Source organism: Mammaliicoccus sp. P-M58, assembly GCF_022386165.1.
GTDB classification, from domain to species: Bacteria; Bacillota; Bacilli; order Staphylococcales; family Staphylococcaceae; genus Mammaliicoccus; species Mammaliicoccus sciuri.
On the sequence record NZ_JAJNJI010000009.1, the window covers coordinates 57672 to 115342 of the forward strand.

Genomic DNA, 57671 nt, shown 5'->3' on the forward strand with positions numbered 1-57671 from the left:
AATCGAAATAATTGAGGTTATTTTCACCAAAGAAGCTGTTGAAGCTTATAAAAAGATACTTCCTATAGAAAAGGATGCACCTTCAGTACCAGTATTGTATTTAGCAAGTATATGGCCAAAATTTTCAATGTTTGAACGTTTTTTAGAAAAAGAGATTTACTTAAAAGAAACCTCAGTTGAACAGTTTAAAGCATTAGATGTTGATACAATTTATAAAGCAAAATTAAAAAATGAGAAAATAAAAAAAGTGAAGTCGTTTACGATTTATGAATTTAGTTTAACGATTAAAAGTAGAGATGACATATACACTCGGCTCAACCAAACATTCGTTGGAAAGTGAGGTATAGTATGAAATTTGATATTAGTCTTGTTAATGAATATTTATCTATTATTCATGATTCAAATCCGATTCATCAAGAAATTGTACCAGGGCAACTTGTATGTGAATGGTTGTTAGAAGATGTTGATTGGCATCATTATACTGTGAAATACAAAAATCCAATTTATATAGATGAAACATTAGAAAAATTTTTGCAGGATAATAAGGTTAAATGTATCAATGCGCAAGGGATGCTAAAGATTATAATTGAAGAGCAATAAAGTACGCGCTTACTTTATCTCTAACAAAAGTTTAATTATAAACAGGTTATATAATTATTTTACAATTAATTTAAAATCATGTAATCTTCATAAGTGACAAAAAATTATGAGTTGGAGTACTTATGAATAGAAAACATGAAATTACTTATGCAAGGGCAATATTTTGCCTAATTATAGTAGCAGTGCATATATTATCAAATTACTTGAGAGACGTAGAATTACAAGATCATAATCGCATGGTTGTATTAACATTTCAAATATTAATTTTGTTTGCGACGCCGTGCTTTATTATTTTGTCAGAATCGTTGATTTCTATGGTTTATAAAGATAAATTACCGAAAAATTTTCTAGTCAAACGCTTTAAATATATTATGATTCCATATTTTACAATTGGAACATTTTATGTGTATACAAAGTATAAAGTTGATGGAAATGAAGAAACATTTTGGCAATTGTTTAAAGAAAATTTATTAATTGGGAATTGGTATGGTTGGTTTGTCGTTGTCATATTCCAATTTTATATTCTACATTTAATCTTCCATAAAGCATTAAGCAAAGCAAATCCAGTTGTTATGCTGGTCATCAGCTTTGCAATCAGTCTGGCGCACTCATATTTAATGTATGATAATGATGCTTATACGAATTGGTGGAATGAATTTTACCCGTTATTCCATAGAACGAATATTCTTTATTGGTTATTCTATTTTGTATTTGGTTATTACTTAGGTAGGTACTACAATGAAGTTCTAACGTTTGTGGAGAAGAAGTTTATGTGGTTAGTAGGAAGTTTAGCTGCCGTAACACTTTTAGTTATTTATTCAATTTATCAAAATGATGTAACAGTCGTTCAATCTAATCGCTATGACATTTTATTATATTCTTCATTAGCGTTTATATTTATATTAGTCATTTCTAAAAAGCTGTCTAAATTTAATATTAGCTTTTTATATTTTATTGGAGAAATATCATTCTTTATATACTTAACACATAAAATTATGGTCTATTACATGGCAAAATATACATTTCATTTTATAGATCAATTCTTTATGTATAATATTGCAACGTATATCTTTGCATTATCGTTAAGTGTCGGTTTAGCAGTTGTTCTTTCATTTTTACCACTTTCTAGATTTATAATTGGAAGAAATTCTATTAACTCAATGATTAGAGGAAACTATAGAGTAGAATAAAAAAGCACGTCATCTTCATTATAGGAGGTGACGTGCTTTTGGTTATTTAAAATAAAAACGTGTAGCATCTAACTCGTCTTTAAAAGCTTTTTTATCGTTTGCTGACTTTTTGTTGAACTCTTTTAAGAATGCTTGGTATTTTGGAAGTACATCTTCAGTAGAACCAAAATCTTTTAGTATGCCGCCTTCAATCCAAGCTATTTTTGTACAAAAATCTTTAACTTGACCTATATTGTGACTGACAAAGAAAATAGTCTTGCCAGCTTCTTTAAATTGATTCATTTTATCTAAACTTTTCTTAGTGAATGTTTGGTCACCAACAGATAATGCTTCATCAATAACAAGAATATCAGGATCAACGGTTACATTGATTGCGAAACCTAATTTAGATTTCATACCGCTTGAATATTTCTTAACAGGTTGATATATAAATTCACCTAATTCAGAGAATTCTATAATTTGAGGTGTAAGTTCTTTAATTTGTTTTTTAGAGAAACCAAGTAATAACATCTTGTATTCGATATTATCTATACCGTTTAATTGAGTGTTTAAACCAGAGTTAATTGCAATAACGTTAACATCGCCGTGGCGTTCGATTATACCGCCTGTTGGTTGTAGTGAGCCACCGATAATATTACTTAATGTTGATTTTCCTGATCCGTTAATACCTACTAAACCGATAATATCACCTTCGTAAGCAGTGAATGATATATCATTCAGCGCTAAAAATCTTTGTGATTGATGCTTTGGTAAAAACACATCTTTTAATCTATCTTTATTACTACGGAAAATTTTATATTCTTTTGTTAGATTATTAATGATAACTGATTCTTTCATATGTACTTCATTCCTTATAATTATTAACAGTTCTATTATGCATTATTTTATGAGTTTAGTAAATTTATTGTAAATTCTGTTAGAATCATGTAAATTATATATGTTCTATAATTACGAGATTAACCTAAAGTTTAATATATCATCTATGCTCATTTGATGCTATATTAAAGATTAAGTTATAAATGTCTTAGCGAGAGAGTGATATTCATGCATGCTGTTTTTACAGTAATAAAAGAGCACGTCAAAAACTTTTATTTGATTCAAAGATTAGCACAATTCCAATTGAAAATTTCGAATCATGATAATTATTTAGGATTAGCTTGGGAGCTTATTAATCCTATACTACAAATATTTGTATATTGGTTTGCATTTGGTTTTGGTATACGTCAGAATGCTCCGATAAATGGTGTACCGTTTATCTTATATTTATTAGTCGGTATTAGTATGTGGTTCTTTGTAAACCAAGGTATACTTGAAGGGACTAAATCAATAGGCACTAAGTTTAATCAAGTTGCAAAGATGAATTTTCCGTTGTCAGCAATACCTGCTTATGTTTTAACAAGTAGATTTTATGGTCATATTATTTTAGTTTTAGTTATTATTTTATTATGTATACCAACTGGTATTATACCTTCGATTTATATTTTACAATTATTTATATATTTACCTTTAGTGTATTTATTTGCATTTTCAGTTTCATTATTAACGTCAACTTTAGGTGTTATTATTCGAGATACACAAATGGCAATGCAAGCTATTTTGAGAATGCTATTTTACATGTCACCAATTCTTTGGATACCAGAAAAAGGTTCAGTAATTGAAATGATTATGAAATTAAATCCAGTTTTCTTTTTTGCAGAAGGTTACAGAGCGGCAATATTATATGATAATTGGTACTTCATAGATCATTGGCAATTATTACTTTATAATATATGTGTGACAGTGTTATTCTTTGTAGTAGGTGCAATATTGCATGTTAGATTTAGACAAAGATTTGCTGACTTTATTTAAAATGATTAATAAATGATAAGGCTGAGACATCGATGATTGTCTCAGCCTTTATCTCAATTTAGAGCTTCTCATGGTCAATTTTTTAACTTTAGTAAATTTTACGTAAGGAAGTGTCAATGTGGTAAGAAGCATAATTAAACAAGTCTATCTTTCAATTATTTTTGTATTTAATAAATTATTTAGAAGTAATGTGAAACGTAAAAATGTCGTGGTATTTATGACATTTAAAGAAGATGTGTTACCTATTATCGAAGCATTAAAGAAAGAACAATATCATATTACTGTTATTGCGCATCCAAAGTGGATTGAATTTTTGAATGATTTAGAAGTAGATAAAGTGATCAATTTAAGTAATAAATATGTCTTACAACAGTTAAAAGCAATTAAAAGTAGTAAAATAATCATTATCGATACATATTATTTATTATTAGGCAGTATCAGTAAAACATCAGAACAAAAAGTTATACAAACATGGCATGCTGCCGGTGCCTTGAAGAAATTTGGCTTAGAAGATAAAAGTATTAATCTTGAGCATAAACAACTGATAAAAAATTATTTATCAGTTTATCATTTTACAGATTATTATTTAGTCAGTTCAGATATTATGAAAGATGTCTTTATTAAAAGTTTAGATGCCAAACCTAATCAAATATTACCATTTGGATTACCAAGATTAGACCAATATAAAGATAAACATGAGTACCCTAATAAAACTAAAAAAATAGCTTTATATGTTCCTACTTATAGAGATTATACAAATGAAATTCATACGATAGATAAACAGAAATTTGAAAAAATGTGCCCTGAATACGAACTTGTGACTAAATTACATCCAAGCATTACTTCACATGATTCAGATCCGAGAGATATACAAGATCTAGTTGAAATGGCAGAAATCATCATTACAGATTATAGTTCATTAAGTATTGAAGCCGCACTATTAAATAAGACGATTATTTTCTATAGTTATGACGAAGAAAAGTATGATGAAATGAGAGGACTCAATCAATACTATTATGAAATGACGAAAGAGAACAAAGCTTATGATTTAGAAACACTTTATAAACATGTGAATCTGAACAAAATTAATAATAAAATTAAACCAATGTGGCATCAGTATACAAACTTTGATGCAACTCAAAAGTTAGTTGATTTTATAAACAAAGGAGCTTAACAATATGGAAGTAAGTGTTATCATCCCTATTTATAATGCAGAAAAAACAATCGAGCAAACTATTAAATCAATTAAAAGTCATTATGAGCATGAAATCATTTGTATTAATGATGGATCTAAAGATAATAGTGCAGATGTAATTAGCAAAATTAATAATCCTAATATTGTACTTGTAAATCGAGAAAATAAAGGTGCTGCGGCAACGAGAAATGAAGGCATTAGTATCGCAAAAGGTAAATATATTATGTTTTGTGATGCAGATGATAAACTAGGTGAAGGTATTATCGACAAGATGGTTGATGCGATAAGAAGAAATGGTACAGATATCGTTGTCGGTAAAGTTTCTCATTTAATTGGTGATCAGATTAGACCGATTCAAACTTACAATGATTTAAAAGCTGTGGATCATACGACATTAAACTTAACACCAGAAGTTACGCAGTCTATAGGTCCTTATGGTAAATTGTACAAACGTGAGATATTAGAAAATATTAGATTTGATGAAGATATTACTTTTTGTGAAGAGCATACCTTTAATTTAAAAGCTTGGTCAAAGAGTCGTATTACAATATTAGATGATTCAGCTTACTTATATAACATAGGCATTGAAGATTCTATAGTAGCGACAAGTTACAAAAATATTGAAAAATATTTAAATGATGCCATTGAAGTTAGAAAAAGAACAATGGACATTTTAAGTGGTTTAAAAGAAAAAGTGAGTAACTACTATAGTTATAGAATGGATTATCTCATCATATACTTTTTAATTCGAAATAATTTTATGAAAGTAGAGAACTTAAATCATGTTATTGATCCATCGATAAAGTATTTAAAAGTCGTTCAACAACTTCAAACGAATAGTGTGATAGACTTGAAAGAGCTCGTATTAACAATTGCTGCGAATTACAATTATGAAAGATTTAAAGAAGTGGCAAGTAATTTAGATATGCAAATTGATAAAAAAGCTTATCGTTCTTATAAATTCAAGCTACTGAAACTAAAGACAAAAATGAACTTAAGAAATATCAGAAATAAAAGTAAAAAAATATCTCATTAAATATTATGAAAATTCAAAAACTACTAACAACTGTAAAATATTGTTAGTAGTTTTTTTGTATTATGTAGATGAATTTATAATTAAAATCAATATTTACACTAATTAAATATTTCTTACACATACTTTACATCGGTTAATTGTTTGATATAATTTATAATTGCATATCAAACTAATTTAAGATGGAGTTTAAAAATGAATAAAAATATGATTGATATAGAAAGAAAATTTAGACCTGAAATTGAAGGTTTGAGAATTATTGCGGCTTTATTAGTCGCTATTTACCACATTTGGTTTGGTAAAGTATCTGGTGGGGTAGATGTTTTCTTTGTTGTATCTGGCTTCTTGATTACAACATCTATTATATCTACAATCAATAAAACTGGAGAATTTAAGTTTTGGCCATACATATCTAAATTAATGAAGCGGTTATTTCCACTAGCATTTATCATTATATTAGTCATATTGGTATTAAGCATATTCTTCTTACCATCAACCATTTTTGATAAGACAATGAAAGAAGTCGTTTCATCTATGTTCTATTATCAAAACTGGCAATTGGCATTGAGTAATACTGATTATTTAGATGCACAGCAAATGAAAAGTCCGCTTGAACATTATTGGGCAATGTCCATTCAAGGGCAATTCTATATCATTTGGTTCTTATTATTTACCGGTATATTGTTCCTAATAAAAAGATATGATTTATCAAATGGTAAAAAGTTAGTCAATTACTTACTTGGTTTTATATTTGTTGTGTCATTTGCATACTCAGTTTATTTAACTGCTGTAAATCAACCTTTAGCATATTTTATTACGTTTACAAGAGTGTGGGAATTTGCATTAGGTGGTTTACTTTGTATTAACTTAAGCAGAATTAAAATTAGTAATTTAACAGCTGAAATTATTGGATGGATTGGTCTTATAGGGTTAATTTTAACAGGGGCAATATTTGATGTATCAACGATGTTTCCTGGTTATATCGCTTTATGGCCAATGACTTGTGCATTACTGATTATTTTATCAGGTAATAAAGATACTAAATACGGTGTTAAGAACTTCTTATCTATGCCGATCATGATTAAACTTGGTGGGGTTTCATTTGGAATTTACTTATGGCACTGGGTATTACTATCATTCTACAAATACAATATTTCAGAAACACCTGGTATTATTTCAGGGGTGCTCATTATTGCATTATCTATTGCACTTTCATTCATTACGACAAAATATATTGAAACACCAATTAGAAATGCAAAATTAAATAAAGTAGCATTCAAGAGAATTGGTATTATCGCACTAGCTAATATCATTTTAATCGTTGGTTTAGTCTCTCATAATGCCTATGTGAAAATGTCTGACGATAAAGAACTAGCATCTAAAGATTATCCAGGTGCATTAGCTACAAGATCAAATCAAAAAATTAAAGAAAATGATCCTAAGCCTGAATTCGCCAATGTGTTTGATGATTTGCCACAATCACACATAGATGATTCTAATCAAGGATTAAAAAAATCAGATTTAAAAATTGGTACTTATGGTAAGAAAAAAGACTACAAAGCAACAATTGCTTTAGTAGGTAGTTCACATTCTGAACATTGGTTAGGAGCAGTTATTGAAGCGGCTAAAGAGCATGATTACAGAGTGATTAATATCACGAGATCAGGAACAAGATTCTCTACTGGTTATGATGATAATTCATTAAAAGGACAATGGGTTAAAAATGTGGAAAACTATTTAAAGAAATCTGATGATATTGATTTAGTGTTGTCACATGTTACAGCAGCTGACTCAAATAGCGATAAGATTCAACAACAAATGGTAGATGAATTATTAAAAGTTAAAAATGATTATAATATTGAAGTAATGGCAATAAGAGATATTCCGAGATATGAGTTTAATGTTTCAGAAGAACTAGAAAAATCTGGTGAAAAAGAAACAATTAAACTTATGAATAAAGGAAATAATCAACAAGACTCTTCATATTGGAAAAAACTATCAGAAACAAACAAAGATTTACCAAAATTCGATCCATCTGAATACTTTAAAATGAACGGTGAATATAGACCAATTATAGGTAATATTGTCGTGTATCGAGATATGGACCATATGACAAATACCTATTCAGAAACTTTTGGACCTATTTTAGGTAAAGAAATTAAATCTGTCGTTAAAAAATAGAGAGTGGACAAAGTCCACTCTCTATTTTTACATTTTTTGTTTAAGTATATCTTTAAAAATATGCTTTAACATGTTCTCCGTATCACTTTGATAATGATCTTTTAATACATTACTTGCAATTGAAATGATATATTGATCGTTAGAGTATGTCACAAAATCATTTTGAAAGAATATACCTCTATATCTTTGATGATTAGGATATCTGTAAAATCCATATCTATAAGAACTTGGATATATATGTGTATCAATTTGTGAAAGTAAAATATCAGTAGATGATTCATTTAATATTTGTTTCATTTTGAATTGATTAACAAGCTTTGCCATATCATCTGTAGATATGTATATATTTCCAGCACCATCGTATTTATCGAGAGTTGTTGGATAGAAATATTTGTACTGATTATTTTTTAATTTATAACCTTTTACCATATACTGTTGGTGGTTATTTGAGTCATAACGAGCTGTATATTTTAAATGAACTTTCTTAATAATGAGTTCATTAAGGTTTTGCTTAAATGATTTATGCGTAGCATTTTCTATAACTTTAGCAATCGTGATATAGTTTGCATCGTTATAAAAATATTTATGATAATTTTGAGGTACAACACCATTAAACTTAATACGCTCTATAGCACCATTTAAACCTTTAACAGTAGGTGGGAAGTTTGCTTTAGCTAAACCACTTCTATGTAACATTAAGTCTTTAATAGTGATAGGATATACATTCTGGAAATTAGGTATATATTTATTTACATTGTCATTTATATTAATAACGCCTTGTTCTTCTAACTCTCTCAACATTAAGCCTGTTACAAATTTGTTAGCTGATCCAAGAAGATACATTGATTTATCATCATTTTCCACACCATTTTCAATATCTCTAAAACCATATGCTTTACTCATTACAGAGTAGTTATTTTTGTAAATAGTTATATTGCCATTAAAGCCTTTAGATTTTAAGTATTTATCTATCTCATCGAATTCGTTAAAATCATTAGTTAATGTTTGTTTCTCATGATTTTCTTTATTCTGAATTTGCTTTTTATGGATATGAGTCTCTGTATGTTCTTTTTTATAGTGTCGTATTTGATATAAATCTTTAAATATGACTAAAAGTAAAGCAACGATTATGCATAATATAAGTTTATATATGTTCTTCATGTTCTTCTCCTGATGTTTTTTACATTATATTACCACGAATACAAAATATTTACATTTAATATCATAAAAATAGAACACATATTTGTGTTCTATTCATTACCGTAGAGCTCTTTTTTAATTTGAGTTGTTGAAATACCTTCTGTTCTCTTAAGGTATATCACTTCACAATGATCTTTTAGGAAGTCAAATTCGCCTTCCCAATCGTGACCCATTAAAAATGTATCTACTTTAAAGTTCTTTACATCATCTGTTTTTTGTTCCCAATTATTCTCTGGAATAACTAAGTCAACATATCTAATAGATTCTAACATCATTTTTCTTTGTTCATAATTATAATATGACTTTTTGTTTTTTAACTTATTGAATTCATCTGTTGATAAAGCAACAATTAGATAATCGCCATATTGTTTAGCTCTTCTTAAAAGCTCAATATGACCATAATGCAGTAAATCATATGTTCCATAAGTAAGTACTCTACGCATTTTTTCACCTCATTATTTTATATGTTTAATCTTAATATATATAGGTACTATTGTAAATAGTTTGAAAAGTTTGTAAATTTAATTTAAAGGCATTTAAAAGCATTTAAAGGATGGTAGTATAAAAATTAACTTTAAAAGCTATTTTACAACATGTTGTATAGTCATTAGTTTAAATTTATAAATCAGTAGTGTATTATAATAGAATATGTTAATTTAGTGTAAATTATGAATTAGAGGAGCATTTATGGAAGATAAATTATTTCTGATGACAGAAAACTCATTTAAAAGTACGATTACATATTTTATTAATAAGGAAGAAATTGATAATACAAATAAAGAGAAACTACTTTTTTATTTTAACAAAGTTTTCAATCCTCTATTTCCTTATAAATTTGACTTTATACTAAAAAATAGAAATGGTTTGTCAATTTTGTTAAGAAAAATTAATTATAATACATCTAAAAAAAGTGTATTTCAATATATGGAGATTAAAGCTATGAAGCGTGGGGAATATAAATATAGTTATATGATTTCCCAATTTCGTAAACATTTATCTATAATTCGTTCTAAACATTATACTTCAGATATATTCTCAAGCAAAATAGAAAAAACAATTGTATATGAATCGTTTAATGGTAAATCATTTACAGATTCTCCGAGAATGCTTTATTTATACTTAAGTGAAAATCTATCTAATTATGAGCATATTGTAGTAACTGACAATCAGCAATTAGACAAAGAACTAAGAGCTTTAAATATTGCTACTGTTGAGAAAAATTCAAAGCAATATTTCAAAATCTATCAAAAAGCTAAAGTGTGGATTGCCAATACGAGATTGTCATCACAGATAGAAAAGAAAGATAATCAACTATATATTCAAACATGGCATGGTACACCTTTAAAGAAATTAGCTAATGATCAAACGGTTATTTCAATACCAGATGTCACGCTAGAAGAGTATCTTTATGGCTTTAATAAAGAAACAAGTAGATGGGATTTCCTCATATCACCAAGTGAAACTGCAACTGAACGATTTAAATCTGCATTTAATTTAAAAGAAGAACAGATGTTGACTTTAGGTTATCCAAGAAATGATGACTTAGTTCAGTTAAATGATGAAAAATATATCAAGCAGCTCAAACAAAAATATGATATTCCCTCTAATAAAAAAGTAATACTGTATGCGCCAACATGGAGAGATAATGATCGTACAGATGTTGGTAAATACAATTTTAAACTGAAGCTCGATTTAGATGCTTTTAGTAAAGAGCTATCTAATGAATACGTATTACTCATTAGAGCGCATTATTTAGTATCAGAACATCTAAACCTAGAAGATTATAAAAATGTGTATGATTTATCAGATGCTAATGACATTAATGAATTATTCTTAATGAGTGATGTATTAATCACAGATTATTCGTCTGTTTATTTTGATTATGCGAATCTACGAAGACCAATCTTATTTTTTGCATATGATAAAGATGAATATGCAAATGATATTAGAGGATTCTATTTACCATATGAATCAGACTTACCAGGACCTGTCTTTGAAACAAGTGAAGCACTAATTGATTATATTAAATCAATGCAATATGAAGACATACCTCAATCAGATACTTATAAAACATTTAATCATAAATATAATCATCTTGATGATGGAGAAGCAACTAAAAGAGTAAGTGAAAAAATCATTCGTACTCTAGATAAAGAAAAGGAGTTTCATGAACTATGAAAATATTAAATATTTATCAAGAAAGTGAATTATTAATCTTCAAGTTTGATCAAACATTAGATAATATTAAAAATGTTTATATAAAAAATGAATTTGATGAAATAATGGTTCCACAATCAAATATCAAAAATCAATTTAAAATTAATTTAAATGAAGTCTTGGAGAAATTTTCACAATATGATAGAGAAATAATCTTTATTCTACTTGAGCAATCTGATGGTATTACGCAATCCATTCAAAAAATAAACATAAAAAAATATGAATATTATATTCAAAACTTCGAAACAATCATTAATGATGAAACGACGATTACCCCGTATATTACTAAAAATGGCATTATTCAATTTACATTAAAGCCAGAATTGCCAGTTTCTACTTATTTTGCTAGAAGACATATAGATAAAATTGTCATAAATAATAAACAAGCTTTTTTAAAAGGTAAGTTCTCGATTCAAAATTCAACACTTGAATATGCTCATTTAAGAATCACTTCAAGGTTAAGTGAAAATGAAATTGAAATACCATTAGAACCTACTGTATTTAATGTATATAAGAAGCTAAACTCTACAAGTTATGATTTTGAAATTGATATTTTAAATGAACTTAAGCAGTATTTAGAAAATGACTTCGATTCTGAAGATATTATCGATATCTTCCTAAGTATAAAAGTAAAAGAATTTAAAAATGTAATTGATGTAAAATTAGGTAATCCTAGAATTATGGTAGAAAGATTTGCTAAAGGCGAAGTATCAATTGATCTTGGTCAAACAGTAAAAACAGCTATACCATATTTCACGATGAAAGGTAGAAACTTATCGTTTAGAATTAATGAATATGCAAAAGAAGACTATGCAGCGTATAAAAAATTAATGCATGACTATCCAACGTTAATCAAAAATAATTTAAATAAAAATAAAGTTTGGGTAATTGGTGAAAAATCATATAAAGCTCAAGATAACGGTTATCACTTCTTTAAATACATGAGAACTGAGCATCCTAACGAAGAAGTATATTATGTTATTGATAAAAATTCTGAAGAACGAAAAAATGTAGAACCATACGGAAATGTTATTGATTTTAAATCAAAAGAACATTTCGAAGTTATGATCAAAGCAGATGTGATTTGCAGTACACATCACACAGAATTATTATTCCCAAGTCACGAAGCAAGTTATGTGAAAAAAATTAGAGCTAAACGTGTCTTTTTACAACATGGTGTGTTAGGTGCTAAAAACTTAACGCAAATTAATGGTAAACAACTGAAAGACTTTAACGTTGATATGTTTATAACAAGCTCTAATCGAGAAAAGCAAATCGTTAATAGAGATTTATTATTTGATTCGTATCAAGCGAAAGTTACGGGTCTATCAAGATTTGATGAATTATTTAAGGAAAACGTAGAAGTTAAAAATCAAATCTTAATTATACCTACATGGCGTGACTGGATAACAAATATTAATAGTCTTCTAGAATCAGATTATCTACAAAATTATAATGACTTATTGAATAGACCAGAATGGAAAACAATTGCCCAATCAAAAAACGTAGACATCATATTCTGTTTACATCCAAATATGCAAGCATTTGTTGAGTATTTTGATATACCTGATTACATTAAAGTCATTAGACAAGGTGAAGTAGATGTTCAATTACTTATTAAAGAAAGTAAATTGATGATTACAGACTATTCAAGTGTTGCATTTGACTTTAGTTTCTTAGAAAAACCAGTTATTTACTATCAATTTGATAGAGATAGATTTATCGGTAAATTACCATCACATTTAGATCTTGATAAAGAACTGCCTGGTAGAATTGTTGATAATGTAGAAGCTGTAATAGAAGCTGCAAGCCATTATGTTGATAACGGCTTCAAGAACGAACAACAAATTATCAATAAAGCTAATAACTTTGTAGCATATAAAGATACAAACAATTCACAGCGTATATATGAAGAAGCTAAATCATTTAAACGCAGAAATATCATTAAAGATGCATTGAAATATGATATTCTTTCACAGCATGTATTTAAACGATTCAGAAGACATAAAAAATACTTTGATATTATGTCTTATATGAATAAATTCCTTGTAAGATTCGGAAAGATGGATGAAAAATTAATCGTGATAGAAAGTAATTTAGGTAAACAAGTTACAGATAGTCCTAAAATGATTTATGATCAAATTAAAGCGCTCAATAAAGGTTATAAAATTGTTTGGGTATCTAATAAAATTTACCCATTCGATGATGAAAATGTTATAACAGTGAAACGATTAAGCCCTAGTTATTATAAATATTTATCAATCGCTAAATATTGGATTAATAATCAAAACTTCCCTCATTATATTGAGAAAAAGAAGAACACAACATATATTCAAACATGGCATGGTACGCCATTGAAAAAAATGTTAAATGATGTCGATGACTTTAAAGGTAGAGATGAAGGCTATATTGACAGAATTAATCGCTCAGTTTCACAATGGGACTATTTAGTTTCACCAAGTCCATACGCAACAAGTTGTTTTAAATCTGCATTTAATTTTAAAAAAGAAATGCTAGAAGTGGGCTATCCACGTAATGATATCTTCTATGAAAATGATATTGAAGAAAAACAACATATTATTAAACGTAAACTTTCAATTCCTAAAGATAAAAAAGTGATATTGTACGCGCCAACGTTCAGAGATGATGAAGTATCATCTGCGAAAAAACATTTAATTAATTTAAAATTAGATTTACATCAAATGAAAGAAAAACTTGGAGACGAGTATGTACTTCTCTTAAGACCTCATATCATTATTAGTAATAATATTATTATCGATAAATCATTAGAAGGTTTTATTTATAATGTTGCGAGCTATGAAGATATTAGCGACTTATATTTGATTAGTGATATTTGTATTACAGACTATTCATCTGTAATGTTTGATTATGCTAATACACAAAAACCATTACTATTCTTCACATATGATTTAGAGCATTATAAAGATAATTTAAGAGGATTCTATATGAACTTCGAAGACGAAGCACCAGGACCATTATTAAAAGACAATGAAAGTTTAATTGATGCTATTCAGAATATAGAAACGGTTAATGAATCATATAAAGATAAATATGATAAATTCTATGAAAAATTCTGCTCATTTGAAAAAGGAACAGCAACGAAACAAATAGTCGATAAATTATTTTAAATAAACAAAAAGCAGAACTGACGCTGTAATTGTGTATCAGTTCTGCTTTTTTTATTTATTTGTTAACTTTAAAGAAAGGTTTCCATTTATAGTAGGATAGAAAATACCTTTTTTATCTGTTAAATTGATTTTTTTGTCATAACCAAATTTAATATTTAAATGCTTAAATCCATCATATACGATGATACAGTTGTAAATTGCTGCTGGTTTATTATTAATTTCAATTTTAGGTATTGAGATGGTTAAGAGGTTATCTTGTACATCTATATTCTCAATAACGATATCATCTTTGTAATCTTTTCGAGACATAAGAGACAAGTTACATATTTTGTCAGTATCAACACCGTCAATTTCAATTTGTATTTTAATGGATTTGTCTAATTCAGCTATATTTAATAACGTTGACTGTTGAAATGGTATTGTGAATCTTTCATTAGCATCAGTTAATAATGTCTGTTTTTGTTGCTTTAGAATGATTTTAGGTTGTTTTTTCAGCCAAGTAAAGAAATTCATAAATGACTCATAATCATTATTTTGAATAAACTTAATTGCGTCTTTATATTCTTGACTGATTGTTTGAATGATATCAGCTTTTATATATGATTGATTGAAAAGTTCGTTCAGTTGTTTAAAATAATGAACTTGTTGCTTTTTATCACTATTTAGGAATACATGACTATTACAACTTTTCAGTAGATCATATTCTAAAAAACGATTTAACAATCGAATGTTTTTAGAGTTTGATTCTTGTTCTAGTATATGATGAATAATTTCTAAATCTGATGCACGTTTTTCATAGAAATCTACACCTCTTGTAAGTGACTCATTAGATGTTGTTCTGTCAATGATTGAACAATTATCTGTCACCGTAGATACATTATTAATATAAGGACTTAAATATGTGAAAAACATTTTGTCTTCCCCAAAATGTAAATTTTCTGGGAACTTTATATTGTGTTTTTTAATATGACTCAGTTTAATAAATTTTGATGGCGGACCAAAGTGATTATATATATATGGGATGTCATTGATGTTATAATTATAACGATTATTATTACTCATAAATCTGGCATGTACTGTTAAAGAATGGTCATTTTGGCGTAATGTTCTACCAACAATCATGTCTGATTTAAGTAGTTTATCGTCATTAGCAATTCTTGCTAATATATCTGTTGCTAAATAATCATCTGCATCTAGAAAATAAATATATTGACCTGTTGCTTCTTCAATACCGATATTACGAGGTTTTGAAGGACCACCTGAATTTTCATCTAAAATGATAAATTTGATATTTTTAGCTTCATAGTTTTGAATTAAGTTTTGAGTATTATCTGTAGAATGATCGTCTACAATGATAATTTCGTAATATTTTTTATCTAGTGATTGATTTAATATTGAATCAATTGCACGTTCTATTTTATCTTCATTATTATATGATGTGACAATAATAGAAAAAAGCTTTTTACTTTTGAATAACATAAGTTAACTCCATTCGTTAAAAAATCAAATTGTATAAACAATGTGGCATATTTGTCTCACATTGTTTATATAATGTAATATGAATAAATAAAGAAGTCAATTTATTGTATTAACTTAAAATATATGAGGTGTAAAATGATTAAAATTATAAATATTCATGACCAGCATAATTTGGAAAAATATATAATTACAGAATGTCGTGAAGAAAATCATATTATTTTAATAGATAGATATACGCAAGTTAGGGAAGAAGTGTTGAACAATTTAGAGTTGGATAACCAATCTTATATGGTTGATTATACAAACAACGGTTATTATACAAACGATAGTAGATATATGGGGAAGGCATTTATTACTGTTGCTGATTGGTTTAATAATATTACGCTTCAACCAAATATTATTTTTAAGAAAGATGAGCTATTATGGCTAATTTCTAATTATAAGTGGGAAACAATATTTGATATTACATTGAACGCGATTTTCCACTTGGATGAAATTAAGATTGATCCTCACGTTATTTTTGATTATGTTCATCAAAGAAAACCAAGTGCAAGCTGTATATCAGCATTTAAAAAAGAAAGTCTCAGTTATGAAGAAAAATTCTATTTAAACAAAGTTGCACTTTTAAATGGTATAACGCCATTATTTAAGGCGAAAGAGACAAGGCTTCCTTCTATCGCAAGAACAATTGATAAAGTCATGTTAAAATCACAATTTCAATTACCTAAAATTGCGTATCAAAAATTAAATCATACGGCACTACAAAAACAAATGAAGGCAATTAATATTTATGACAAAGATCAATCGAAAATAAAGCCGCATATTGTATTTTTAGGTTTCGATTATGGTTACAGAGGTAATTCAAAATATTTATTTGAGTATTTAGTAAAACAACACCCTAAATATACTGTTTACTTTATTACGGACCAAAAAAAGGGTGATCACTTTGTGTCACCATCTCATTCTGATACGAAACAAATTATAGAAGAAGCAAATGTAGTGATACTTGAAAGCTACTTGCCAGATGATTTTAAGCCTAATGGTACGATCATTCAGTTATGGCACGGTACACCTTTAAAACGACTATTTTTAGACAGCAAAGAACCAAAACAAAATATCGGTATTTATAATTATAGAGCACGTAAATATAATAAGTTAATTAAACAAGATTATTTTATAACAGATGTAGAATCTATAAATAATGTATTTAAATCTGCATTTCCATTGGAAGAAACAGAAATTGTTGCATGTGGTTATCCTAGAAATGAATATTTATTAGAGCAATACTCAAATTTAAATGAAATAAATAAAATCAAACAGCAGTTAAATTTAAATACTAAAAAGGAAACAATTCTGTATACGCCGACATGGAGAGATAATCAAGAAGAAGAATTTTTATTAGAATTTACAGATGAGATGAAAGCGAAATATAACATCATTTATAAATATCACGAAGAAGATCATGCTAATAAACAGCATAATTATATCGATACAAGACAGTTTGAAACACAACAATTACTACTTGTTTCTGACATTGTAATCAGTGATTATTCTTCAATAGTATTTGATGCATTAACTATTGATAAAAAAGTGTACTTATATACACCAGATTTTAATAATTATGATTATAACCGAGGTTTATATAAAGAAGTTTATGAAACTATCAATGATAATCAATATTTTGAACAGTCATTATTGTTTAATGCAATTATGAATGACGATTATCATACGATTAGTGATCAATTTATCAACAAAAATAATCAGTCATACGAAACTATCACGCAATTGATAGAACAAGCTATGGACTGAAAAGGGGGATTTATATGAAATCTTTTACATTTTTAGTTCACAATATTTATCATATGGGTGGGACGACGAAATCGATTTCTAATCTGGCAAATAAATTAAGTGAAAAAGGTCACTCTGTTAAAATATTGTCAGTATTTAAAGCGAGTGATGAACCTTATTTTAAGTTGCATGAAAATATTGAAATTCAACCCATTATTGAATATAACAAAACTATCAAAGGTTTAAAAAATATATTTGTAAATAGAATCAATAAGTATACACCTTTTTTGAGTCCTAAAATTATTCATCCGTCTGAACCTGGACTTCATCAATTTTCAAGTCATATTGAGCAACAAATTGTTAAAGCTATTCAGAATGTGGATACAGATATTATTGTAGGTACACGTGCAAGTTATAATATACTTGTTAGTAAATATGCAAGACAGTCGATATTTAAACTTGGTATGGAACATATGTATTTACATGCACATGATGAGCAATATCAAAAAGATATGCTTAAAAGTTATGAGCAACTTGATTTAGTTACGACATTAACTAAAGTAGACCAACAAGATTATCAACAAGGTTTAACTCACACTAAAGTAATCATTGTTCCAAATATACTAAAAGAAACTCAATATAACATAGATAAGCAAAATACAATTGTTGCTGCAGGTAGATTTGAGCATGAAAAAGGGTTTGATTTGTTACTGAATAGTATCAATTTAATTCAAGACACAATGAGAAAATACCAATTTCAATTAGAATTATATGGAGATGGACAAGAAAAAGAACAATACCACCAATTGATCAATCAATATAATATTCAAGATATTGTAAAACTTAAGCCTACTACAAACGCATTATCACAAGTATTAGCTGAAAGTAAGATTACGGCTGTTCCATCTAGAGTTGAAGGTTTTGGACTTGTTATATTAGAGGCTATGTATCAACGAAATGTAGTTATCAGTTATAAAGGATGTTATGGTCCTGAATTTCTAATTGAAAATCAGAAAAACGGTTATTTAGTAGACTATCAAGATGCTAAACAATATGGAGAGCAACTTGCAAATGTCATTGAAAATTATCATCATCATGATGTTCAAAATGTCATTCAAAAAGGTATAGAAAGAAGTAACGATTTCGACGGTGATGTCATTTATGAGCAATTCATGAAAGATTTATACAAGCACTTTAAATAAGATGCAATCTCAATCCCTAACAAGCTAATTGTTAGGGATTTTTTAATAGGGTGTTAAGATATTGTAAATATTAATTAATTGTCTTTCTAATAAATATCCTTATATATATACTTACAACTGTATAATACTTAAAGGAGATTTTTATATGCAGACAAATCCTATTAATCTAGACAAAAAATTTAGACCTGAAATTGAAGGGCTAAGAGTTATTGCAGCATTATTAGTTGCAATATATCATATTTGGTTTGGGAAAGTGTCTGGAGGCGTCGATGTATTTTTCGTTGTTTCAGGATTCTTAATTACCACTTCCATTATTTCAAAATACAATAAAACAGGGTCATTTAAATTTATACCTTACATAACAGGATTAATTAAACGATTATTTCCTTCTGTTATAACAGTTTTACTTGTAACAGTTATCTTAAGCTTTTTCTTATTACCAGAGTCAATACTAGGCAAAACGATAAAAGAAATCATTGCTTCATTATTTTATTATCAAAATTGGCAACTCGCTTTATTGAGTACAGATTATTTAAATAAAGATCAAATGAAGACACCAGTTGAACATTTTTGGGCAATGTCGATTCAAGGTCAATTCTATATTATTTGGTTTGTCATCTTTAGTTTGATTTTTATGTTATATAAAAAATACACCAACTTAAAAATTATTAATGTAATTAACCTTTGTTTAGGTACATTATTTATCGTTTCGTTGTCGTATTCTATTTATTTAACGCACGTCAATCAACCTTGGGCATATTTCCATACATTTACAAGAGTTTGGGAATTCTCACTCGGCGGATTATTAGCAATCAATCTTAATAAAATTAAAATTAATCACATAGTAGCAAGTTTAATTGGATGGTTAGGTTTAATTGGTTTGATTCTAACGGGTATTATTTTTAATGTATCAACCATGTTTCCCGGGTTTATTGGACTATGGCCAATGTTATGTGCCGTATTTATACTCGTTTCTGGTAACTATGAAACTAAATATGGTGTAAAGAAATTCTTAGGCTCGTCTATAATGGTCAAAGTTGGAGGATTGTCATTTGGTTTATATTTATGGCATTGGGTGATTTTATCATTTTATCAATATCATAATAATGAACGACCTGGAATTGTATTAGGTATTTGCATGATTTTACTATCATGGTTATTATCATATTTAATGACACGTTATATTGAAAAGCCAATCAGATCAGCTTCTTCTAATAAAATTGCATTCAAAAAATTAGGCATTGGGTTAGCGATACAGTTATTGGCAATCGCATCTTTATATTTCGTTATTTTTAATAATCCTTTTGAAAAAGAAAAGGTAGCATTGAGTGAAAATTATCCCGGTGCAATGGCAGTAGAAAAGCATGTGAAAGTTAAAGAAGATGTAGAAGCGATACCAGAGTTTTCAAAAATCAGAAATGAATCACCTGATTCTACAAGAGACAAAGTTCATCAAAAAATAGGTGAATCAAAAGTTCTAGTAGGAGAGTACGGTAAAAAAGAAAACTATGATAAGACAATTGCCTTAGTAGGGAGTTCTCATGCACAACATTGGTTAGGCGCACTTCAAAAAGCAGCTGAAGAAGGAAATTATAGAGTATTAAGCATGACGAAAAGTGGCTGTGTATTAACAACGAAAGACAGTGACCGAGATTGTACCGATTGGAATAAAAATTTAATTAAAGAACTTGATAAACAAGACGTCGATTTAGTTGTAACAACTGCAGATTCAAGTACAGATGTAAATGGACAAATCGATCCATTACAATTAAAACAATATCAAAACATTACAAATACAAAAACACCGATTATGGCAATAAGAGATAATCCGAGATATGAGTTTAATGTCCCAGAAACATTAGATAAATTTGGAGAACAAGAAACGATACAGAAGATGAATGCTAAACAACGTTTACCAAAAGAATCTAAATGGGACCAACTTGAACAAAAACCAGCAAATACAAAATATGTAGACTATACATCGTATTTCAAAGAAAATGGAAAGTTTGCGCCAGTTATAGGTAATGTTATTGTATATATGGATAAAGGACATATATCAAATAGTTACTCTAAAACGTTTGGTCCTAAAATAAAGAAAGATATCGAACAATACTTTAAAGAACTCAATCATTAATAAAAAAAGTACCTTAATCATATGATTAAGGTACTTTTTTACACGAAATATTGAGCAATTGTAAACAATGATAAAAGAGTGTAAACCCTTCCTTAAGTATCTGTTAAACGACTGTTTATTGTATTCATAGAAGTTACAATATATTTAACATTACGAAAGTAATAGCTTAACAATTAATTATTAAAGGATGGATATAATATGAAATTAACTACTATTGGTTTAGGATACATTGGATTACCAACATCAATTATGTTTGCGAAACATGGTGTAGATGTTGTAGGTGTCGATATTAATAAAGAAGCAGTAGATAAATTAAATAATGGTCAAATTCATATTGAAGAACCTGGTTTACAAGAAGCTTATGAAGAAGTGTTAGCTAAAAATAAATTTAAAGCAAGTATGCAACCTGAAAAAGCCGATGCATTTATCATTGCAGTTCCAACACCAAATAATGATGATCAATACGAATCATGTGATATTTCATTAGTAATGGGTGCAGTTGAATCCATCGTACCATTTTTAGAAAAAGGTAATACTGTCATTGTAGAATCTACGATAGCACCAAGAACAACGGATGACCATGTTAAACCATATCTTGAAAGCCAAGGATTTGAAATTGGTAAAGATATATTCTTAGTACATTGTCCTGAAAGAGTGTTACCAGGAAAAATATTACATGAACTTATTCATAACAATCGAATTATTGGTGGTATAACGCCAGCATGTGTTGAAGCAGGTAAACGTGTATATGGAACATTCGTACAAGGTGAAATGATTGAAACAAATGCTAAGACAGCAGAAATGAGTAAGTTAATGGAAAATACTTACCGTGACTTGAATATTGCGCTAGCAAATGAACTTGCGATGGTATGTAATCATTTAGATATTAACGTATTAGAAGTTATCAAGATGGCGAACAAACATCCACGTGTGAATATTCACTTACCAGGTCCAGGTGTTGGTGGTCACTGTTTAGCAGTTGATCCATACTTCATTATCGCTAAAGATCCAGAAACAACGAATCTCATTCAAGAAGGTAGACGTATTAATCGTTCAATGCCTCAATATGTTATTAATGAGTCTAAGAAAATTTTAGAAACTTTAAATGGTCATAAGGTTGTTGTATTTGGATTAACTTATAAAGGTGATGTAGACGATGTCAGAGAATCACCAGCATTTGATATTTATAATGATTTGAGAAAAGAAAATGATATTCAAGTAGAAGCATATGATCCACATGTTGAGCTAGGATTTGTCCAAAAAGATATTCAAAAAGCAGTTAAAGATGCGTCTCTTGTATTGATTTTGAGTGACCATTCAGAATTCAAAACTTTAGTAGATCAAGATTTTGAAGGTATGAAAGACAAAGTCATTTTCGATACGAAAAATGTTGTTCAATCACAATTTGAGCAAGTTAAATATTACAACTACGGTAATTTATATACTTTCGGAAAAGATATTGCACTTTCATTTAATAAGTAAAGATTGAGGGGTCTTCATATGATAGACGTTAAAAGTCCAATTATTCAAAGCGGTTTAAGCTTTCAAATTATTTTAAGAGAACCAGAAAATCAAGAAATATTTGATGTAGATAATGATGAACTTACGGTCGGCTATGCGTCTGACTATTTAAATAAAGCATTAAAAGTTATTTCTGTAAAAGTGATAGAAAGTGAACTTTATGGATTAATTGTGAGAGGTACGAATATTATAGGATGGACAAGATTAAATCATTCTATCAAATTAATTTCGAAACCTATTGATACGATAAGAGTGGATTTACGTCATTTCTCTACACCACAAATTAATAGAGAACTAGGATTTAAAGTTGATTATAACTTGTTGTTTAAAGAAAAGAACTTTTCATCTAGAGCGTTGTATTTAATTGAAGGTGAAGTGTTAGAAGCTGTATTTAATAAAGGGACATTTACAGGGTTTGTGCCTACGAAAGATATAGATAGAGCAATTCTTATTAATAAAAAAGTATCAATAGAAGAATCTACAGTCTTTTATCAAGATAGTGCATTGCAAAAATCAATCGATTTATCATTGGATGAAGAACAATTTGATTTCAATAACGTCTCGATTGATATGGTGTTCTTAAAGGCAGAATCGGTAAGGGTCATTATTAAAAAGAAAAAATATTGGATAAGCTTAAATGATTTAGAAGATAAAAGTATTATTAAAGATTTAGAAGCTAAGCAATATGAAAATTATAACGAGTTAACACTAGAACAGCTGGATATGATTACAAACTTTCAAGAAGAAAGAAAAGAGTCAAAATCTGCAATTGTTCGTTTGATAAACGAAAATATCTCATTACAAAAAACAAATAAAAAAGAAGAAAAAGCGCAGTATGAAAGACTATATATGAATTTGAAAAATTCTAAATTAGGAAAGATTCAAACGAAATACTGGAGTTGGAGAAATAGGAGGAAATCATAATGTCTTCAAATATGCCAACAAATATCAATCAAAAAAGTAATATCGAATCCACTAAAGAGGCGTTAGTTAATTTTGATGATAAAACAAAAGTTGAACAATTAGAAGAAGTATTAGATATTGTTGAACAAGATTATATGTATGGACTATATAAATTAAAAAAGGTTAAAGATCATACAAATCATCATAATTACTATAAAAAAGTAGCAGAAGAATCCAAATTAGATTTCCTTGAAAATCACCAACAACATTTATCAAAACTTGTGAATTCTGATACGTCACGTGTATTTATTAAAAATAAATACAAAGTTGGTCTCATTGCTGATGAATTTTTATATAACTCATTTAAAGATATAGGTAATATCGTTTATTTAGATAGTGAATTTACGGATTTAAGTAGAGATATGGATGTTGTGATTGTTGCGACAGCATGGAGAGGTATAGACGGAAGTTGGACAGGGTTAGCTTCAGTAAATAGTGAGAAGCGAAGAATGCTTATTGAAGGCATTCAAAAGGCTAGAAAGTTTAATATACCAATCGTCTTTTATTCTAAAGAAGACCCTGTCAATTTCCATTTATACAAAGATATCGCGACAGAATGCGATATTATCCTGACATCTGCTGCTGAAGTGGTAGAAGATTATAAAGAATATTGTCAAAATGATAAAGTACATGTACTTCAATTTGGTATTAATCCTCATTACCATAATCCAGTAGGTACGAGAAGTCCATATAATAAATCATTTAAAAACGATGTTATTTTTGCAGGAAGTTGGACTGAGAAATATCCTGTTAGAAACCAAGAATCTGCAAGAATCTTTGATGAATTGATTAATAATGAAAATGACTTAACAATTGTCGATAGAAACTTACCGTTAAGAAGAAGACGTTATCAATTCCCAATGAAATATATCCCATACTTAACAATGCCAATTGATCATGAAGAACTAATGAAATTGCATAAAGTATATAGATGGGCTGTAAATGTCAATTCAGTAAAATATTCAGAAACGATGTTTGCGAATAGAATATTTGAATTGCAGGCTTTTGGGAATTTAATCTTATCTAACTATTCAGTAGGTGTTAATAATCAATTTCCAAATGTATTTATGATTAATCATAAAACAGATGTGGCACCAATCATGAACCAATATCAAGAATATGAAATAGAAGATATGCAGGCCAAAAGTATACGTAGTGTGATGAGAAATTGTACGACGTATCATCGTTTAGATGAAGTCCTATCATATATTGGCATTGAACCGACTCAAAAAGCATCACAAATTCTCGTAATTGTTGATGCATTAACGGATAAAATGAAAGACATTCTATATCGACAATTACATGTTCAGTTTGATGTTATAGAAGCTCAAGATACAATAGAAGATGTATCACAATATGATTTTATAACTTACATGAAAGATTCAATTGAATATGAGGAGTACTATTTAGAAGATTTATTAACAGCATTTAAATATGTAGATGTTGATTTTGTTACGAAAGATAAACAACATGAAGCACATCAATTTATTGAAAAAGCCCAAGATAAATATGTAACAATGTATCATAAAAATATATTCGATTATCAATTGAATACCACACAGTCTCAAAATGGCTATAATTTAGATCAATCAGAAATTTATGATGCATCTTTATATGGTCAAAATAACCACAATAAAAAATTAAGTGTTATTATCCCAATTCATAATAATGGTACTTATTTAGAAGACAAGTGTATGAGAAGTTTAAGAAGATCTTCAATATTTAAAGAAATGGAAATTATATTCGTAAATGATGGTAGTACGGATTCTGAAACGATATCTATTATTAATCGATTAAGAAGACGATACCCAGATATCGTTTACTATGCATATGAAGAAGGGTCAGGCAGTGCTTCAAGACCAAGAAATAAAGGTGCTGAACTTGCCTCTACAGATTATATTACTTATTTAGACCCTGATAACGAAGCTACTGGTGATGGTTATGCAACATTATTAGAAGAAATAGAATCGAATAAAGATGTTGATATGGTTGTCGGTAATATTATTAAAGAAGATAACAAGCGCAGAGCACTGTTTAATTATGCTGGCACAGTGATGAAGTATAACGACGGAAAATTATTAATCGAAGATCCTAAAAAATATATGAAAAAATGTGGTTTACGTGCTCAAAGTATTCAAGCTTTAATTATTAAATCACAAATTATTAAAGATAATCATATTCGAATGATTGAAGGTGCTGCTGGCCAAGATACTTTATTCTTCCAAGAATTAATGATTCATTCTAAAAAAGTACAAGCTGTAACAGATGTTATTCATATGTATTATGCTGCTGTGTCTGGATCAGTTACAAATTCGATTTCTAAGAAGCTATTTGATAAATATTACACGTTAGAAATTGAAAGAATTCCATTTTACGAAAAACATGGATTACTAACATCCTACTTAGAACATAGATTTAATTTTTACGTTAAAGGCTGGTATTTACCAAGATTAGAAAAAGTAAAACCGGAAGAAAGAAAAGAAGCGGTAGAACGATTTTTAGAAATATATAGTTTGTATGATCAATATAAACGTCCAGAAGACCATGATTTAAATCAATATGTTGAACACCTAAAACAAGAGGTTCAGCAATAATTACGTGATTGATATAAGGGGGTGTGTATGATGGATAATATATTCATAAATTTTAACAAAGCATATATGATCGTTCCTCGACAAATTTCAATTGAAGATAAAAACTATCGTCAATATGTTCAATTCACTGACTTTACGATTTATTTTTCAAATGATTTAAGTTCTTATGAGTATACAAAGAATGACATCAAAGTAGTCATATTAGGTCATTTTGTGCATACGAAACATGTCGACTTGAAATATCCTGAAATATGCGCCCAATTATTATCTCACGAAATAGATTCTTATGATTTTCTTGAAGAGATGAGTTTTTATAATGGCAGGTATGTTATGTTGATAGAGTATAATGGACGTTTGCTACTATATAATGATGCAACGTCATTTTTATCATTGTATTATCATGCGTCTCATGATTTATATGCTAGTCATTCTGAATTAGTGAATCAACTCGTGAAATTATGTTTTGATAAGACTTGTGAAAGAATCGCACATAAGTCATATGGATTTTTAGACTATAGCAAATATAAAGATGTTTATAAATTCAATGCCAATACAAGATTCAATATAACAGACCATACTATTAAAAGAATTTATCCAATCAAACCATGTGTTAAAAAATCAGCAGAAGAAGTATATGATATCGTTAATGATGAAATTGAAGCAGCGGTTGAATATTTATTTCAATTTAATCAAAAAGTGATTTGTTCTATTACAGCTGGTCATGATTCTAAAGTATCCTTATCTTATATTAAAGAACATATCAATGATGTGCATTTCTTTACTTATACAAAAAATATAGATGAATTAGAACATGAACAAGCTGCTCATATTTATCGTACAGATGAATATATTTCTCAAAAAATGGCATATAATTTAAATTTAAAGCATACGCTATTTAATATGGATCAACTAGCAGTCAATTCAAATTTGATTGATAGATATCAGTTATATGAAACAGATCATAGTATTTATTTAATCAATTATTATCATGAGAACAGGTCGTTTAATCATTGTATACATTTAAAGTCTACTATCTTTGAACTTGCTAAAAGTATTATTCCGAAGCGGATACAAAGAGCAGACTCATTTTTACCGTATGAAAATGCAATCAAAAAATGGGCTAAAGATTTTCCAGTGGATCAATTATCTCAGGATTATTTATTAGAATTTATTAATAGAAATGATCTCAATAAGACGATTGAATTAGGTTATCATCCTTATGAAACGTTGTATTACGAATCTAGAATGAACGGTTGGCATAGCTGTATTGTTCAAGAAAGTGATGATTATTTAGATGTGTTTAGCTTAATCAATACGAGGCATATTTTATTTGAATTTATGAGTATTAATCAAGAAGATAAGCAGAATCAAATGTTACATAAATTGATGATTAAACATCATTGGCCAATTTTAAATTATTTTCAAATCAATGAAATGAACACTTTAGAGGATCGATTAATTCAATTAGAAGAAGATACAAATAGGGATGTTGAGAGTTTGGCTCATGTTATGATTCAAACTGAAGATTTCTATCGAGTTATACAAAATGAACATAAGTTATTTCGTGCATTAACACCTAAATTTAGTTATGACAATCAAAAGAAAATGATTTTAACGAATACGCAGGATAACACGATTTCACTTGAATTGAGAACATTTTATCATAATAAAAATGGCAGAGATACAGTGTATTTTGATATAGAAAGTGAGTCAATCGACTTAGTAGATTTGAGTAAAAACAATTTAGAATTGACGATAGAACCACAAGCATCTATTACAATTTCTGTCTATGCAAGTAAAAAAATTGAGAAAACATCATGGATCAGCGCTTCACAATTTGAACTTATTGAAAAATAAAAATCAAGTAGGTCGTTATATATGAAGATAGTTACTGAAATCTTTAAAGAACAATTTAATAATTTACCTAAAATTTTTAAACTTGCAATTTATAATATGAAAAGTCAATATGCCAATCATTATCTTGGTGTATTTTGGAATATATTACAACCCATCTTACAAGTTGCTGTATATTATCTTGTGTTTGGTTTAGGGTTAAGAGGAGATGCGAGTGCACAAGTAGTAGGTGTACCATTTTTAGTACATCTTATTTCAGGTTTATTTCCTTGGTTGTTTATATCACAAGGGATCAATACAGGTGCATCTGCTATTCAAGGAAATGTTGGACTCTTATCAAAAATGAAGTTTCCATCTTCAATATTTATATCTATAGCTTTAACTAATAATATGATTAATTTAATGATTACATCGGCCATTTTATTTGTCATATCTGTCATTAATGGATATGTACCTTGGTGGCATTACTTTTGGTTTATATACTTTTTAGTCGCATCTTATGCAATTATTTTTGGTATTTCATTAATTATGAGTACATTAATTATTGTTATTCGCGATACTAAAAATTTACTACAAAATGTTATAAGAATGCTATTCTTTATGACACCTATTTTTTGGGCGATGGAAGAAGCACACGGTATTTTACAAAGGTTAGCAAGCTTAAATCCATTTGCATATTTAGTAGGTGTTTATCGTACAGCGTTTGTACATGGTAATGTTTCCGTGTATGGACAATGGCATGATCATTTATATTTTTGGCTTTTAACAATTATATTATTATTAATAGGTTCATTGGTTCATTCAAGGTTTAAACGGAAATTACTAGACTACTTATAGGGTGTTCATAATATGACAAAGAAATTATTAATGATTTCACAAAATTTTTATCCAGAACTGGGGTCTGCTGCAAATCGAATGAAAATGATGTTCAAAGCTTTTCGTTCAAGTGGTTCTGACCCGACAATGTTAACAACCGAGCCAACATATCCTAACCAAAGTTTATTTGAAGATCAATCATATTTTACAGATGAATCTTTAAATAAATTAGAAAAGAAGAAAATTATTCGAATGAAAATGCATGGTAATAAGCAAAATAGTAATTTTATCATGAGGTTAGTCTATTATATAGAACAATATGTTAGATTAAGAGTCTTCTTGAAAATGCACAATGACGATTATGAAATTGTGTATGTATCTAGTCCGAATATATTTCTAGCTTGGGCGACGTTATTTTTTAAAAGTGCGAAACATCCGACATATGTGTTAGAAATTAGAGATTTATGGCCAGACAGTGTAAATGGATTAAAGCATATTAACATAAGTTTATTTATGCCACTATTAAAATATTTAGAGAAGAAAATGTATAATTCTGCAGATAAAATTGTCATTAATAATGAAGCATTTAGGTCACATATTCAGAAGCGATTACAGCGAAAAGTACCCATATTTTATTTGCCAAATGGCATTTCAAGAAATGAACTGATAACTGAAGAAAAATATAATGATTTTAGTGTTATTTATACAGGAAATATTGGGTATGCCCAAGATGTAGATAAACTTATTTCAATATGCTTAGCTTTAAATGATAAACAAATCAATGTTACAGCGATTGTTTACGGTGTGCAAGCTGACAAGTTTAGAAAAGCTGTGAGGGATTGTAAGTATATTCAAGTGAAAAAACCGATGGATCGAACAGCTTGTTTAACTGAAATATCTAAACATCATATTTCACTTTCAATTTTAGAATCTTCTGATGTGTTTATGAATGTGATGCCTGGAAAAATTGTAGATGCAATTGGAGTTGGAACACCTCCTATATCTAATATTAGTGGTCCAACTGAAGCTATTATTCAAAAATATAATCTAGGGTTTGCAAGAAAACAAGCTTCAATAGATACAATCGTAAACGAAATTGAATCATTAAAATATGATGAACAAGCTTTATCCATTAAAGCAAGGAATGCACGTGAATATCGTGATGAACACCTTATATGGGAAGATAATATTGAAAAGCTTATGACATTTTTAAGAAAAGGTGATAGAGATGACAAAAACTTATAAAATAAAATGTGAAAATGTCTCGAAAGTTTACGATTTAAATGTAAACAGAAAAGATAAGCTGCTATCTTTATTTACTTTTGGATTAAGTTATAAATCTAAACCTTATTATGCTTTACATGACATTTCATTTGAAGTAGAAGAAGGGACATCTGTAGGCATAATTGGACTGAATGGTTCAGGTAAATCAACTTTATCTAATATTCTAGGCGGTGTTGTTGAACCTTCTTCTGGAACAGTTTATACAAATGGTAAGCCGTCGCTGATTGCGATCGGCGCAGGGTTAAATCCTGAATTTACAGGTGAAGAAAATATTCATTATAAATGTTTAATGCACGGTATGACGCAACGAGAAATAAATGAAAAATTTGATGATATTGTTCAGTTTAGTGAACTTGATGAATTTATTTATCAACCTTTAAAATCATATTCTAGTGGTATGAAATCAAGATTAGGCTTTGCAATTGCGATTCATACAGATCCAGATATACTTATTGTCGATGAAGCATTGTCAGTAGGCGATGAAACTTTTTCTAATAAATGTATAGATAAAATGCACGATTTACAAGAACAAGGAAAAACAATATTTTTTGTATCTCATTCAGCAGGACAAATTAAAAAAATGTGTAAAAAAGCTATTTGGATACATTACGGTGAGATGGTAGCGTATGGCGAAGTCAATGATATCGTGGCGAGGTACGTTAATCTCATTCAGAAAGTTAAGAAGAAATCGAAACAAGAACAATTAGAATATAAACGTATTAAAATCCAACAACAACGTAATAAAGAGGTAGATGATTCAGTCATACAAAAAGAAAAAAGACCAACAAGTTTATTAGCGATGATTGGGATAATGGGTGTGGCTTGGATATATATACTGCTATTCCAAGTAGGGATACTATAAATTGCATGGAATGAGGTTATCAAATGAAAAAGGTCACAATGTTTGTATGGAATCATTTTACGAATGATGCAAGAGTCAATAGAGAGTGTACAACTTTAGCGGATAATGGTTATGACGTAAATTTAATTGCGATAAATGACCCAAAAAATACTGCTATTTCAGCTTATGAAGAAATATCTAACACATTTAAAGTTCATAGAGTGAAGAGATATCCATGGTTATTGCAAGCTTATCAAGATCATGGCAAGAAATTCTTATTAGTAGTAGCTGGTGTCCAAATTGTTATTATACCAAGTCTTTTCTATATAAGTTTCACATTAATGGCAGCTTATCTGTTATCACTCGTGGTTGCTGCAGGTATGATAAAGTTTAAAAAAATAAGAAGATGGTTTATAAATGGTGCAATTATTACGAGAATGATTGTAAAAGGTTATATACAAAATGCTGATATATATCATGCAAATGATTTAAACACATTACCTCAAGCTATCGTATGTTCTAAATTACGCTTAAAACCAAAACCTTTAATTTATGATAGCCATGAAGTTCAATCAGACAGAACGGGTTACAATCCGAAGACAATTAAGCGTATTGAGTCGTTCATGTTAAAATTTGTAGATCAAATGATTGTAGAAAATCATACAAGAGCAAAATACAATGAAGATATATATGGATTCTATCCAAAAACATTGTATAACTACTCAGAGAAATACAATATTGAAGAAAAGCCACAAATCAATTTACATAAGAAAATAAGCATCAATGAAGATGAGAAAATTTTACTTTATCAAGGCGGACTCCAACAAGGAAGAGGTCTTGAATTACTTATTGAAGCAATGGATGAAATTGAAGAAGGACATTTACTATTTATCGGAGGAGGGAAGTTAACACAGACTTTAAAAGAACAAGCCGAAGCTTCCAAACAAGCTGATAGAATTCATTTCTTAGATAAAGTACCATTTCAAGAATTACCATCATATACTCGTGAAGCATACCTTGGATTCCAAGTGTTGCAGAACATTTGCTTCAATCACTATTCAGCAAGTTCAAATAAATTGTTTGAATATATGATGGCTCACGTACCTGTTATTAGTTGTGACTTTCCAGAAATTAAGAAAGTAGTAGAAGAAACGAATACCGGTTTAGTTGTGGATTCACATAAAGCTTCAGAAATAGCTAATGCTGTGAATCAACTTGTAAAAGATACAAGCTTAAGAAATCAATTAAGCGAAAACACTAAACAAGCAAAAGAAATCTATAATTGGAATAATGAAAAATCAAAATTACTCGAAGTTTATAATCAATTTGTTCCAATAGAGCATCCAATAACTCAAGTTCATACAAAATAAAGAACGGTCTACCATGCCACGGCATCGTAGACCGTTTTTGTAATAGGTGGAATAGGCATCATTTATTAAAGTAACTTGTATTTTGTAAATATTGGGATTACAATAATATAATTAAGATAGTAACGGTAAAAGGAGTAATTGTAAGATGTACATTAAAAAGAGTATAGAGCGGGTAAGCAATTTTATTGAAGTAGGTAATGAACGAGAAGCAATGATGTTACTAAGAGATTTAGAAGCAAATGTCGTGAGATATGATTTTGAAATTATGGGAGACGGATTCAACAAATTTGCTGAATTATACGTATCACAAAAAAATAGGAAAAAAGCAATCGAAATGTACCAAAAAGCAATCCTATATTATAGAGAAGTCGGAAACCAAGAAAAAGTATCCCAAGTCAGTCGTAACTTTGAAAACCTGATCTTGTAGGGTTGGTTGAGGTAAGTAAGGAAAAAACTACATATATCTTTAATGAAGGAGCTTATATGGAAGAACAAATACTATTTCTTTCTGGTTTAGGCAGTCATAGATTATTTTTGAAAGATTTAAATAACCAATTGGATAATATGAATTTAGTTCAAATTGATCTGCCGGGTCATGGTTTGAATCTAGATGTTATCGTTAATGATTTAAATGAATTAGTAGAGTGGTTTAAAACAGAGATAAAAATTTATGGTAATGAAGAACTAACAATAGTTGGGCATTCATTAGGTGCGGATTTATTATCTTATTTAAGTATCAAAGTTCCACAAATTAAGAATATCATATTATTAGATGGTGGATTATTTAATCTTGAAGATCTAGACTACAGTAGTGAAGTTGAAATTAAAGATACTAAAAATCATTTAGAAAATTTTCAATTTAAGAACTTGGACGAATTTGTAGAGTCAGAAAAAGATGCATATAAAACATGGAATCAAAATTTATTAGAAGCATCAACTGCAAGGATGACTTTCAATTTAAATAAACAAGTTTATGAACTTAATATTAATGAACATTCAATCCTAAAACTATTGCAAATAAGAAGGCAAATCAAATTACCTACCTTCAATCGATTAATTGACAGAAATGTATTGGTTTTATTACCACAAGAACAGGATCAAATCATATTAGACATGAAAATTAAGAATATACCTTCACATATATACTGTAAAACAATCTCTGACAGTGGTCATGATATTTATATAGATAACCCTGTAACAGTGGGAAAAGAAATCAAAAGTTGGCTAAATACTATAAATGTATGAAGGAGGTAATTAAATGATAACCGATTCATTTGATATACAAGGGAAACCAATTGTAAATTTGAGTGACTTCTATGGTGAACAACAATTCAAAGTTGAAGTTTGCTTAATTACATATTCTAAAGAAATATACGATGCTATTCTAAGAGAAAATAAATGTGAAAAAATCGGTGAAATCAATGCCTCTAATGGAGCATTTCCTATATATCAGTTCATTTATAAAGGTAAAGCAGTAGCATTTTATCTATCTGCAATTGGTTCAATGCTTGCTTCTCAATATTGCATGATATGTAATTGGGTAACTGGTGCTACAAAATTTGTAATGTTTGGATCAGCAGGTAGTCTTGATAACGAAAGAACTTTTAATAAATTTATCATACCTATACATAGCTATAGAGATGAAGGAATGTCATATCATTACGCCCCTCCATCAGACTATATTAAAGTGAAGAATGCTAATAAAGTAACTGAAGTATTTAATAAATTAGCATTACCATTTATTGAAGGTAAAGTTTGGACAACTGATGCTGTACTTAGAGAAACAAACCTACAGTATAATAAAAGGAAAAAAGAAGGATGTATTGCAGTAGATATGGAGCTTGCTGGAGTACAAGCAGTTTGTGACTTTCATGGATTTGAACTATTTAGTTTTCTAGTAACTGGTGATGTACTCTCTGAAGGTACATATAATGTTGATGGGTTAAAAGAAGCAAATCATAATATAAATAAATTTCATGTAGCTATGAATATAATAGAAGAACTTAACTTATAAATCATAGAATAGTACTGGTTTAATTTAATCATATACCCCTAACTTAAATATTTAAGTTAGGGGTATTCCATTTATCAAGACAGGTGAAACTAGATAAATAGGAGCTCTGTATTTATCAAGACAGGTGAAACAAGATAAATAGGAGGTCTGTATTTATCAAGACTAATGAAACAAGATAAATAGGCGGCTTGTATTTATCAAGACAGGCGAAACAAGATAAATAGGACACCCTTATATTGCAAGACGCGCATGACTAGCTACATAGAATAGAGCCCCTGAATATTGCAAGTGGAGCATGACTAGCAACATACCGCCTCTCTATATTGCAAGACTGACTAAACAAGCAACATAGCACCCTCAATACAATCTCAAATTCTCAATCAACCAGCCAACCAACTCCCAACCAATCAATTCACACTCCATACCATTAATTCATTCTATCCAAAATAAAAAAGCTGTTAATAAAGTCTCTGACTTTATTAACAGCTTTAAATATATAGGTTTTACATATGGGCGCTGTGTCCGCCAACCATAACCCAATAAGTACCGATTATTACTAATAAAGTAATAATTACTGCGAAGAGTACTTTGAATGCAGTTGCGCGTCCATCTGGTCCTTCTGTTAAATGCATGAACATTAGTAATTGAACTAATGCTTGTAAGAAAGCAAATCCAATAATGATTGATGTTCTTACTTGCAGTGACATGCCAGTGTATAACATGACATAAACAGCTACTAATGTTAGTACAATTGAGAATATTAAACCGACTGTATGTGTAACGACTGTTTTACTCATGATCCACTCACCATCCCTACAAGATAAACTAATGTAAAGATAAAGATCCATACAACATCAAGGAAATGCCAGTATAAACTTCCGATAAATACTTTAGGTGCATTGTGTTCATTTAATCCACGTGTAAGGATTTGGATTAATACACCTGAAATCCAGAATATACCTACAGTAACATGGAGACCATGCGTACCTAATAGTATAAAGAATGAAGACCAGAATGATCCTAATTGAGGTGTAACACCTTCATGTACATAGTGAGTAAATTCGTAAACTTCAAATCCTACGAATCCTGCACCTAAGATAAGTGTGATAATCATCCATACCATCATCATTTTGACATTTTCTTTACGCATGTAGTAAACACCGATACCACAAGTGTAACTACTTACAAGTAATAGGAATGTCATAATCATAACTAACGGTAATTCAAATAATTCTGGTGTAGTGAAACCACCGTATGAACCACTTTTCTGTAATACTAAGAATGTTGCAAATAATGTACCGAATAACGCAACCTCAGCAGTAAGAAAGACCCAAAATCCGAGTTTATTTAATTGGCCTGTTTCATTAACAGTATCAATTGTATTGTGGTGTTCATTACTCATCTTTATTGTCCTCCTTTTCCTGTAATTCTTGTTCACGTAATTCGCGTAATTTTGCTTCATTTTCTTCTAATTCTTCAGCATGAATATGGTAGCCGTAGTCTTTTTCGAAACTTCTCCAAACCATACATGCTAATACGCCAACACCAAAGATAATTGCTGGTATATATGTTTCGAATACTAGGAAGAATCCACCGAATAAGAAACATACTGCCATCCAGAATCCGATATGTGTATTGTTAGGCATATGAATATCTTTATAATCTCTATCATCTAAATAGTGTTTACCATTTTGTTTCATTTCTACAAATGTTTCAGTATCATACCATTTTGGTGTAATAGCGAAGTTATAGTGTGGTGGCATAGCTGAAGCAGTAGCCCATTCTAATGTTCTACCTAAACCATTCCAGTTGTCACCGTTTGCTTCACGTTTCGCTTTACCAAAGCTGTATACAACGTTCCATACTAGAGCTAAGAAACCAATACCCATCAAGAATGCACCGATTGTAGAGATGAAGTTTAATGAGAACCATCCATCTGCTTGAGTGTATTTATATAAACGACGTGGCATTCCATCTAAACCTAATAGGAATTGTGGTAAGAAACATAAGTTGAATCCTAAAGTAAATGTCCAGAATAACCATTGATTAATTTTTTCATTTAATTTGTGACCAAACATTTTTGGATACCAGAATATTAAACCTGCGAAACATGCGAATACAACACCAGCGATGATAACGTAGTGGAAGTGTGCCACTAAGAAATAAGTATTGTGATATTGATAGTCCGCTGCTGCCATAGCAAGCATAACACCTGTAACCCCACCTAATGTGAAGTTTGGAATAAAGGCTAATGAGAATAACATTGGTGATTCAAATGAAATTCTACCTTTATATAAAGTTAATAGCCAGTTGAATATTTTAACACCTGTTGGTACGGCGATTAACATTGTAGATATTGAGAAGAATGAGTTAACTAATGCACCACTACCCATAGTGAAGAAATGGTGAACCCATACGATAAAGCTTAAGAATGCAATACCACAGATCGCCCAGACCATACTTTGATGTCCAAATAATCTTTTTCTAGCAAAAGTAGGGATAATTTCTGAGTAAATACCGAAAGCCGGTAATACTAGAATATAAACTTCAGGGTGACCCCATACCCAGAAGAAGTTAGCCCATAACATTGGCATACCACCATTAGCAACTTCAAAGAAGCTTGTTCCCATTAAACGATCGAACGTCATTAAAGCAAGTGCGACAGTTAAAATAGGGAAGGCTAAGATGATTAATAATGATGTAATTAATGTTGTCATTGAGAACATTGGGATTTGCATAAATTTCATTGATTTAGTACGTAATTTTAAGATCGTAACAAAGAAGTTAATACCTGTCATTAATGTACCAATACCAGCGATTTGAATTGCAATTAAGTAATAATTAATTCCTGTACCTGGACTGAAGTCAGTTGCAAGTGGCGCATAGTTTGTCCAACCAGCAGCTGGCGCACCACCAAGTACGAATGAAATATTAAATAATCCCATTCCTGCAGCAAATAACCAGAAACTTAAGTTATTTAACATAGGGAATGCAACATCTCGAGCACCTAATTGTAATGGTACAACAACGTTCATTAAACCGATTAAGAACGGCATTGCCATGAATATAATCATGATTACACCATGTGTTGTAAAGATTTCATTATAATGCTGAGATTTAAGTAATGTATTATCAGGTGTCATTAATTGTAAACGGATAAGAAGTGCATCTACACCGCCACGGAAGAACATAATGATTGCAGATATAATATACATTACACCAATTTTTTTATGGTCAACTGAAGTTAACCACTCTGTATAAAGCCATTTCCATTTTTTATAATATGTTAGACCACCAACAACGCATATACCTGTTAATACAAGCAATACTTGCGCCATTGTTATCATCCAGTCACTTTGAACGATAAATTCATTCCATGGAAAATTCATTACTTGTCACCTCCATGGTTCTTATCTGAAGATTTTTCATCATCAGTTTTTGCATCTTCTTGCATTTTTTCCATTTCATCCATATGATGTTTTTCTTCTTTTTTGAAGTCACTGTCATATTTTTCGTTATTTTTAAGAATCATAGGTTTCATTCCATGACGGTCATAGTTAGGGTTTGTAACAGTCACTTTGCGTGCAGGTAATACTGGTTTTTCTGTTACACCTTCACTTTCATCATAGAAGTTTGGATCTTTTGGTTCATAGCGGAAACGTTTATAAGCATGGAAAATATATTCAGGATCCGCAGCAGGATCTACGTATGCTAGATGTGTTCCACTAAAAGTAAGTTCCTCATTCTTAGTTGTAGGTAAAATTTGATGATCGAATGTGTCTTGATCAATAGTTTTACGTTTTTGAGATTTAGAGACCCATTTATCATAATCTTTATTGCTTACAGCGTTAACATTAAATGTTTGTCTAGAGAAACCTTCACCATTAAAGTTAGAGTTTCTACCTTTAAATGTACCTGTTTCATTAGCTTGCAATGTCCAGTCCATTGTCATGCTTGTCATAGCGTACTTCTGTCCACCTAATTGAGGTACCCAGAAACTTGTCATTGTATCCATAGATTGTAATTTAAATAGAACTGGTCGACCTTCTGGAATCGTTACATGATTGACAGTTTCGACTTTCTCATCTGGATAACTAAAGAACCACTTAAAGCCTGCACTTGTTGCATAAATAACAACTGGATCTTCTTCTGACTTAGGTGCTTCTTCATAAGAATAAAGAGATTTAATTGTTGGTATAGCTAGTATCACAAGTATGATTACTGGAATAATAAACCATACAGCTTCTAAGACGAAGTTGTGATGCATCGTACCTGATGTTTCATTTTTTGTTTTTCTATATTTAATAATAAATATTAAAAACAAAACGGAGACCACTACAACTATTAAGACCATCATAATAATTGAAAAGATAATTAAGAAATGTTGATCTTCTGCCATAGGGCCTTTGGGGTTTAATACTTCTAAATTTGAACAACCACTAAGTAAAATACCTAATGTTGACATGAGAAGTATTGACTTTAACTTTGCCACGTTTTTTACCTCCCAATTTTCTATATACCTATATATATGGCTAGACCTTAATTTTAAAGGATTTAAACATATTTACAAGGCTATAAAATAGGGTGTAAGCGTTATAATATAAAAATGTATTTAATTAACTTTGATATGACGGGTTTTTTCCTAATTGTTAAATTTTTGTGTACATTTTAAAAATATTTAAAAAAACGAAAAAACATCTTTAAATTGATAAAAACATTGAGTTTTCAGGTTATTAAGAATAGTTTAAAATATTTTTAATGTTCTTTAATGAGTGCTTAAATGAAATGAAAATTTAAAAATTACACTTTTGATAAATAAAAAACAAACCAAATGACATTATTCATTTGGTTTGCTAAATTATGATTATTTTACTGTAATTGTTCTTCCTTCAGCTGAGATATGACCGTCAGTATCTGATACGGCATAGCCAACTTTATATTTACCAGGTTTATTTGTATCTACTTCACCACTTGTAACAATATCAGAAGTTAAATCTTTACCTGATTTGTCTTTAGCTTTTACATCTTTTAATAAGTCAAATTCTTGACCTTTTTTAATTGTAATGTCTTTAATACCTGATAATTCAGGATTAGGTGCTAAATCGGCATCATTTACGTAAACGCCTCTTTTGTATGTGTAGTAGTAGTCATCAGAATCTTTAACGTGATAAGTGATATATTGTAAACCAGTTTTAGAAGTATCAATATCACCTTTAACAGTTACTTTATCAGTGATGTCTCCGTCTTTTTTGTCAGATGCTTTAACACCTTTCATCGGATCGAAGTGGTCACCTTGATAAACTAAATCTTTAGTTGGCACTGTAATAATTGGCATATTTTCATCTAAATCTTTGGTAGATGTCTTTTTGTTAGATGCTACTTCAGCTTTAGATTCATCTTTATCTTTCGTATCGTTGTCTTTAGAACCATTTAATGAACCTTCTTTGACAACATACACGTAATGCCATTTCGTTCTATACGCGCCATCTGAATCTGTAACTTTATATTGTACTTTGTATTTCCCTAATTTAGAAGTATCAACGTCACCAGTTACTTTAATCTTATCTGTTAAGTCTCCATCTTCTTTATCATATGCTTTTATACCTTTTAATGAATCGTAGTCAGCACCTTTTTCAACAACGTCACCTTCGACACCTTTAATTTGTGGAAGGCTGTTTCCTGTAGCACTCGCAGTTAATGAAGGTGTCACAAGTGAAGCAGAAACACCAAGTACTGTAAGAGATTGTAATATTTTATTCATCATTTTTTATGTACTCCTTTGTTGTAAGCTATAAGGAAAGAATAACATGTCTCGTTTTTCATTTCCTTACTAAATGATATATTATCGTAATATTTTCACATTTACATCGACCTTTAGACCGATTTCCTAGCTTAAAGTGTGTAAACAGTGTCTTTTAGGGTGTTTTTAGGGATGATATCACTTAAATAATATTGATCAAGGGTACGTAAGTATTCAGTTAAAGCATGATTGAGTGCACTTTTTAGTCCACAATTTAATGCTATTGGGCATGTGTTTGTTTTCATATTAAAGCATTCTACTAATTCAAAATGATCTTCAGTTTGTCTAACAAGTTTACCGATATTAATGTCGCTAGGGGACTGATTGAGGATTATGCCACCATTTCTTCCTCTTATAGATTTTAAATATCCTAACTTAACAAGTTGATGTACGACTTTCGTTAAATGATTTTTTGATATGCCATAAAAGTTTGAAATCTCTTCTATTTGAGATTGTTTATTTTGTTGGGCTAAATACATGAGGACACGTAAGGAATAATCCGTGTATTGGGTGAGCTTCATAAAGTTCAACCTCCTTATAATATATTAATTATACTTAATATGAGGGTTAAAAAACAATCAATCAATATATGTATTTTTGAAAGAGTGACAACTTTGTAAACTTTTTGGGAACTGTATTGAAAAACATTGTGAAATTATTTACAATTAAACATGTATTTAAAATATATCTTTTAGAGGGGGACTTCTGATGCTATCAGAACAAACTAAAGAAATCGTAAAACAAACAGTACCAGTATTAGAACAATACGGAAATGAAATTACAAAAGTCTTTTATCAAAGAATGTTTGAAGCACATCCAGAATTATTGAACATATTTAATAAATCTAACCAAAAACAAGGTAAACAACAAACAGCTTTAGCACAAACAGTTTTAGCAGCAGCTAAACATATCGATCATTTAGAAGTAATCGTTCCTAACGTAAATCAAATTGCACATAAACACCGTGCATTACAAGTTAAAGAAGAACATTATCCAATTGTTGGTGAATTCCTATTAAAAGCAATTAAAGAAGTTCTAGGCGATGCAGCTACAGATGATATTATGAATGCTTGGGAAGAAGCATATGGTGAAATCGCAGGCGTATTTATTCAAATGGAAAAATCAATGTATGAAGCGGCAGCTTGGGATGACTTTAAATCATTTAAAATTGCAAATATTGAAGACCAAGGTACTTCAATGAAATCATTCGAAGTTGAACCAGTAAATAACATTAAAATTCCTGAACTTGTTGCAGGTCAATATATCACTGTACGTATTAAACCAACGAACGATGATAATTTAGCATTAAGGCATTACTCAATTTACTCTGTAAAAAATGACGGTAAAATAAGATTTGCTGTTAAACGTGAAGGAGAAGGCGAGAAAAAAGGTCTAGTCTCTCATGATTTACATGATAAATATTCAATTGGAGATACTATTGAACTTTCAGCTCCAGCAGGTGATTTCAAAGTAGAATCAGAAAAAGATAAAACATTATTACTATTATCTTCCGGAGCAGGTGTTACACCAATGTTTGCTATGTTAGAAGATGAAGCATATAAAGGTAGAAATGTTCATTTCGTACATGTAAATGAAGCAGAAAAAGACGTACCATTTAAAGAAGAAGTAGATGCATTAAACGCAATGAACGAAAATGTAGAAGTTACTTATCATTTAAAAGAAAAAGACGGATATTTAACAAGCAATGAATTAAGCAATTGGATTAATGAAGACGTCGACATCTATTTATGTGGTGGTATCACATTTATGGATACAATATTTGATGAGTTAGAAAAATTAAATATTGGCCAAGCAGATGTTCACTTCGAACCATTTGGTCCAAAAATGAGTATTACAAACGTATAATAGAAGTAATCGAAACACCATTCCATTATGAGCGGCATAATGGGGTGGTTTTTTTATTTATAAACTTTATAACATTATAATGTTTGCGTTTCCAAACGTTATAATGTTATAATCTTTTTCGAAGAGGTGATCATTTTGAAAAGTACAGGTGTTATACAAAATATCGAAATGGTTGGTGGTAAGAAAGTAGATATTTTAATAGAAAAAGGGGTTATAAAGAAAATTGCTGCACCAAATTCAATTGATGGTGAATTGTTGTTTAATGGTGAGCATTCATTTATTTCTTCAGGATGGATTGATTTGCATGTACATGGTTTTTCGGATTTTTCTCCTTATGGTGACAATATCGACGACATCGGTATTAAACAAGGTGTGACGACAATTGTTGATGCAGGAAGCTGTGGTGCAAATAGAATAGATGAACTATATTACAGAGCTCAATCGAGTAAGACGAATGTATTTTCATTTTTAAATATTTCAAGAATTGGTTTGGAAAGAATAGATGAGTTATCTAATTTAGATTGGATTAATGTTGAAGCATGTCATGATGCAGTTCATAAATACAAAGACATGATTATTGGATTGAAAGCTAGAATTAGCAGTAGTGTTGTAAAAGGTAATGGCATTACACCATTACAGAAAGCAGTTGAAATTGGTAATGATTTGAAATTGCCGATTATGACGCATATAGGATCTGCACCTCCTAAAATTGAAGATGTTATACCTTTACTTAGGAAAGGCGATATTATTACACACTTTTTGAATGGTAAAGAAAATAATCTTTTTGACAATAATGGCAATCCTTTAAATGTTTTAAAAGATGCAATTTCTAGAGGTGTGAATTTAGATGTCGGTCATGGTAATGCAAGTTTCTCATTTGAAGTTGCAAAATTAGCTCAAAAGCATGACATTCATTTTAATACGATAAGTTCTGATATTTATAAGAAGAACAGACTAGAAGGACCTGTATTTAGCTTATCTAATGTTTTATCAAAGTTTATTAATTTAGGTTATTCATTAGAAGAAGTTATAAATGCAGTAACTATTAATCCAGCACATATCATAAATAAATCATATTTATCAGATTTTAGTGAGGGTCAAGTTGCTAATTTGACAATATTTGATGTGATGGATAAAAAAGTAGATTTAATCGATTCAGATAGAAAAATATTAAAAGGTACAAAACTCATTAAAGAAAGAGGCGTATTAGCAAATGGAGCGTTCATTAAATTATAAATACGGATTAAAACAAGTCATTAATGCTAGTGGAAGAATGAGCATATTAGGTGTTTCATCACCAACAGATACGGTCATGGATGCTATGAAATTTGGTGGACAGAATTATGTTGAAATAGCTGATCTAGTAGACAAATCTGGACAGTACATTGCACAAAAAATTAAGGCAGAAGATGCTGTTGTCGTAAATTCAGCCTCCAGTGGAATAGCGTTATCTGTTGCTTCTGTTGTAACAAAAGGAGACAAAAGAAAAAGTCAACGCCTGCATAATCAAAGTATTCAGCAAAATGAAATCATCTTATTTAAAGGACATAATGTTCAATACGGAGCACCAATAGAAACGATGGTTTATTTAGGAGGTGGGGATTTAGTAGAGGTTGGTTATGCAAACGAAGGAAAAGAAGAGCATATAGAGTCAGCCATTAATCAAAATACTGCAGCGATATTATTTGTTAAATCTCATCATGCAGTACAAAAAAATATGGCATCAGTTGAAGAAATATATGAAGTTGCACAAAGAAATAATATTCCATTAATTGTCGATGCAGCTGCAGAAGAAGATTTGGAAAAATATATTCAACATTCTGATTTAGCAATTTACAGTGGGTCAAAGGCGATACAAGGACCAACAACGGGAATCGTTGCAGGTAAAAAAGAATGGATTAATTTTGTAAAAGTACAGTTACATTTTATTGGCAGAAGTATGAAAGTTGGTAAAGAATCTGTATTTGGCTTGTTACAAGCGATAGATGAATACTATGAAAAAGTTGATCATTCAAAAGAAGAGAAAGAAACGTTAACAAAATTAGATGCTTTAAATCAATATGATGGTATTAACGTCAGTATTGTACAAGATGAAGCGGGTAGAGAAATTTATAGAAGTCGCATAAAAGTAGACGATTCAATGATTAATTTAACTGCTGAAGAAGTTGTGAATAAATTAAAAAATGCTGAAACTGCAATTTATACAAGAGATTATGGTGTAAAACAAGGTCATTTTGATATAGATCCAAGACCATTAAAAGAAAATGAAATAGATACGATTTACAATACAATGGTACAAATTTTGGAAGGGGAAATATAATGAAAATACTAGATAGATTTTATAAAAATCGCGTTTCTTTAAACGTCTTGGCTAAAGGAAAAGAGAATATAGAAGAAATATATAAAACGGCAGAAGGAAATGTTGTAATCGGTGTATTATCAAAAGACTTTGATAATGTAAATGATGCTGTTAATGTAATGAAAGACTTTGGAAGCAATGTAGAAGATGCTATTTCTATTGGATTGGGCGCAGGCGATAACAAACAAGCAAAAGTCGTTTCTGAAATTGCGAAATATTACCAAGGATCACATATCAATCAAGTATTTACAAGTGTTGGCCAAACATTTGCTAATTCTGGTAATACAACATGGTTGAATTCATTAGTATCTCCTTCTGGCAAACCTGGATATGTAAATATATCTACTGGTCCAATTAGTGGTGCAGGTGAAGAACAAGCTGTCATTTCAATTAAAGCAGCAATTAATTTAATAAAAGATATGGGAGGATCATCTATTAAATTTTTCCCTATGAATGGATTGCAAACAATTGAAGAGTATAAAGCTGTTGCAAAAGCGTGTGGTGAAGAACAATTTGGACTCGAGCCAACTGGTGGCATCACATTAGAAAACTTTGAAGAAATTTTAGATATCGCTTTAAAAAATAATGTACCTAAAATCATCCCACATGTTTATTCATCAATTATTGATAAAGAAACAGGTATGACAAAAATAGAAGATGTTGAATGGTTAAATCATAAAATTAAAGAAAAAGTTGATTCTTATGAATAAAAAAATTGCTGCGTATGGTGAAATCATGATGCGGTTAACAGTCCCGGACCATCTTCTATTAAGACAAGCAGATAGATTAAATTACAGTTTTACTGGAACAGGTGTAAATGTTACAGGTTTAATGGCGCAATTTGGATATGAAACGAACTTAATAAGTGCTGTTCCCGATAATTCAGTTGGGACAGCTGCGATTAGTGCGATTAGAAGACTTGGAATAGATAGTCATTTCATATTAAAAAGAAATCAAAATCTTGGAATGTACTTTTTAGAAGAAGGATTCGGTAATCGTTCAAGTAGTGTGACATATACAAATAGAACTGAAAGTAGTTTCAATACAGTAAATATTTCAGACTATCCCTTAGAAGAAATTTTTAAAAATATAGATGTTCTTCATATTTGTGGCATCTCATTAGCAATGAACGAAATGATGCGACAGAACATTCTTGAAATCGTAAAAGCTGCTCGAGAACACAATATACAAATTGTTTTTGATTGTAATTTTAGACCATCTCTTTGGGGTGAAGGTGGAAATGAAAAAGCCAAACCATATTATGAGTCGATTTTACATGAAGCGGATATCGTTCTCATGAATGAAAAAGATGCAATTAATACATTAGGTATGACGACAGATAAAGAAATAAAAGCAGAACAACTAGAGGATATATTACCTAAAGTATCAGAGAAATATCATATACCTATTATTGCAGGTACAAACAGAATCGTTAATAGTAGTAATCATAATACCATCAAGGGATATTTATTTAAAAATAATCAAATGTTTTATTCAAAAGATTATGAAGTCACAATATTAGATAGAATTGGAACTGGTGATGCATATACAAGTGGGCTTATTCATGCCGAATTAACTAACATGAGCCCACAGGATGTAGTAGATTTTTCAGCAGCTTCTTGTGCTTTAGCACACACAATATCAGGGGATACCCCTTTATATAATGTAGATGATATAATAAAAGTCATGAAAAACGAAATTAACGATATTGAGAGGTAATCATTTATGACGGTACTATCATCAGAAAAAGGACCATTATATTTACAAATTAAGCAAATAATTGAAGATAGAATTATTCATGGTATTTATACTGTTGGAAATAATATCCCTACTGAAACTGACTTTGAAAAAGAATTTAATGTGAGTAAAGTTACGGTAAGGGCAGCAATCAAAGAGTTAGTTGCATTAGGTTATTTAGAAAAGAAAAGTGGTAAAGGAACGCGCGTTATAAGCCATAAACCTTTTAATAAAGTTACAAAAAATAAAAACTTTACAGAGAAATTGGTTGAAGAAGGTAACGAAATTAAAAAGGTTATTAAAGATATAGCTGTCGTATCCAATTTAAAAAATAGTGAATTATATAACATGTTTGGCGAAAATGCCTACAAAATTACAAGAGTGTACTTATTAAATAATAGACCATATATATTATTTAATCATTATTTACCATATCCACTTCATAGTTTGAATGAATATGAAAAGCAAAAACAAAATAATGATCTGTCTATATATAAAATATTAGAAGAAGCGAATATAGAAATTATCAATACTGAAGATTCTTTTTCAGTGAAAAAAGATATTACGGCTTCAGAATATTTAGAACTTGATCCATCTGTATCACTACTAGTTAGAGAACGTCAATCTTTTAATAATAACAGTGAAACAGTTGAATATAGTATTGGCTATTATAATAGTGATTTGAAAAAGTATAGCATCAGCTTAAACAATTGATGCTTTAACTTTTGTGATTTAATGGTAGCGCTAACATTATAGGGGGAAAATAATGGATTCAAATATATATTTATTAATCATTACGCTACTGTCAATTGTAATTGTTATTTTAGGAGTTGCTTTATGGAAATGGCACGCTTTTATTAGCTTAACTGTTGCTGGATTATTCTTAGCAATAATGGCAGGCTTGTCCCCAGAAAAAATTGTTACTGCTTATGAATCGGGAGTAGGTGATGTCCTTGGTCATTTAGTTGGTATTCTAGCATTAGGGACAATTTTAGGTAAATTAATGTCAGATTCAGGTGCAGGGATGCAAATTTCAGATTATCTTATAAAAGTATTGGGACCTAAGAAATTACCATGGGCGATGATGTTGTCTGGTTTTATTATTGGGATACCCGTATTTTTTGAAGTTGGAATTGTTATTTTATTACCGTTAGTCATATCTATTCACAAGACGACAAAAACAAATATATTATTGATTGCTATTCCTTTATTAGCCGGATTATCAATCGTTCATGGTATTGTACCACCACATCCAGGTGCCATGACAGCTATTGGAATTTATGATGCAGATTTAGGGAAAGTATTATTGTATGCACTCATTATTGCTTTACCAACTGCAATTATAGCTGGACCAATATTTGGTAAATTTATAAGCAAGAGATTAACTCCTGAAAATTCACCAAACATTTTAAAAGTCAATAATGAAACGACGAGTTTACCAAGTGTACCTGTATCATTCTTTATCATCGTACTACCAGTATTGCTAATGCTATTATCAATCATCACACCATATTTAGGTAGTTTACCAAGCTTATTAAGAAACACCTTATTATTTGTTGGTAGCCCTGTCATTGCATTGTTAATTTCATGCTTTGTAGCTTTCTATTTACTTGGATTTAAGCAAGGTATGAATAGAAATACAATCAAAAGATTAGTAGAAGATTGTATTTTACCAATAGGTTCAATCATTCTAATAATAGGAGCAGGCGGAGGATTTAAAGAAATTCTTATTGAAACTGGTGTAGGAGAAACGATTGCTCAAATGACAGAAAATCTATCACTTTCTCCATTACTGTTAGCATTTCTAGTTGCAGGTTTAATAAGAGTTGCGACAGGTTCAGCAACCGTTGCATTAACAACAGCAGCAGGTATAGTTTCGCCAATTATTCAAAATTTATCTGGTGTAAATTTAGAGCTGCTAGTAATAGCAACAGGTGCAGGATCATTGATGTTATCGCATGTAAACGATGCAGGCTTTTGGATGGTAAAAGAATACTTAGGACTTACTGTGAAAGAAACATTCAAGACATGGACCGTTATGGAGACGATGTTATCCGTAGTTGCCTTCTTAATAGCTTTTGCACTAAATAGTTTCATATAAGTATTTTAATCAAAAAATGTAGGTGTGAAGATGGTATCATTAGGGACAGAATTCTGAGAAATATCCGTAAGAGGTGCTGTTAGGGATAAAATTCTGAGAAATGTCTCTAAGAGAGCGCCCGCCTAATTACCACAATTCAGAATAATGGAAGTTACAGCGTTCTAATTACCAGAATTCAGAAAAATGATAGTTAGCAAGTTCTAACTACCACAATTCGGAATAATGGTAGTTAGCACATTCCATCTTCCACATAAAATAAAAGCGGAACCGTCATCGGTTCCGCTTTCTTCTATATTATCATTTTATTCAAGTCCGTTTTTCCATTTTTCAGCTAATAATGTATTGTTCAATACCATAGTGATTGTTAATGGACCGACGCCGCCTGGTACTGGTGTGATTGCGCTAGCTACTTCTTTAACAGCTTCGAAATCCACGTCACCTTTTAATTTACCATTCTCATCTGGTGTGTTTCCGACATCAATAATGACTGCTCCTGGTTTTACTAAGTCTTTTGTAACGAGGTGTACGCGTCCGACTGCACTTACGATTACGTCTGCTTGTTTTAAGACTTCTTCTGTATTTGTTGATTTTGAATGTAATAAAGTAACAGTTGCATCTTGATCTGTTAATAATTTACTAACTGGTTGACCAACAATATGACTTCTACCGATTACAGCGACATTTTTTCCTTTTAAGTCAATATCTGCATGTTTGAGAATTTCCATTATACCTAGTGGGGTACATGGGATAAATGTTCTTTCTCCAGTATATAATCTACCAATATTTATAGGATTAAATCCATCTACATCTTTGTCAGGATTGATTGCTTCTAATACTTTTGCTTCAGAAACTTGTTTTGGAAGTGGAACTTGGACTAATATACCACTTACTGAATCGTCATTATTTAATCTATCGAGTTCAGATAATACTTCTTCTTCAGTAGATGATTCATCCATATGTACAATTTCAGAAATCATACCAATCTTTTCAGCTGCTTTTTTCTTAGAATTAACATAACTCTGACTCGCGCCATCATTACCAACGAGTATAACGGTTAATTTAGGTACGATGTTATGTTCTTTTAACTTTTCTACTTCTGTCTGAAGACCTGCTCTATATGTCTTCGCTATTTCTCTACCATCTAATATCTTAGCTACCATGAAAATTGCCTCCTATTAATAATCGAACTATATTGATTGATACAATGAAAATTATGCCCTTAATACGAACATAAATCAAACTTTTTTGTAAAAAATATATAAAATGTTCGTTTTTTCATTGAAAATAGCATGATCAATTGTTATGCTATATCTGTAATATACACAGAAAAGATTAAATATTTCAACTATTTGAAAGGGTGACCTACATGAAAGTGGCAGTTATAATGGGTAGTTCTTCAGATTGGCCAATCATGAAAGAAGCATGTGATATGCTTGAATATTTTAATATCCAATATGAGAAAAAGGTCGTTTCTGCACATCGAACACCATTAGAAATGGTTGACTTTGCTAAAAATGCTACTGATCATAATATAGATATTATTATTGCTGGAGCAGGTGGGGCAGCACATTTGCCAGGAATGGTAGCTTCATTAACAACAGTTCCAGTGATTGGTGTACCTATTGAATCAAAAAGCTTAAAAGGTATGGATTCATTGTTGTCGATAGTACAAATGCCTGGTGGGATACCAGTTGCGACAACTGCAATAGGAAAAGCCGGATCTAAAAATGCTGGTATTTTAGCCGCAAGAATGATTGGTATGACAGATGAAAATGTAAGAAAACAACTCGTTAATTATGAAAAAAGTTTAGTCGATAAAGTGGAGGAAATGCAAAATGACTTATTATAACCTAGAACCAGGTGACACGATAGGTATTGTCGGTGGAGGTCAATTAGGTAAAATGATGGCTCAATCTGCTCAAAGAGTGGGATTTCAAGTTGCCGTTTTAGACCCTGACGAAGATTGCCCTGCAAGATTTTTAGCACACCAATTTATAAACGCTGAATTTTCGGATATAGATGCACTCAATCAGCTTGGTGACATCTCTAAAGTTGTAACTTATGAATTTGAAAATATAGATGCAGAACAGTTAGAAAAACTTTCCAATCAATTTAATATTCCTCAAGGGAGCCAAACAGTTGCTTTGTTACAAGATCGCTTAACTGAAAAACAAACATTAGAAAGCGCAAATGTTCAAATTGTACCGTTTATGGAAGTTAAGTCAACAGAAGACTTGAATGAGGCTATTGAAACAATTGGCTATCCATTTATTATAAAGACTCGTTTTGGTGGATATGACGGTAAAGGTCAGCTTGTCATTCAATCTAAAGAAGATTTAGATGAAGCAAAAAAATTAATTACTGATACACCATACGTAGTTGAAAAATATCTCCCTCTATTTAAAGAAGTATCCATAACAGCTACACGTGATCTATATGATCATACAGTTTATTTTCCATTACAAGAAAATGAACATAGAAATCAAATTTTATATAAGACAGTTGTTCCAGCTAGAGTAGATTTAGAAGCACAAGCTATTCAAGAAGTTCAAAAAATTATGACGAAGTTATACTTTGTAGGAACGTTTACAGTTGAATTTTTTGTAACGGAAGATCATAAACTATATGTGAATGAAATTGCGCCAAGACCACATAATTCAGGACATTACTCTATCGAAGCATGTGATTACTCACAATTTGATACACATATACTTGCAGTTGCAGGATGGCATTTACCGAAAAAGATTACTTTACTACAACCAGCAATCATGATGAATTTGCTAGGACAAGATGTGTTGAATTTACAAGAATTATTTAGTGAGCATCCTGAATGGCACGTTCATATTTACGGTAAAAAGGTCAATAAAGTAAATCGTAAAATGGGACATATTACAAAATTATCAACGGATTTAAATAAAGATGAAAACCAATTTAATCAATTATTTGAAGGGCGGAACGATTAATATGTCATTACTTTATGAAGGCAAAGCTAAAAGAGTATTCAATACGGAACAAGAAGGTATTTTGAGAATCGAATATAAAGATGAAGTGACGGCTGGAAATGGTGCTAAAAAAGATAAAATGCTTGGAAAAGGTCGTTTAAACAATTTAATCACATCGAAAATATTTGGAATATTGCGACAAAAAGGCGTTGAAAGCCACTTTGTAGAACAAATTTCTGAAACAGAACAACTTGTTAAAGCTGTAGAAATTTTCCCATTAGAAGTTGTCGTACGAAATATTGCTGCAGGCTCAATTTGTAAACGATTAGGTTTTGAAAAAGGACACGAATTTAAAGAACCTTTATTAGAACTATTCTATAAGAAAGATGAGTTAAATGATCCACTTATCACTGATAATCACGTGTCATTATTGAATATTGCCTCATCAGAAGAATTAGCAACAATTAAAAAAGAAGCATTAAAAGTAAATAAAGTATTAAGTGAAATTATGGACGACATGAATTTAATACTAGTAGATTACAAAATCGAATTTGGCATAACATCAGATGGTGAAATTTTATTAGCAGATGAAATTTCTCCAGATACATGCAGAATTTGGGACAAAAAAACAAAAGAAAACTTTGATAAAGATGTATACAGAGAAGATACAGGCTCATTAATCGATACTTATGAAACTTTTTACAAAAAATTGGAGGAACTATAAAATGAAAAAGATTGAATTGCATATTACGTTACAAGGTCAAGTATTAGATACACAAGGACAAGCTTTAAATAGAGCGGTACATGATTTAGGCTATGAACAAGTCAATGATATAAGAGTTGGTAAAGTTATATACATGACTGTTGATGAAACAGATGAAAATTCAATTAAAAATGTCGTTAATACTTTGAGTGAGAAACTATTTGCCAATACGGTTATTGAAGAATATAGTTTTAAAATCTTAGAAGATAAGGAGAACGCATAATGAAATTAGCTGTATTAGTATTTCCAGGATCTAATTGCGATCGTGATATGTATAATGCTGCTAAACGTTCAGGTGTCGAAGCGGCATATGTAGACTATAGAGAAACTTCTCTTGAAGGTTTTGATGGTGTATTAATACCTGGAGGCTTCTCATTTGGTGATTATTTAAGATCAGGTGCAATGGCACGCGTAGCACCAATTATTAGTGAAGTGAAAAGACTTGCAAGCGAAGGTAAACCAGTACTTGGCGTATGTAATGGATTCCAAATCTTAACAGAGGTTGGTTTGTTACCAGGTGCACTGTTACATAACGATAGTCATTTATTTGTAAGTAGAAATGAATCGTTAACAATCGTTAATAATGAAACGAAATTCACACATCAGTATGAAAAAGATGTAACTGTCATTTATCCTGTTGCGCATGGTGAAGGTCACTATTATTGTACAGATGAATTATACGAAGAACTTGTGAATCATAATCAAATTATTTTAACTTACAATGATAATCCTAATGGTTCATATAAAGATATAGCTGGAATTACGAATAAAGAAGGAAATGTTTGTGGGATGATGCCTCATCCAGAACGTGCCATGGAAACATTACTTGGTTCAGATAGTGGCGTTAAATTATTTCAATCTATGATCGAAAGTTGGAGGGAACAACATGTCTAAGTTTTTAGAACCTAGTATAGAAGAAATTGAAAAAGAATATTTATATAGAGATATGGGTTTAACTGACGAAGAATATCAAAAGGTCGTAAGCATTTTAGGACGCAAACCGAACTTTACTGAAATAGGTATATTCTCGGTAATGTGGAGTGAACATTGCTCATATAAACATTCTAAACCATTTTTAAAACAATTCCCTACTTCTGGAGAACATGTCTTAATGGGTCCAGGTGAAGGTGCTGGTGTTGTAGATATCGGTGATAATCAAGCAGTCGTGTTTAAAGTTGAATCTCATAACCATCCTTCAGCAATTGAACCTTATCAAGGTGCTGCAACAGGTGTTGGCGGTATAATCCGCGATATCGTATCAATCGGAGCAAGACCTATTTCTTTATTAAATAGTTTAAGGTTTGGCGAATTATCAAATAAGACAAACCGTAGATTGTTTAGTGGTGTTGTAAAAGGTATTGGTGGTTATGGAAACTGTATCGGTATACCAACAGTAGCAGGTGAGATTGAATTTGATGAAAGATATGATGGTAATCCACTTGTTAATGCAATGTGTGTTGGTATTATAGATCATGACAAAATTCAAAAAGGTACTGCTAAAGGTATTGGAAACCCAGTTATCTATGTTGGATTAAAAACGGGTAGAGACGGTATTCACGGTGCAACTTTTGCATCTGAAGAACTAAGTGAAGCATCTGAAAGTAAAAGACCTTCTGTACAAATTGGGGATCCATTTGTAGGTAAAAAATTAATGGAAGCAACTTTAGAAGCAATTACTTATCCTGAATTAGTAGGTATTCAAGACATGGGAGCAGCAGGATTAACATCATCTTCTTCTGAAATGGCAGCTAAAGGTGAAAGTGGTATTCATCTGCATTTAGAGAAAGTACCAACAAGAGAAAAAGGCATTTCACCATATGAAATGATGCTTTCAGAAACACAAGAGCGTATGTTATTAGTAGTTGAAAAAGGTACAGAACAAAAATTCTTAGATTTGTTTGAACATCATGAATTAGATTCTGCCGTAATAGGTGAAGTAACGGATACAAATAGATTTGTCTTGTCTTATGAAGATGAAATATACGCTGATATTCCTGTGGAACCGTTAGCTGATGAAGCACCCGTTTATATTCTTGAAGGTGAAGCAAAAGAATTTGATCAAGGTGATAATCAATATGATGAAATCAATGTTGAAGAAGTGTTCCAGAAATTAATCAATCATCCAACAATTGCATCTAAGCATTATGCATATGACCAATATGACCAACAAGTTGGTGCCAATACAATTATCAAGCCAGGTATTAGTGCTGGAGTTGTGAGAGTGGAAGGTACAAATAAAGCTATTGCTTCTACTATAGATGGAGAAGCGAGATATGTTTATAACAATCCATATGAAGGTGGAAAAATGGTTGTTGCGGAAGCATATAGAAATTTAATTTCTGTAGGTGCTAAACCATTAGCAATGACGGATTGTTTAAACTATGGTTCTCCTGAGAAGAAAGATATTTATCAACAACTTGCAGATTCTACTAAAGGAATGGCAGAAGCTTGTGAGGCTTTAAATACACCTGTCGTATCAGGTAATGTTTCTTTATACAACGAAACGAAAGGGACGTCAATTTTCCCTACACCTGTAGTCGGCATGGTAGGTTTAATTGAAGATGTGACGTATTTAAATGATTATCAACCACAAGTAAATGATCGTGTATTTGTAGTCGGAGAAACAAAAGATGACTTTGGTGGTAGTCAGGTTGAAAAGTTATTATTTAAAGAAGTTAATCATGAACCAAGTTCAATTGATTTATCAGCAGAAGTAAAACGTGGAGAACAAATTAAAGATGCAATACGTTCAGGCAAAATTTCACACACGCAAGCTGTTGGTAAAGGTGGTCTTGCTATTGGACTTGCAAAAATAGCTACACACTTTAACTTAGGATTAGATGTGACGTTACCAGTAACAAATGCTCAATTATTTAGTGAAACTCAAGGTAGATATATTGTTGTCGTTAAAGAAGGACAATCTATAGATATTGATGATGCCGTTGAAATAGGTCGTGTTACTGATAATGCTCAATTTACGATTAAAAATGATGTTGCTCAAATTAAATACAATGTATCTGATTTGAATGAGCAATTGAAAGGGGCAATAGCTCAATGCATGAAATCAAGAGTTTAAATGAAGAATGCGGCGTATTTGGTATATGGAATCATCCAGAATCTGCACAACTCACATATATGGGTCTTCATAGTTTACAACATAGAGGTCAAGAAGGTGCAGGAATAGTAACTTCAAACGGTTTCGAGTTAAAAGGTGAAAGAGGATTAGGTTTATTATCTGATGCCATAACGGATACACAATTAGAAGGTTTTAAAGGGAATCAACATGCAATAGGGCATGTAAGATATGCAACTTCAGGCAACAAAGGAATTGAAAATATTCAACCATTTTTATATCACTTTTATGATATGAGTGTTGGTGTTTGCCACAATGGTAACTTAGTCAATGCACAAAGTTTAAGAAAAGAACTAGAACAAGAAGGCGCAATTTTCCATTCTTCTTCTGATACAGAAGTGATTATGCATCTTATAAGAAGAAGTAAGGCTCCTACTTTCGAAGAAGCATTTAAAGAAAGTTTGAATACAGTTAAAGGTGGTTTCACATTTGCTTTATTAACTAAAGATGCATTATATGGCGCTGTTGACCCAAATGCAATAAGACCTTTAGCAGTCGGTAGAATGAAGACGGGTGCTTATATCATTGCTAGTGAGACATGCGCAATTGATGTACTCGGCGCAGAATTCGTGAGAGATATTCATGCTGGTGAGTATATTGTTATAAATGATGATGGTATAAGAGTTGAATCATACACAACGGAAACAACGACTGCAATTTCAGCGATGGAGTATATTTACTTTGCAAGACCCGACTCAACAATTGCTGGTAAGAACGTTCATGCAGTTCGTAAAGCATCAGGGAAAAAATTAGCTCAAGAAAGTCCGGCTTTAAATGCTGATATGGTAATCGGTGTACCAAACTCTTCACTTTCAGCAGCATCTGGTTTTGCAGAAGAAAGTCATTTACCTTATGAAATGGGTCTTGTAAAAAATCAATATGTTGCTCGAACATTTATCCAACCGACACAGGAATTAAGAGAACAAGGTGTACGCGTGAAATTATCAGCTGTAAAAGATATCGTACATGGTAAAAATATCGTGCTTGTTGATGATTCTATTGTGAGAGGGACAACAAGTAAACGTATCGTTAGAATGTTAAAAGACGCTGGAGCAAATGAAGTTCACGTACGTATCGCATCACCAGAATTCATGTTTCCAAGTTTCTATGGAATTGATGTGTCGACATCTGCTGAGCTGATTTCTGCACATAAATCACCTGAAGAAATTAGAGATTATATCGGTGCAGATTCACTGGCATATTTATCAGTTGATGGCTTAATACGATCTATTGGATTAGATAAAGACGTACCTTATCATGGATTATGTGTAGAAAGCTTTACTGGTGACTATCCAGCAGGTCTTTATGACTATGAAGAAAGATATTATCAAAATTTAAGTTCACGTCAAAAAGCTTATTTAGCTAGTAATAAACAATACTTTGATAAAGAGGGTAATCTTAATGTCGAAAGCATATAAAGCATCTGGTGTAGATATAGAAGCTGGTTATGAAGCGGTCAATAGAATGAAGTCACATGTTCAAAGCACGATGAGAAAGGAAGTACTAGGTGGTTTAGGTGGCTTTGGTGCTGCATTTGATCTGTCACAATTAAATATGAAGAAACCAGTTCTTGTTTCTGGAACAGATGGTGTTGGTACAAAGCTTAAACTCGCAATCGATTATAACAAACATGACACAATTGGTATCGATGCCGTTGCGATGTGTGTGAATGATATTTTAACGACTGGCGCAGAACCTTTGTATTTCCTTGATTATATTGCGACGAATAAAGTAAATCCTGAAACGATTGAAGCGATTGTTTCAGGTGTATCTGTCGGTTGTAAAGAAACGAACTGTGCATTAATTGGCGGAGAAACTGCAGAAATGGGCGAAATGTACCATCAAGGAGAATATGATATCGCAGGATTTTGTGTTGGCGCTGTTGAAAAAGATGACTATATAGATGGCAGTGAAGTTGATGAAGGTGACGTCATAATTGGTATTACATCAAGTGGTATACATTCAAACGGCTACAGTTTAGTTAGAAACTTAATTAAAGAAAGTCAAATTAACTTAAATGATGCATTTGATGATGATAGAACGTATTTAGAAACTTTTCTTGAACCAACAAAGTTATATGTTAAACCTGTTCTTGCCGTATTAGATAAAGTAAAAGTTAAAGGTATGTCACACATTACTGGCGGAGGATTTATTGAAAATATTCCAAGAGCTATTCCAGAAAATAAAGATGCACATATCGATGTTCAATCATATGAAGTACCACAAATATTCCATTGGTTAAAAGAGCAAGGAAAGATTGAAGCACAGGAAATGTATAATGTGTTTAATATGGGCATTGGCTTTGTACTTATCGTCAATAAAGAAGATGTACAAGAAACTTTAGATATCTTGAAAGCAAAAAATGAAGAAGCATATGTAATCGGTGAAATTTCAAACGGAACAGGTCAGGTCAAATTGACGGGGGTTCAATCATGATTAAAATAGCAGTATTTGCATCAGGAAATGGATCGAACTTTGAGAAAATAATGGAAAATAT

At 30.5% G+C, this 57671-nt stretch carries 51 protein-coding genes and 1 pseudogene (3 of these 52 running past the window's edge); 40 read left to right on the forward strand and 12 right to left on the reverse strand.

Annotation, left to right across the window (positions count from 1 at the left end; translation table 11 throughout):
- Window positions 1-15, forward strand: partial view of a thiolase family protein gene (locus LQ694_RS10695; RefSeq protein WP_096791251.1) — the final stretch only. It extends 1128 nt beyond the left edge of the window; the window shows 15 of its 1143 coding nt (coding positions 1129-1143); the start codon falls outside the window, past its left edge; its stop codon occupies window positions 13-15.
- Window positions 1-340 carry the 3' portion of a hypothetical protein gene (locus LQ694_RS10700; protein WP_065381061.1) on the forward strand. The gene continues 23 nt to the left of window position 1, outside the view, so the window shows 340 of its 363 coding nt (coding positions 24-363); the start codon falls outside the window, past its left edge; its stop codon occupies window positions 338-340. Before LQ694_RS10695 ends, LQ694_RS10700 begins: the two co-directional genes overlap by 38 nt.
- An 8-nt stretch (window positions 341-348) precedes the next feature.
- Window positions 349-600, forward strand: a complete 252-nt coding sequence (locus tag LQ694_RS10705) for a hypothetical protein (protein WP_049319898.1) — start codon at window positions 349-351, stop codon at window positions 598-600.
- 122 nt (window positions 601-722) lie between these two features.
- Window positions 723-1790: an acyltransferase family protein gene (locus LQ694_RS10710; protein WP_096791252.1), complete on the forward strand. Its 1068-nt coding sequence runs from the start codon at window positions 723-725 to the stop codon at window positions 1788-1790.
- Window positions 1791-1832: 42 nt separating this feature from the next.
- On the opposite strand, the gene tagH is transcribed toward LQ694_RS10710, so the two are convergent.
- Complete coding sequence (tagH, locus tag LQ694_RS10715) at window positions 1833-2627, reverse strand: teichoic acids export ABC transporter ATP-binding subunit TagH (protein ID WP_058591044.1); 795 nt, start codon at window positions 2625-2627, stop codon at window positions 1833-1835.
- Between the two features lie 207 nt (window positions 2628-2834).
- Between tagH and LQ694_RS10720 the strand changes: the two genes are divergently transcribed.
- From LQ694_RS10720 to LQ694_RS10735, 4 genes are all read left to right on the forward strand, one after another.
- Entirely contained in the window at window positions 2835-3638 is an 804-nt protein-coding gene (locus LQ694_RS10720) for an ABC transporter permease (protein WP_049319900.1), read from the forward strand.
- A gap of 118 nt (window positions 3639-3756) precedes the next feature.
- Window positions 3757-4812, forward strand: a complete 1056-nt coding sequence (locus tag LQ694_RS10725) for a CDP-glycerol glycerophosphotransferase family protein (protein WP_049319901.1) — start codon at window positions 3757-3759, stop codon at window positions 4810-4812.
- Between the two features lie 4 nt (window positions 4813-4816).
- A complete protein-coding gene (locus LQ694_RS10730; RefSeq protein ID WP_218696745.1) occupies window positions 4817-5869 on the forward strand; it encodes a glycosyltransferase family 2 protein in 1053 nt (350 codons plus the stop codon).
- 192 nt (window positions 5870-6061) lie between these two features.
- Window positions 6062-8047: an acyltransferase family protein gene (locus tag LQ694_RS10735; protein ID WP_218696744.1), complete on the forward strand. Its 1986-nt coding sequence runs from the start codon at window positions 6062-6064 to the stop codon at window positions 8045-8047.
- 27 nt (window positions 8048-8074) lie between these two features.
- Here the strand turns inward: LQ694_RS10735 and LQ694_RS10740 are convergent, their stop codons facing one another.
- Both LQ694_RS10740 and tagD read right to left on the reverse strand, forming a co-directional pair.
- On the reverse strand, window positions 8075-9208 hold the full coding sequence (locus LQ694_RS10740; RefSeq protein ID WP_218696743.1) for a serine hydrolase domain-containing protein: 1134 nt from the start codon (window positions 9206-9208) through the stop codon (window positions 8075-8077).
- A gap of 89 nt (window positions 9209-9297) precedes the next feature.
- Window positions 9298-9690, reverse strand: a complete 393-nt coding sequence (gene tagD, locus LQ694_RS10745) for a glycerol-3-phosphate cytidylyltransferase (protein WP_048542127.1) — start codon at window positions 9688-9690, stop codon at window positions 9298-9300.
- 496 nt (window positions 9691-10186) lie between these two features.
- Here tagD and LQ694_RS10750 point away from each other — a divergent pair, with 496 nt between their 5' ends.
- A complete protein-coding gene (locus LQ694_RS10750; protein ID WP_218696742.1) occupies window positions 10187-11425 on the forward strand; it encodes a CDP-glycerol glycerophosphotransferase family protein in 1239 nt (412 codons plus the stop codon).
- Entirely contained in the window at window positions 11422-14613 is a 3192-nt protein-coding gene (locus LQ694_RS10755) for a CDP-glycerol glycerophosphotransferase family protein (protein ID WP_096791257.1), read from the forward strand. The genes LQ694_RS10750 and LQ694_RS10755 overlap by 4 nt, the downstream gene beginning before the upstream one ends.
- A gap of 51 nt (window positions 14614-14664) precedes the next feature.
- Here LQ694_RS10755 and LQ694_RS10760 read toward each other — a convergent pair whose 3' ends face one another.
- A complete protein-coding gene (locus LQ694_RS10760; RefSeq protein WP_096791258.1) occupies window positions 14665-16092 on the reverse strand; it encodes a glycosyltransferase family 2 protein in 1428 nt (475 codons plus the stop codon).
- 135 nt (window positions 16093-16227) lie between these two features.
- On the opposite strand from LQ694_RS10760, the gene LQ694_RS10765 reads away from it, so the two are divergent.
- From LQ694_RS10765 to LQ694_RS10830, 14 genes are all read left to right on the forward strand, one after another.
- On the forward strand, window positions 16228-17901 hold the full coding sequence (locus LQ694_RS10765; RefSeq protein WP_218696741.1) for a CDP-glycerol glycerophosphotransferase family protein: 1674 nt from the start codon (window positions 16228-16230) through the stop codon (window positions 17899-17901).
- Window positions 17902-17915: 14 nt separating this feature from the next.
- Window positions 17916-19082, forward strand: a complete 1167-nt coding sequence (locus LQ694_RS10770; protein WP_065381070.1) for a glycosyltransferase — start codon at window positions 17916-17918, stop codon at window positions 19080-19082.
- A gap of 145 nt (window positions 19083-19227) precedes the next feature.
- Window positions 19228-21216 carry an acyltransferase family protein gene (locus tag LQ694_RS10775; RefSeq protein WP_239772033.1) on the forward strand — a complete coding sequence of 663 codons (1989 nt, stop codon included), beginning with the start codon at window positions 19228-19230 and terminating at the stop codon, window positions 21214-21216.
- Between the two features lie 198 nt (window positions 21217-21414).
- Window positions 21415-22698 (forward strand): nucleotide sugar dehydrogenase, encoded by a 1284-nt coding sequence (locus tag LQ694_RS10780; protein WP_096791262.1) that lies wholly within the window; start codon window positions 21415-21417, stop codon window positions 22696-22698.
- Between the two features lie 18 nt (window positions 22699-22716).
- Window positions 22717-23661 carry a hypothetical protein gene (locus LQ694_RS10785; protein ID WP_218696736.1) on the forward strand — a complete coding sequence of 315 codons (945 nt, stop codon included), beginning with the start codon at window positions 22717-22719 and terminating at the stop codon, window positions 23659-23661.
- Window positions 23661-26294 carry a glycosyltransferase gene (locus LQ694_RS10790; protein ID WP_239772035.1) on the forward strand — a complete coding sequence of 878 codons (2634 nt, stop codon included), beginning with the start codon at window positions 23661-23663 and terminating at the stop codon, window positions 26292-26294. Before LQ694_RS10785 ends, LQ694_RS10790 begins: the two co-directional genes overlap by 1 nt.
- A 30-nt stretch (window positions 26295-26324) precedes the next feature.
- Complete coding sequence (locus LQ694_RS10795) at window positions 26325-28151, forward strand: hypothetical protein (protein WP_218696734.1); 1827 nt, start codon at window positions 26325-26327, stop codon at window positions 28149-28151.
- Between the two features lie 21 nt (window positions 28152-28172).
- Window positions 28173-28985: an ABC transporter permease gene (locus LQ694_RS10800; protein ID WP_048542142.1), complete on the forward strand. Its 813-nt coding sequence runs from the start codon at window positions 28173-28175 to the stop codon at window positions 28983-28985.
- A gap of 12 nt (window positions 28986-28997) precedes the next feature.
- Window positions 28998-30209: a glycosyltransferase family 4 protein gene (locus tag LQ694_RS10805; protein WP_070373028.1), complete on the forward strand. Its 1212-nt coding sequence runs from the start codon at window positions 28998-29000 to the stop codon at window positions 30207-30209.
- 58 nt (window positions 30210-30267) lie between these two features.
- Complete coding sequence (locus LQ694_RS10810; RefSeq protein WP_369919396.1) at window positions 30268-31110, forward strand: ABC transporter ATP-binding protein; 843 nt, start codon at window positions 30268-30270, stop codon at window positions 31108-31110.
- 23 nt (window positions 31111-31133) lie between these two features.
- The gene (locus LQ694_RS10815) at window positions 31134-32459 is read left to right on the forward strand and encodes a glycosyltransferase (protein WP_218696732.1); all 1326 of its coding nucleotides are present in this window, start codon (window positions 31134-31136) and stop codon (window positions 32457-32459) included.
- A gap of 145 nt (window positions 32460-32604) precedes the next feature.
- Window positions 32605-32886: a hypothetical protein gene (locus LQ694_RS10820; protein ID WP_048542148.1), complete on the forward strand. Its 282-nt coding sequence runs from the start codon at window positions 32605-32607 to the stop codon at window positions 32884-32886.
- 56 nt (window positions 32887-32942) lie between these two features.
- Window positions 32943-33704 (forward strand): alpha/beta fold hydrolase, encoded by a 762-nt coding sequence (locus LQ694_RS10825; RefSeq protein ID WP_058611493.1) that lies wholly within the window; start codon window positions 32943-32945, stop codon window positions 33702-33704.
- Window positions 33705-33717: 13 nt separating this feature from the next.
- Window positions 33718-34473, forward strand: a complete 756-nt coding sequence (locus LQ694_RS10830) for a nucleoside phosphorylase (RefSeq protein WP_096791267.1) — start codon at window positions 33718-33720, stop codon at window positions 34471-34473.
- Between the two features lie 503 nt (window positions 34474-34976).
- On the opposite strand, the gene qoxD is transcribed toward LQ694_RS10830, so the two are convergent.
- The 7 genes and pseudogenes from qoxD to LQ694_RS10865 form a co-directional block, all read right to left on the reverse strand.
- On the reverse strand, window positions 34977-35270 hold the full coding sequence (gene qoxD, locus LQ694_RS10835) for a cytochrome aa3 quinol oxidase subunit IV (protein WP_049319378.1): 294 nt from the start codon (window positions 35268-35270) through the stop codon (window positions 34977-34979).
- Entirely contained in the window at window positions 35267-35875 is a 609-nt protein-coding gene (qoxC, locus tag LQ694_RS10840; RefSeq protein WP_048542156.1) for a cytochrome aa3 quinol oxidase subunit III, read from the reverse strand. Before qoxC ends, qoxD begins: the two co-directional genes overlap by 4 nt.
- A complete protein-coding gene (gene qoxB, locus LQ694_RS10845; protein WP_048542158.1) occupies window positions 35868-37862 on the reverse strand; it encodes a cytochrome aa3 quinol oxidase subunit I in 1995 nt (664 codons plus the stop codon). Before qoxB ends, qoxC begins: the two co-directional genes overlap by 8 nt.
- The gene (gene qoxA, locus LQ694_RS10850; protein WP_048542159.1) at window positions 37862-38965 is read right to left on the reverse strand and encodes a cytochrome aa3 quinol oxidase subunit II; all 1104 of its coding nucleotides are present in this window, start codon (window positions 38963-38965) and stop codon (window positions 37862-37864) included. Before qoxA ends, qoxB begins: the two co-directional genes overlap by 1 nt.
- Window positions 38966-39337: 372 nt before the next feature.
- Window positions 39338-39808, reverse strand: a complete 471-nt coding sequence (locus LQ694_RS10855) for an immunoglobulin-like domain-containing protein (RefSeq protein ID WP_275583837.1) — start codon at window positions 39806-39808, stop codon at window positions 39338-39340.
- Window positions 39809-39922: 114 nt separating this feature from the next.
- Window positions 39923-40234, reverse strand: a pseudogene (locus tag LQ694_RS10860) (immunoglobulin-like domain-containing protein); the annotation flags it as partial.
- Window positions 40235-40365: 131 nt separating this feature from the next.
- The gene (locus LQ694_RS10865) at window positions 40366-40794 is read right to left on the reverse strand and encodes an RrF2 family transcriptional regulator (protein WP_065381081.1); all 429 of its coding nucleotides are present in this window, start codon (window positions 40792-40794) and stop codon (window positions 40366-40368) included.
- Window positions 40795-40981: 187 nt separating this feature from the next.
- On the opposite strand from LQ694_RS10865, the gene LQ694_RS10870 reads away from it, so the two are divergent.
- The 7 genes from LQ694_RS10870 to LQ694_RS10900 all read left to right on the forward strand — a co-directional run bounded on the left by LQ694_RS10870 (window position 40982) and on the right by LQ694_RS10900 (window position 48336).
- Window positions 40982-42139 carry a globin domain-containing protein gene (locus LQ694_RS10870; RefSeq protein ID WP_058611490.1) on the forward strand — a complete coding sequence of 386 codons (1158 nt, stop codon included), beginning with the start codon at window positions 40982-40984 and terminating at the stop codon, window positions 42137-42139.
- A 168-nt stretch (window positions 42140-42307) separates the two neighbouring features.
- Entirely contained in the window at window positions 42308-43375 is a 1068-nt protein-coding gene (locus LQ694_RS10875; RefSeq protein ID WP_058611501.1) for an amidohydrolase/deacetylase family metallohydrolase, read from the forward strand.
- Window positions 43353-44459 (forward strand): DgaE family pyridoxal phosphate-dependent ammonia lyase, encoded by a 1107-nt coding sequence (locus LQ694_RS10880; RefSeq protein ID WP_058611489.1) that lies wholly within the window; start codon window positions 43353-43355, stop codon window positions 44457-44459. The genes LQ694_RS10875 and LQ694_RS10880 overlap by 23 nt, the downstream gene beginning before the upstream one ends.
- Window positions 44456-45208 (forward strand): 2-dehydro-3-deoxy-phosphogluconate aldolase, encoded by a 753-nt coding sequence (gene dagF / locus LQ694_RS10885; protein WP_370688590.1) that lies wholly within the window; start codon window positions 44456-44458, stop codon window positions 45206-45208. The genes LQ694_RS10880 and dagF overlap by 4 nt, the downstream gene beginning before the upstream one ends.
- The gene (locus tag LQ694_RS10890; protein WP_058611487.1) at window positions 45201-46217 is read left to right on the forward strand and encodes a sugar kinase; all 1017 of its coding nucleotides are present in this window, start codon (window positions 45201-45203) and stop codon (window positions 46215-46217) included. Before dagF ends, LQ694_RS10890 begins: the two co-directional genes overlap by 8 nt.
- Before the next feature lie 6 nt (window positions 46218-46223).
- Window positions 46224-46949 carry a GntR family transcriptional regulator gene (locus LQ694_RS10895; protein WP_058611486.1) on the forward strand — a complete coding sequence of 242 codons (726 nt, stop codon included), beginning with the start codon at window positions 46224-46226 and terminating at the stop codon, window positions 46947-46949.
- Between the two features lie 52 nt (window positions 46950-47001).
- Window positions 47002-48336 (forward strand): GntT/GntP/DsdX family permease, encoded by a 1335-nt coding sequence (locus LQ694_RS10900; protein ID WP_049319370.1) that lies wholly within the window; start codon window positions 47002-47004, stop codon window positions 48334-48336.
- Window positions 48337-48638: 302 nt separating this feature from the next.
- Here the strand turns inward: LQ694_RS10900 and folD are convergent, their stop codons facing one another.
- A complete protein-coding gene (folD, locus tag LQ694_RS10905; protein ID WP_218696728.1) occupies window positions 48639-49496 on the reverse strand; it encodes a bifunctional methylenetetrahydrofolate dehydrogenase/methenyltetrahydrofolate cyclohydrolase FolD in 858 nt (285 codons plus the stop codon).
- 206 nt (window positions 49497-49702) lie between these two features.
- Here folD and purE point away from each other — a divergent pair, with 206 nt between their 5' ends.
- The 9 genes in view from purE to purN are tightly spaced (at most 1 nt apart) and all read left to right on the forward strand, a layout consistent with a single transcriptional unit that may run on beyond the window.
- Window positions 49703-50185 (forward strand): 5-(carboxyamino)imidazole ribonucleotide mutase, encoded by a 483-nt coding sequence (purE, locus tag LQ694_RS10910; protein WP_025905207.1) that lies wholly within the window; start codon window positions 49703-49705, stop codon window positions 50183-50185.
- A complete protein-coding gene (purK, locus tag LQ694_RS10915) occupies window positions 50172-51299 on the forward strand; it encodes a 5-(carboxyamino)imidazole ribonucleotide synthase (RefSeq protein WP_218696726.1) in 1128 nt (375 codons plus the stop codon). Before purE ends, purK begins: the two co-directional genes overlap by 14 nt.
- Before the next feature lies 1 nt (window position 51300).
- Entirely contained in the window at window positions 51301-52002 is a 702-nt protein-coding gene (gene purC / locus LQ694_RS10920; RefSeq protein WP_058611484.1) for a phosphoribosylaminoimidazolesuccinocarboxamide synthase, read from the forward strand.
- A gap of 1 nt (window position 52003) precedes the next feature.
- Entirely contained in the window at window positions 52004-52264 is a 261-nt protein-coding gene (purS, locus tag LQ694_RS10925) for a phosphoribosylformylglycinamidine synthase subunit PurS (protein WP_058611483.1), read from the forward strand.
- A complete protein-coding gene (gene purQ, locus LQ694_RS10930) occupies window positions 52264-52935 on the forward strand; it encodes a phosphoribosylformylglycinamidine synthase subunit PurQ (RefSeq protein ID WP_218696724.1) in 672 nt (223 codons plus the stop codon). Before purS ends, purQ begins: the two co-directional genes overlap by 1 nt.
- Window positions 52928-55117 carry a phosphoribosylformylglycinamidine synthase subunit PurL gene (gene purL / locus LQ694_RS10935; RefSeq protein WP_218696723.1) on the forward strand — a complete coding sequence of 730 codons (2190 nt, stop codon included), beginning with the start codon at window positions 52928-52930 and terminating at the stop codon, window positions 55115-55117. Before purQ ends, purL begins: the two co-directional genes overlap by 8 nt.
- Window positions 55096-56592: an amidophosphoribosyltransferase gene (gene purF / locus LQ694_RS10940; protein WP_070373033.1), complete on the forward strand. Its 1497-nt coding sequence runs from the start codon at window positions 55096-55098 to the stop codon at window positions 56590-56592. Before purL ends, purF begins: the two co-directional genes overlap by 22 nt.
- Window positions 56576-57610, forward strand: coding sequence for a phosphoribosylformylglycinamidine cyclo-ligase (purM, locus tag LQ694_RS10945; RefSeq protein WP_096791272.1), 1035 nt, complete (start codon window positions 56576-56578; stop codon window positions 57608-57610). The genes purF and purM overlap by 17 nt, the downstream gene beginning before the upstream one ends.
- Window positions 57607-57671, forward strand: the beginning of a protein-coding gene (gene purN / locus LQ694_RS10950; RefSeq protein ID WP_049319362.1) for a phosphoribosylglycinamide formyltransferase. Its footprint extends 502 nt past the window's final position; only the first 65 of its 567 coding nucleotides appear in the window; it begins with the start codon at window positions 57607-57609; its stop codon lies off the right edge, out of view. The genes purM and purN overlap by 4 nt, the downstream gene beginning before the upstream one ends.

Coding starts and splice junctions, on each gene's coding strand:
- LQ694_RS10740 (WP_218696743.1), bottom strand. CDS start 9,208: ATGAAGAACATATATAAACTTATATTATGCATAATCGTTGCTTTACTT.
- LQ694_RS10705 (WP_049319898.1), top strand. CDS start 349: ATGAAATTTGATATTAGTCTTGTTAATGAATATTTATCTATTATTCAT.
- purQ (WP_218696724.1), top strand. CDS start 52,264: ATGAAATTAGCTGTATTAGTATTTCCAGGATCTAATTGCGATCGTGAT.
- LQ694_RS10780 (WP_096791262.1), top strand. CDS start 21,415: ATGAAATTAACTACTATTGGTTTAGGATACATTGGATTACCAACATCA.
- LQ694_RS10870 (WP_058611490.1), top strand. CDS start 40,982: ATGCTATCAGAACAAACTAAAGAAATCGTAAAACAAACAGTACCAGTA.
- folD (WP_218696728.1), bottom strand. CDS start 49,496: ATGGTAGCTAAGATATTAGATGGTAGAGAAATAGCGAAGACATATAGA.
- LQ694_RS10795 (WP_218696734.1), top strand. CDS start 26,325: ATGGATAATATATTCATAAATTTTAACAAAGCATATATGATCGTTCCT.
- qoxB (WP_048542158.1), bottom strand. CDS start 37,862: ATGAATTTTCCATGGAATGAATTTATCGTTCAAAGTGACTGGATGATA.
- LQ694_RS10890 (WP_058611487.1), top strand. CDS start 45,201: ATGAATAAAAAAATTGCTGCGTATGGTGAAATCATGATGCGGTTAACA.
- LQ694_RS10760 (WP_096791258.1), bottom strand. CDS start 16,092: ATGTTATTCAAAAGTAAAAAGCTTTTTTCTATTATTGTCACATCATAT.
- purM (WP_096791272.1), top strand. CDS start 56,576: ATGTCGAAAGCATATAAAGCATCTGGTGTAGATATAGAAGCTGGTTAT.
- purE (WP_025905207.1), top strand. CDS start 49,703: ATGAAAGTGGCAGTTATAATGGGTAGTTCTTCAGATTGGCCAATCATG.
- LQ694_RS10785 (WP_218696736.1), top strand. CDS start 22,717: ATGATAGACGTTAAAAGTCCAATTATTCAAAGCGGTTTAAGCTTTCAA.
- LQ694_RS10855 (WP_275583837.1), bottom strand. CDS start 39,808: ATGCCAATTATTACAGTGCCAACTAAAGATTTAGTTTATCAAGGTGAC.
- LQ694_RS10730 (WP_218696745.1), top strand. CDS start 4,817: ATGGAAGTAAGTGTTATCATCCCTATTTATAATGCAGAAAAAACAATC.
- qoxD (WP_049319378.1), bottom strand. CDS start 35,270: ATGAGTAAAACAGTCGTTACACATACAGTCGGTTTAATATTCTCAATT.
- purL (WP_218696723.1), top strand. CDS start 52,928: ATGTCTAAGTTTTTAGAACCTAGTATAGAAGAAATTGAAAAAGAATAT.
- LQ694_RS10895 (WP_058611486.1), top strand. CDS start 46,224: ATGACGGTACTATCATCAGAAAAAGGACCATTATATTTACAAATTAAG.
- purF (WP_070373033.1), top strand. CDS start 55,096: ATGCATGAAATCAAGAGTTTAAATGAAGAATGCGGCGTATTTGGTATA.
- LQ694_RS10710 (WP_096791252.1), top strand. CDS start 723: ATGAATAGAAAACATGAAATTACTTATGCAAGGGCAATATTTTGCCTA.
- LQ694_RS10820 (WP_048542148.1), top strand. CDS start 32,605: ATGTACATTAAAAAGAGTATAGAGCGGGTAAGCAATTTTATTGAAGTA.
- LQ694_RS10765 (WP_218696741.1), top strand. CDS start 16,228: ATGATTAAAATTATAAATATTCATGACCAGCATAATTTGGAAAAATAT.
- LQ694_RS10750 (WP_218696742.1), top strand. CDS start 10,187: ATGAAGCGTGGGGAATATAAATATAGTTATATGATTTCCCAATTTCGT.
- purS (WP_058611483.1), top strand. CDS start 52,004: ATGAAAAAGATTGAATTGCATATTACGTTACAAGGTCAAGTATTAGAT.
- LQ694_RS10825 (WP_058611493.1), top strand. CDS start 32,943: ATGGAAGAACAAATACTATTTCTTTCTGGTTTAGGCAGTCATAGATTA.
- qoxC (WP_048542156.1), bottom strand. CDS start 35,875: ATGAGTAATGAACACCACAATACAATTGATACTGTTAATGAAACAGGC.
- LQ694_RS10775 (WP_239772033.1), top strand. CDS start 19,228: ATGCAGACAAATCCTATTAATCTAGACAAAAAATTTAGACCTGAAATT.
- LQ694_RS10900 (WP_049319370.1), top strand. CDS start 47,002: ATGGATTCAAATATATATTTATTAATCATTACGCTACTGTCAATTGTA.
- purK (WP_218696726.1), top strand. CDS start 50,172: ATGACTTATTATAACCTAGAACCAGGTGACACGATAGGTATTGTCGGT.
- LQ694_RS10790 (WP_239772035.1), top strand. CDS start 23,661: ATGTCTTCAAATATGCCAACAAATATCAATCAAAAAAGTAATATCGAA.
- tagD (WP_048542127.1), bottom strand. CDS start 9,690: ATGCGTAGAGTACTTACTTATGGAACATATGATTTACTGCATTATGGT.
- LQ694_RS10880 (WP_058611489.1), top strand. CDS start 43,353: ATGGAGCGTTCATTAAATTATAAATACGGATTAAAACAAGTCATTAAT.
- LQ694_RS10755 (WP_096791257.1), top strand. CDS start 11,422: ATGAAAATATTAAATATTTATCAAGAAAGTGAATTATTAATCTTCAAG.
- LQ694_RS10720 (WP_049319900.1), top strand. CDS start 2,835: ATGCATGCTGTTTTTACAGTAATAAAAGAGCACGTCAAAAACTTTTAT.
- LQ694_RS10800 (WP_048542142.1), top strand. CDS start 28,173: ATGAAGATAGTTACTGAAATCTTTAAAGAACAATTTAATAATTTACCT.
- LQ694_RS10805 (WP_070373028.1), top strand. CDS start 28,998: ATGACAAAGAAATTATTAATGATTTCACAAAATTTTTATCCAGAACTG.
- LQ694_RS10875 (WP_058611501.1), top strand. CDS start 42,308: ATGGTTGGTGGTAAGAAAGTAGATATTTTAATAGAAAAAGGGGTTATA.
- purC (WP_058611484.1), top strand. CDS start 51,301: ATGTCATTACTTTATGAAGGCAAAGCTAAAAGAGTATTCAATACGGAA.
- tagH (WP_058591044.1), bottom strand. CDS start 2,627: ATGAAAGAATCAGTTATCATTAATAATCTAACAAAAGAATATAAAATT.
- LQ694_RS10815 (WP_218696732.1), top strand. CDS start 31,134: ATGAAAAAGGTCACAATGTTTGTATGGAATCATTTTACGAATGATGCA.
- LQ694_RS10830 (WP_096791267.1), top strand. CDS start 33,718: ATGATAACCGATTCATTTGATATACAAGGGAAACCAATTGTAAATTTG.
- LQ694_RS10735 (WP_218696744.1), top strand. CDS start 6,062: ATGAATAAAAATATGATTGATATAGAAAGAAAATTTAGACCTGAAATT.
- LQ694_RS10865 (WP_065381081.1), bottom strand. CDS start 40,794: ATGAAGCTCACCCAATACACGGATTATTCCTTACGTGTCCTCATGTAT.
- LQ694_RS10770 (WP_065381070.1), top strand. CDS start 17,916: ATGAAATCTTTTACATTTTTAGTTCACAATATTTATCATATGGGTGGG.